A 46,949-nucleotide genomic window follows, 5' to 3' on the forward strand; every position below is an offset into this window, starting at 1 on the left:
AGCTACAGCGGCGATCGCGATCGTTGAAATACTGACAATTGTAGCAATTGCTAGGTTATAATTTTTACTTGGAAATGTCATCTTGCTTATTTACCTCGATTAGGACATTAATTTAGATCTAAATTAATATCCCAATCATACCTGACAATCTCAAAAGTTATGCAATTTAACAAAACAATACCTACAATGAAATCGTCTGCCCGATCCCTACAGTTTTTGGGGTCTAAATTTTGATAATTGCTGCACTAAATCGATCGCACCAGTCTACATCCTAACCGTCACTTGTTGGCGATGAAGGTAGTCCTTAATCTCAGCTACAGTGAGTTCGCCATAGTGGAGCAAGGAAGCCAGTAATGCGGCTTGAGCGTGTCCGGTGGTGAGGGCTTGGTAGATGTGTTCGCAGTTGCCCGCGCCACCGGAAGCAATGACTGGCACCTGGACGGATTGGGCGATCGATCGCGTCAGATCGAGGTCGTATCCTGCCTTGGTGCCGTCTGCATCCATGCTCGTGACGAGAAGTTCTCCCGCACCGCGTTTGGTGACTTCCTGCGCCCATTTGACGGCATCTAGTCCGGTGTTTTCGCGTCCGCCTTTGACGTAGACATCCCAGCCAGGATTAGTGGGATCGGGGCGGCGTTTGGCATCGATCGCGACTACAATACATTGGTCGCCAAATAAGTCGCTAGCATCGTTGATTAAGTCGGGATTTCTTACTGCTGCTGAGTTAAGGCTGACTTTATCGGCTCCCGCACGGAGTAAGTCTTTGATATTGGCTGGGGATTGGATACCCCCGCCGACGGTGAGGGGGATGAAGATCCGATCGGCGGTACGATAAACCACATCGATCATCGTATCGCGATCTTCGTGGCTGGCGGTGATATCGAGAAATACTAGCTCGTCGGCTCCCGCGTCGTTATAGACTTGGGCGAGTTCGACTGGATCTCCAGCATCTCGGAGTTCGACAAAGTTGACTCCTTTGACTACGCGTCCAGCTTTGACATCTAGACACGGTAATATTCTTTTGGCTAACATCTGGACATCTCGTTGCTATAATTAACCACCGCAGGAAGATTACCTGTGAGCGATCTAGGTATCTCATTTTAGATCGCGATCGACATGTTGCGGATATTTGAGTCGATCGCTTGGCATATTTTTTAGTAAGACACTGGTGCGTTACGGCTTGCGCCTAACACACCCTACATCAAATATGTTCCGCAATTACATATTACTTATTAGCAAAACAAAACAGAGCAGTATTTTAATGATACTGCTCTGATTAATGGTGTTCGATTGGTTATTTTTTCATACTGCCGAGCGTTTTTTGTTCTTGTTCGTAAGCTTTTTCTTCTGCTTGCTCTTCTTTATTTTCGGCAGCGATTAGTGCTTTAGGATCTTTGTTGAGTTTGGCAATTTCGTCGTAGGCTTCGGATCGAGTTGCTGCGGGATTTGTCAATTCAAATGGTTGAATTACTTTTTCAGCAACCTGCTTGGCTGGAGTTGCTGCATAACTGAACTGGGGTAGGATGAAACTTGCGGCGAAGATTACAGTCGCTAATCCAAATGCCCACAAGCTCTTAATAAATAGATGCTCGATCGAATTTAATATTTTTTTCATGTTAGATCTCCTATGCAGATTAGCTGCACGAACTATGATTACAAAGTTCAAGTTACTACCACCGTTCGTCAAACCTTTAACGTCAGATTATCATTTAGTTCGCGGTAAACGTTCTATCAAAAGGTGGATGGACTTCTGACTGAAGTTAGGCGATAGAGAGGACTATTTAGTTTTTAAAAATAACGATATTGTGATTTGTAAGAATATGGTAGGGTGTGTTACCCCGCATGGTAACGCACCGAATGGAATAGAAGGGGATGGATCGCTCCCATCGCCAAATCGCCCCCAATTGTCAAAAGTAGGAGCGATTTATATAGAGTTATTGGCGATCGTTACAGTCTCAGAGGCTTACAGAAAACCCAGTCCATTGACCGCGATCGTCCCAGCAGCAGCGGACGCAACCAAGGAGGTCAGAGCGGTACTAAATAGCCACCAAGCGGCACCTGCGGCGATCTGTTGAGTTTCGATCGCTTGTTGCTTGGCTTGCTTTTTGACGGCTTTGTAGCGTTTTTTGACTTCTTGCTGAACGCGCTGTGCTTGACTGAGGACACCATCGCGGGTTTCTTCGATCTTGTCGATAATCCGGTTGGCATCAGCTTCAGAGATATCCTCGCGAGAGCTGAGGACGGCGACGAGGGTTTCACGATCGAATTGTCCCAGCCGTTCGCCAAGTGCTTCAAATCCGGCTTGGGGGTCGTCAAACACTTTACTAAAGTCGGCTTGCAGACCTTCGTAGTTGAGTTCGGGTCGATCGAGGGCGTTGAGGTAGTCGCGGACTTGACCAAAGAGGCTATCTACCGCCGATTGGAAGGTTTCCTGGACTTTTTTGATTTGCTCGCCGATCGATTTATAGGTCGATTCTACTTGGTCGGCGATCCGGTTTGCTTCTTCTTCGCTGATGTCTTCACGTTGCGAGAGGAGCGAGACGAGGGTGTCGCGATCGAATTGTCCGAGCCGCTCTCCGAGATTTTCAAGTCCAGCTCCAGGCTGCTTGAGCAATAGTTGCAAGTCACGCTTGATACCATCGGGATTTAGCTCTTCTTTCTGGGTATTTTTCAGATAGCTTTCGAGACTAGATCCAAATTCGGCTGCTTGTTTCTGGGCGCGAGTGGCGAGGCGGCGAGGTGCTCTGACGATCGATTCGATGGCTGATTGAACGCGATCTACTGTTTGGTTGACCTGTTCTTCAGTGAGATTACCTTGCTGGGTAAGCAGTTTGACGAGCGTTTCTCGATCGACTAGGGACAACCTTTCGCGCAAGGCACCTGCACCTGCTTTGGGGTCATCTAGGAGCTTTTTAAGGTCGCGCTGGATGCCTTCTGGATCGAGTTCTTCGAGGTTGGTTTTCCGCAGGTATTCTGTCAGCGCAGCAGTAGTTTTCTCGTACTGAGCTTTAGCTTGCTCGGTCACTTGTTGAGGTGCTTCGAGGATTTTGGTGCGAACTGATTCAACTTGGTCGAGTACTTGATTGACTTGAGCCTCATCCAAGTCTTGACGCTGGCTCAAGAGCTGAACGATCGTATCGCGATCGAATTGTCCGAGTCGGTCTTTGAGGGCACTTACCCCAGCTTGGGGATCTTCAAATAAGGCTTTGAGATCGCGCTGAATGCCTTCTGGGTTCAGCTCATCTTTATTCGTGTCGCGAAGGTAGGTTTCGACCTTAGTCCGCAAATCTTGAGCTTGTTTTTGGACTGGCGAGGGAGATTGTGACTCAGCCGTGTTGGTATCCAATAGCTCAGTCCGAGCTTCTTCGAGATAGTTGCAGAGGTTGTCAATACTGTTTTGTTGGAGGTCGTCCCGCAGTGAGAGTTTTTCGACGAAGTAATTACGATCGATCTGCTCCAATTCTTTCCGCACGGTGGCTGGATCTGCCTGTGGGTCATAAACAACATCCTTGAATTGTTGTTTGACTGCTGTTTGACTGAGTTCCCACGGTGGTGCAAACAGGATGTAGTTTTCTAGATCTGCCCGAATGACACTAAATGGTTTGATTTTGGTGTCGGCTGATGGTTGGTCGTGCTGCTCGGATTGACCGCCTAATACTGACGCTTTGATCTTATTAATCTGACCGGAAACTTTCTCGACATCCAGATCGGAGACATTAGCATTTTGTAGTACCCGACCGAGGAGCGAACTCAGACCGAGTTGCAAGGCTTGGTTGACAAAGCTACCACCGTTACCATCGTTGAGGTTAGATCCTTTGACGATCTGCTGAAGTTTGCCAGCTAATTCGTCAGTGTTGAGATCTTCTGGTGTTGCCGATTTGAGGAGACTGGTGAGCTGACTGGCGACATCGCTGTTACCGTCTTTGCTGGAAAGCTGCTTCCAGGTGCTTTCGAGTCTGTCAGCTATTTGGTTGATATCTTGTTTAGAGAAGTCAGTGCGATTGCTAATTAAGTCTACAAAGCTCTGGCGATCGATATTTTTGAGCAAATCATTATTGGCAAGATCTTTAAGATCGGACTCTTTGAGCAGTTTCTCGAACTGAGAGCCGATTTTGTCTACATCCACACCAGGTAATTGTAAGTTACCTAAAGAGCTTTGCAATGTCTTTTTAATGCTGCTGGGGTCGAATCCTGATGTCAGTTCGCGGCGGACAGCAGCAGTAACTTCTTCGGCTGTCGATACGACTTGGTTTTTGGCGGCATTTGCCCCTAGAGCCGTCGTAGCGGTGCCCATAATCCCCTGAAGACCGGATGTAGCAGTGCTGACGATCGACCCAATCAATGAGCCGACAGCACTAGATCCGAGCCAGACGACGAGCGTAAAATAGACAGACCAAACTACCACTCCGAGGATCGCCCCATCAAACGCATTATTTACCAGACTGAATTTGACCGCCAAATAACAAGCAGCAAATAAAGCGAACGTCACTGTGATTAGTGCGGCGAAGCCAACTTTCGTTTCGATACCCCGCATCGTGGACATCAAACCTTCATCATCGCCATCACCATCATCTAAGTCACTATCTAGATCGGGCGTACCTGGAGATGAGAGGATAGCCACCCCCAGATTGGTTAATAGTAGCCCAAAAGCAAATGCCATCGCGACCCCTGATAGCAGTGCCACAAAAATTTCGGGGCTAGAAGGATTATCTACGATAAATGCCCCTGGCTCGATTCTAATTTGCGCTAATCTCAACAACTGACTACTTAAAGATGATGAAAATTCTAAACTTGACAACATTGTCTTTCCTCATTAAATAACGAGCTTTTTTTGAGCAACTATTGCTATTTGCCAATCCCTGTCAGATCTCGATCGGCTAATTCCCACAGCTTAAAATTCCTTCCTTTGTGCCAGCAGCTTGCTGTCTCACAATCAAACGCGGTTGTAGCCCTGGATAACATCGCATTCGGACTTTATCTGTACTCCGAGTCACGTATAAAATATTAATGTTTCGCCCATTTAGCTTGGAAACTACCAATTGTGGCGGCTGCGGAGCCGTAGCGATCGCTGGCAACATTACCATCCCGATCGCCATCACACTCACTCCTAGCAATAATTGCGAACTACTACCTATTGCTAACACCGTATTCATACCTCAATCTTTTAGACAACTGTTGAGATCGCGATCGAGGGGCAGATTTAACTTATTTCAGTGTTGCTAGTTCCCGCTGGGGATTGCTCGATCTTTCTCTCAACAATTATGTCACTTGGGCTAGTTGCCAACGGAGATTGAGCGATTTTTTTCTCGGCAGTCGCTTCAGTATTTAATACCGATTGACCTATTTTCTTTTCATCAAAATAATTGTTCAGGAAGGTACTCGCAAATGACAAAATTACTGGCCCTAAAATGAAAGCAATTATGCCATGTATTGCAAAGCCTGGGACAATTAGAGCAGCTAACCATAAGCATACGCCATTGACCACTAGTGAAAATAGACCTAGGCTCAAGAAGTTAATCGGTAGCGACAGAATTGACAGCACGGGTCGAATTGTCGAATTGATCCCACCAATGACAACGGCGGCAATTAATGCTGCGGGAAAATTGGCAATGTCTACCCCAGGCACAACCGTGTCGATGACTAGTAGACCCAATGCTGTTGCTAACGTAGTAACGAGATATGCGATAGTATTATTATTCATGTTCTTTATGACTCAAAAAGAGTGAACTTCGATTGAAAAATCTCAGTTTTATTTAAACTGAATTATTGATTTCGTTCTGTTTAGCGATCGCCCAAACTGCATGAATGCTGCCAGGAATCCAACCGAGTAAAGTTAGTCCAATATTGATAAATAGTGTTGGCCCAACTCCATAGGTTAAGAAGACTCCGAGGGGTGGAACTAAGATGCCGAGTATTAAGTTCATGATTTTTCAATCCGTTGTTTTAATAAATATCGATGAGAAGGCAAAGCTAGTGTTACCCCTCCAACCCCCCCTTATCAAGGGGGGGCTTTTAATTACTCCCTCCCCTTTATAAGGGGAGGGCTGGGGTGGGGTAAAGATCTCTGCAGTTATCTAAAAGTTAAAATTTAGGAGCTTTGGCGAGTTTTGATGCTCTGCCACAATTCTTTAATTTGCTGCTTGATAACTGCTTCCTTGCGGGCTGCTGCCGAACCAGCGTCACCCACTTGGCGATCGGTTTGTGCCTGCTTTTGCTCCAGGGGAATAGTCCCGCTGGCTTGGGCTTCAGCTCTGGTTTTTTCGTACCAGACTTTAGTTTCATCAAGTTGTTGCTTGACCTTATCGTATCGATCGCCATAACGTAATGCTAATCTGCGATCCAATGCAGTCAACTGTGTTTTCAACCGTGCTGACTGCGCCTGGATGACGGGAAATCTACTTAGAATACTCATTTGTTGTTTTCCGTAGTGATGCAATAGTTGAAAATTCCAGACGGCTTTTGGTATAGCTTAATCGCGATCGATTGCGATATTTCTGACTGGTTGACGGGCACCCAGCGCAGATCCAATCAAAGCTGCAACCAATCCCAAGAGCGAACCAAATACAAACGACCAACTTGCTTTGGCAGTATTACCAGCGATGTCGCGGGCTTGTTGAGCGGTGATCGTGGGTACATTAGGGGTAGTTTGTCCAGTAGTCGGATTGGTAGTAGTGCCTGGAATATTTCCAGGATTTTGCTGAACCTGATTGACGACACTGCCAGCATTGGAAGCAGCTACACCAAAGGCACCGGAGACACCACTAGAAATCAACCAGGCACTTAGTGCCAGAGTCGATGCCCACAAGACTGCACCATTCAATAGCGCAGTGTTGCGGTTCATTCTGCCGGAGGTACGTGCTGCTGTCCAGCCACCTGCAAATAGTGAAATCAACAAACTAATAATCGACCAGATCCCAACACCCACACCGACATCACCCGCGATCGTCCGAGGTGCGCCAGAGCCGCCAACGTTGCTAGCTCCAATTGCCAAACCTAGCGCACTCAACACAAGCTGCGTACTCAGGGCAACAGTCAGCCCAGCGATAATGGGACCCCACCGCACCTGATCGTGATAGTTGGTTGCAGCAACAGGAATTGCTCGTTGTTCGCTGATATAGTCATTTGGTCTATCTGTGTATGCCATGATAATTCTCCTAAACTTATGGTGGGAATGTTACAGGTAAATGCAGGTATCTGATTTTATGCTGTGGCTGTAAATCGATTATTTTTGGTTAAAATAGCTCGAAATACTTCGAGATTGTATTGTCAGCAGAAAAGTGTCAGCTTTAGTATTTTGTCAATTTGTTAAGGGCTTTTTCAGCTTGCTTGATTACTGGCGGCGTGACATCTTTAGAGCGGTACATTTTGTCTCGATCGGCAGCACCACCTTGGATTTCATTGAGAGCACCTTTCGATCTATCGGCGATCTCTTCAGGGGTAGTGGCAGGATTCTCCAATGCCTCTTTGGATTTCTCATCGATTTGGTTCAACTGTTCGACGCCTTTGGTGACAGGACTTTTAGCCGCCAGTGCCGACAAACCGCTGGTAAATACCAATACAGCAGCAAGTAATACGGCGAGTAAAGTCCTAACGGGGCGTAGATTAGATAGCAGTGTTGAAAGATATTTCATGTTGGACTCCTCTGGATTAATTGTTAACTTGGAAAATTGAAATTTAATGTCTGACAATCGGCGAATGCGACAGTTTAGACATTGCTGCGGGAGATCAATCCGTAGAGATAGATCGCAATAATTGCACCGAGGACTGCAACGAATACCCCAGGAATACTCAATCCAGGTGCTGTCAATGCTAGCGTTCCTGTCTGGAAGAAGGTGAATAAACTACCCCCAATAAACGCACCAATCACACCTAAAACTAAGGTTGATAACCAACCGCCACCTTGTGTACCAGGAACGATTGCCTTGGCGATCGCACCAGCTAATAAACCTAAAACTACCCAAGCAATTAAATTCATAACTAAGATTCCTTGAAATATGACTGTTATAGTAATTTACCAGTCAGGAATCTAAATTCCTTTCTCTCAAGTGGATGAAGTGGGCGATCGCGATCGGCGTCAATGGAGAGATATATAATTTTCTTTCCCAAAAACTATAGGAGCAGATCGATAAAGTTGACTAGGATCGTTCCAAAGTCTCATTTTCAATCTGCCCCTAAATCTATACGGTGATTATTGTTTAGTCACACAGCCTCACCTTATGGCGAGACTACAGCTTTAACAATTACGGTTTTGACGCCCTTGATTTGCATTGCTAAAGGTTTGATTTTGTCCAATTGCGCCTTGTTTGCGACTGTCCCCGATACAGTCACATTCTCTTTCTCAGCATCAACGGTAAGCTTCCCATTGGGAATATTTGCCTCTAATTTACTCCGCACTTCACTAGAGAGATCTCCCGTGTCACGTTTTTCGGAATTGCCACCGATGTTGTTGCGTTGTTCGCGGGCGCGAATGTCTGATTCGAGCTGTTTTTTGCGGATATCGCTTTGAGCATCACCTTTATTGGTGTTGGCATTTTCGGATGTCAAGGTCTTGCCATTTGTGTCCGTCGAGCTGGGGGCATTTTCTGCCGTCTTGGATGCAGTACTGCAAGCCGATATACTTCCAGCTAGCAAAATACTCAGGATTAGCGGCTGGGCAAAGCCAATGCGCTCGTTATGCTTATTCATGTTCACTCCTCACATTTATTTTACTTACGATCGATTTCCGGTCTAATGCTCTAGATAATAATCTACGACTGGTGTGGATTCGCTGGGTAAATCGTAAGTATCCCAACCGTGAATCTGATGTTTGGCAAATACTGCTTCAGCCGTGGCGATATCTGTGGTCGATCCTTCCACCATCACTAGGTATCCACCCCGTTCTACTCTCTCTCCATAGGCATTAGCACGATCTTCGGGCACATTTAAGCCTACTAATCCACCTGCTAAACTACCAGCAGCAGCACCGATCGCACTACCGGATATCGCTGTAGCAATTGCAGTTGCGGCGGCACCTGCGAGCATAACTGGGCCGACGCCAGGAATTGCCAGCGCACCCAAGCCGACGAGCAACCCAGTCACTCCCCCAACGGTACCACCAGCTAAAGCTCCTTTTTTGGCATCTTCGGCTGCTTCGTTTTCGTTATGAGGGTTACGATCGGTAGGATCGGCAGTGCCGATGTCTGTCAGCCGATCGGTTGTCCTCGCTCCAGCCAGATCGGCATGGCGATCGAGACCTGCTCCCGCTACTGAAACTCGATTCATTACAAAACCACTATTTTTTAAATCTCGTAATGCGGCTTCTGTTGTTTCGTAATTAGAAAATGTACCGATAGCGCGTTGTCTTGACACGATTCCTCACTCCTGAAAATTGATAAACTATTAACCTAGTCGAGATGCTCGATCGACCTGCGATCCGATACAGACAGGCAATCTGCGATCGAGTGTCTATTTGTTGTCTTCTGCTGGAATGTCACCAGGTTGCTCGTAATACATTTCCGGTTCGATGCCAAAGTTATCTACTAGTCCTTCTTTATCAACCGTGAAACCACCAGTTGTATCCAGGCTTTCAGATCCTGGGGGATGTTCGGGTAAGTGCTTATAGTTTTCGCCCTCACGTTCCATTCTGGCTGCTGTTTCTGCCGGAATGATATTGGGATCGTAGCTGTCAGGGGTGGGTGAGTCAGATTCGGTACCCGCTGATGGAACTGCTATTTTTACCAATTCGTCTTCATCTTGAGGCGGATTTGTTTGAGATATTTTGATGGTCATGATGTTTATTCCGCTTAAAGTTGGAGACTTAGGAAATTCAGTGGTTAGGAACTTTTGAAGTTGCCCAAGCAGATCGGGATCTGTCGATAACTTCATCTACTGAATGATTCATATAATACTCAGTCGATCGAGATAATTAGCTTCGATATCGTTAACTAAATTGTCTGCCGATCGATCGAGAGACGATCGCGTCGGTGGGCAAATTGTCTGCCGACTCATTAGCGATAATAAGTGTTAGTACTCAAGATTTCTTCTTGACCGAAATACAAGGCGATCTTACTTGCTCCAAGAATCAGCCACGCATGATTGCACAAGTCCTCCAACTCATCGAGTAGATCGTCAACGATTTCGGAATGGGGACAATGGACTGATAAAGTGTGCTCTGAATCGATGTGAATCAGGCAACTTGGCAAGCTCGAAGCAAACAGGTGGATCAAACGCTCGATCCGCAGGTGCATCAGCTTGTTTAAATCGTCAACATTAATTTCAGTGAGTACCATCAGCTATTTCCTGTTCTTAATTGAATGCTTGGGTGCTAAGCGATCGATCCCAAATAAAAAACAGCCTCTAGTGCATTGCACTAACTGACTGTTCTTAATGACAAAATGTTAGCAGTTGGATGGAGATCCTACTTTCTCTCAATTGGATGAGTTATCCGATTGCGGTTAGAGTCAATGGATAGAGAGGATTTGAGCATTACCGAACAGCAAGGGTTTAGAGCCTATAGCCTCCTGCCTCAAGGTGCGATTGTGATTAGAACACTGGGCGGGTCTCCCGATCGGTGCCCAGTAGAGTTTCAATCACTTAGCTGTCTACTGTCTACAGCTCAGGCAGCCAGTTGACTCAAGAATTGGAGCGATTTGACGATATAACTAGCACAGACAGAGGGAGAGCTTTGATAAAATGCACTCCAGGCAAATGATTTGTATCGATCGTAATCGCTCGGTTTGAAAGCCGTTCGATCGAATTGAGTAGTTTTCGATCGTTCGGCATCCAGCCAAGCCAAGCGGACAGCATGACCGATCAACACATCCAGCACGATATATTCTTCGATATTTAGCTCTGGATTCCGTTCTGATAGAGCCGCCAGTGCCATCAAAGCTTCTATGTTCAGTTGGCGATATTCTGGTGCGACAATTTTATTAAGTAAATGTTCGATGCGTAAGGCAAAATTTTTCTCGCCTGGGGTCATTTCTGACAAGATTACTTCACTATCTAACCGATTGCGTTTTTCTAACTTATCACCGATCGTTAAACCCTTACAATGCTGGAGCAATCCCCATACATTGGGATAAAAATCTCGATCGACACGATCGATCGTCCCATTTTTACGCCGTTGGTACCGCCAATCGACTACTTGTGATGGTTGCAAGTTTGAGACAGGATCGACTTTATCTACTGTAGCATTGACAATCCATTCAATTTGATGCTGAGATTGATTTAGGTGTAAAGATTCTTGTTGAAATACCGTATTACCTAAACCTTGATAATCTGTCAAAACTTGGTGCAGTCTGGTTTGAATTTCAAAGGGACTCAGCTCCATCAATTTTTCATATGCTTCATCTTGAGTAATCCCCAGTTCCATCACTATTTCACTGGTGAGTAGGACGATGAGATATCCGACTCTTAATGTTAGTAAGCCTTTAACCAAAACTGGCTGTGATTTAATTAACAATCCCAGATAGATAATTATTTCTTGGGTCAATACTCGATCGCGAATATCTTCACGACAAAATTTATCAATTTTCTCGGCTATTTCTGTATGTGACATCGGTCGATCGATCAGAGCAGCTTCGCTATAAGCCATGCCGACAGTCAGTTGTTTACCACTAATTAATATATCCGTTACAGCATCAGACAAACTAATCTCTACTTTATCTAATAAGCCTGCTGCATAGCGGACGATCGCCCAGTAAGGACGATTACTAAAGTTACTTGCTTTGAAGTAAACTTCATCTAATAAGTCAGATACAGTTACTTTCGCCTCACTACTCAATTCAGTATCAAAGTCTAATCCTTTTAGTCGGGTTAAAGTATGCAGTAGTTCGATTTGTTGATAAATATTATTAGATACTTTTAACTGTTTTAACAGTAGTGGGACACTGGTTTCTGCTTCTAATAAAAATTCCTGAGTATTAGTTAATGGTTGATTGCGATCGGCAGCATAAGCTAAGTAGTAATGCTGCTGTACCATTGGATTGACAGTAGTTAGATCCAACTTAAACTCATGTAAGTTATCGATATTCTCAGTTCCAGCCGTGAGTTTTAATTGATTGAGATTTCCCAAGCGGATGGGTACTCCATTACATTTACCTTGCCTGAATTCAGCAATCAACTCTAATAATGGTGAGGCATATTGCTGCCCCTGAAACTCATCTTGTCCTTCTTGCAATAAGGATTTGGTTAATAACAGCGTCAGTGTCGGTCGCCCCAACTGTGTCCACTGTTCGCTAATATAAGCAATCTCAGCTTTAATTTGCGAGATCAGAAAATGGTAGTCAGAAGTTAAATAGAACTGTTGTCGATCTAAAAATGCTGGTAGAAATACAATCGTCTCGCCACAAATAGTAAATATTCTCGAAGTCGTTAAACTTCGCAATCGGCGAATCGGACGTCCTGTTAAACCTAGTTTATCATTTCGGCCAATTTGAGCGTATGCTGCGGCGAGTTCTGTAGATTGACGAACTTGAATTGGCTCGATCTGGATCGAGGTTTGGGTAGCAATTCCATACTCAGCTAATTGTGCCTGCACATCTTCATCTTCAGCAATCAAAGCAATCTGCACAGTCCTTCTTCTTTTATTACCGATTTGCAGATGTCTGCCTAAAGGATCTAAATCTCCAGGTGCGAGAAACTTATCAAATAATAACTCTCCCAAGAAATATAAACTCTGCGCCCATACTAGCGGTAAATTTTCATTTGGTAGCCGCGTCTGCGAGTGAGGATTGGCTCTCTCAGCCGCAATCTTGTGCTGGGGCACATAATACAGCTCTGGTAATAATTGCGTGCCATTGAGATCGATCGATACCGCCAATAGCAAGCTACGATACTTCTCTATCCCCGCTGCATCCCCACTAAATAGAGCATCCAAATATAAATAAGTGAAGAATAACGGCCATTCACACTCAATCCCCTCAAACTTGAGTAATTCTTCTGGCTCATAGTGGAGGCGAGTACTATCTTCTAATACTGTCTGATGTCCGTCGCGCAAAAATCGCTTACATCCATATTTACCCTCCAATTTATCGACAATCTTGGTACGGGTACGATCGACTAATTGCGGATCTGTAACTGCAAAAGCTGGAAACCCAATAATACTCAATAGAGCTGCATCCGTTTCTTTGGAACTCGACTCCCTCGGTAATAAAGAAGCCAGTGTCAACCGCGCTCTAGCGATCTCGTCAGGCAATACATGAATCACCGATGCTTGAGAACCCCTGGCTCCAAATAAGTCTAACCCATTAATCGCCTCTAACGCGGCTTTCGCCATCCCGATCGAACTGGCATTTAGTTCCACACTCCCATGATTGATCTTGTCCCCACGTTCCCATAGTCCAAAATCAGGCGTCCGATAGGTGCGCCCTATATAGTAGACTAAATTCTGGACAAAATTTACCTCATCTAAAGTGTAAATCGCTGGTAGCCCCGAAGCGGTCATCTGTGCCAAAATCAGCACAAATAGCGAAGTCGCATCCAATTGTAGATGTCCCCACTCATCATCCCCGACGACAACATCACCTGAGTGGGTATTGTACTTAGCATGAAGCGCGTCCAAGGGCGATTGAGTCTGTTTGAACCGTTCTACCTTGTCAGCTTGACGCAGCATACAAAATAGTAGTCCCCGCATCAGCTTGACTACACTCTGCTCCAGCTCAAACAATCGCCCTGGCGGTGCATCTACTTTCCGATACGCCAGAGCCAATCCCCACACGGCGAGGATACTGTAGACGTTATCCCTCACCCACGCATCGGTATAGTCACCATGAGCCGTAATTGCCGTACTCGCAGGAAATAACCCTGTAATCGGATTTTGGCGACTGAGGACGATCGATTGAATTTGCTGGTAGTATCGATCGAGTTGCTGAGAACGTGTCATGGTGTGGGTCGTAAATAATAGATTGTCAATGATGCGCTGGTTGTTTTCTCGCCTCGCCAAAATTCGACAAAGCCAGCCCAGTGCCGATCTACAGCGGCGATGAGGTCGAAAATAGGATCTCGCCACCTAGAGAGTTTACGAATATTCCAAAAGACTTGCCATTTTTAGATTTATTCGTTACATTAGTTTATATAAGAGTTCACTAATCTTTACAAGTATCATGGTTAAAACTACGACAGTCAAAAAGGACGAGCCACAATTCGGTTTTACTCCTTCCGCAGAACTTTTAAATGGTCGCCTAGCGATGATTGGCTTCGTTGCCGCTTTGATTACTGAATTTGTTACCGGACAAGGTACGCTCCATTTCCTCGGCTTGATGTAATTAAAGTCTGAGAACATCCAAAAAGGCTTGCTGTTTGTACATCTATTTGCTCCATTTGTCGATCTAAGCAATCATAAATCTTCATATACACCGGACTTAAAACCATGCAAGCTAAAAAAGACGAGCCACAATTCGGTTTTACCCCCGCCGCAGAACTATTGAACGGACGCGCAGCGATGATCGGCTTTGTTGCTGCTCTCATCACCGAATTTGTTACTGGACAAGGTACCTTACATTTTCTTGGATTAATGTAATTTTCGCTACAACCTCAATCAATCTAAGTTTAGCTGGGTAATGCCCAGCTTTTTTGTGCGATCGGATACTCGTTCCCGCGTTGGCGATAGCCTGCCGTAGGCACGCCTCTCTGACAAGAGAATCGTTTGCACCTAGCCAAAATACGTTCGTCCTAGTGAAAAAATACCCCCAACTCGATCGGGTTAGTTAAAATCGTTAATAGTAAATTATGACAGTTTGAGGTGAGTAAAGATATGCAGCCCAAAGCAGTGCCAACTGTCACAGAATATCACGACAACTTAATCGATCGGTTATTTATCTGGCTATTTTCTTGGAAGATGTCTCAAGCACTTGGTGCGGGTACCCAAGTCAGTGGCTACGGTGGATTTGTCGATCTGTCAAAACAAATTGTGCAGGGACGTGATGCCCAACAGCAGCAAGCGATTGTTGCTCAGGTACTCCAATCGCTGGTACCCGCTCCAGTCCTCTGGACGATTCGCACATTTTTCGCGCCGACGCGATTGGTATGTGTACTCAATGCCTGGTTTGCTGCCAAAATGTTTGAATGGTTGGTAGGGCCGTGTGAAGTAGTCGTAGCCAAGATCGAGTTGGCAGATGGGACAGTACGCTCTCAACCCTCTGGCGTTCAGATCGAAAAATGTCGTTACCTCGCCGATAGCGGCTGTGTTGGGATGTGCGTCAATATGTGTAAAGTACCGACTCAAGCTTTTTTTACCGAAAAGTTTGGGATTCCTCTCACGATGATACCCAACTTTGAAGATCTCAGTTGTGAGATGATTTTTGGAAAAATACCCCCTTTGCCAGAGGCAGATGTCGCCTATCAGCAGCCATGCCTAAAGGGGCAATGTCCCACAGCCAATCTCACAGCAGCAGCTTGTCCAAAATTAGGTTGAATACTGACCCCAAGTTGCTATATTAGCAACCGCCAAGCTTGTTAGGGCATACCCAAGGGCTTCTTGGAGAAGCCCTTGGGTATTGCAGTAATGGTCGAGATGTTCTAATCGCCCTAGCGGTTGCTATATTAGCTAATTTGCCTGCTCTCATCGCTCAAAAGTTGGGAACGATCGACTGTCGATATCAGTCTAGTTAGTTATGATTAAGGTTTAGCTTTAGTCAACACAGAATTTTTACCCAACCACCATTTTCTCGAATAGCTTGCCATTTAATGGCGGCTAATATTGCGGCATGGATAATGTACATCCGAGCCTGGGTATCATAAACCTATAGCAAAAGGTAGAGACTTTCATGGCATACTGGCTGACAATCGAACTCGAATATGGCAGAATCGCTCCACTGCCCACCACGATGGATGCTCAAGCAGAAGGATTAGTTTATGGTTCGACCGTACCTCATTTGTTAAAGCAACTCGATCGCATTACTCAAAAATTAGGCGTAGAGAGGATCGATAACTTTATCTACAAAGATCCTAAAGGCTATCACCGAATACTCAAAGAAGCCGAATCTGAAGGCAATGCTGTCCTAGCATCAGCTATGCGTGCCGAAATCGCCACCCTAACGGCACAACCCCGCTGGCATCAGCCGACGATCGCTCGACGGACTATCCACAGCCTGAAGGAGTTTCTAGCTATCAATCCTCACGTTTTAGCAGGTAAAGATCCCCAGGATACAGCCAAGTGGACACTTTGGGATCTAGAGGCATACGATCGCATTCTCACCGATCTCGAAATCAAAGGTACGAAGTTTGCTTTTGTCGAACGTCACGATCGAAATTAAGGGTTCCCACAACAGATCTAGAGTCCCAAATTCGAGTTCAAGCAGTCGGGAGCCGAGCAAATCATTTATGATGATAGGAGAGAATATTAAGATTTATTAACTATCGTGACAATTGCGACCGACTACGGAGATCGAAATTTGATTACGACTAACTGGAATGCACTCAGCCCAATTTGGCAAGGGGGATCTGAAGTAGTCCAAACTGGCTTACCGCATCAGCAATTACCACCTGCATGGCAAATGTTGTTGCTCGGTGATGGTTCGCCGACGCGACACCTGCAACTGTTGACAGGGGAACCAACTGAGGTAGACGTAATTGATATGTCCGCGATCGGCATGGATAATGATGGTGCGCCGAATTCTTTACAGGTAGTCCCAGGGCCGAGAATTCGTCGTCAAGTCTGGCTGAGAACTGCTTCAGGGCAGAGGTTAGCATATGCTACTTCGTGGTGGGAAGCGCGAAATGTAGATGAGTATCTGGAAAATAAGTCTTTGCCAATTTGGGCGAGTTTAGCAAAATTACGCACCGAACTGTATCGAGATGTGCAGGGGATTTATTCTGGTGAGTCGCCAGCACTAGCTCAAGCCTTTGGAGAAACAGGCCCATTTTGGGGTCGTCACTATTTATTCTGGCATCGTGGTGAGCCGTTGACACTGATTTATGAGGTATTTTCGCCTTATCTTCAGCGGTATTTGGGTAAAATTAATTAGTTGATAGTTGATAACGATTCGCTACCCTCTCAATACTAATAACTTTGTTTTGATGCAAGACGTGAGTTAAACAGTTGACTTTTGACTATCGCTTTTTTTCTGAACTTGATAGTGTAAAAATAGTTCCTGCTCAACTCGATCGACACTCAATAATGTTAATTTAGGAGCCAGGTCGGGAGTAAACCCAGATCCAGACACCGGAGTAGGTGCATCACTACCACCATAAATAAATGGGCAGATAGTCAACCATAACTCGTCGATAAAATCAGCAGCAAATAAACTCGCTGCTAATTCAGCTCCACCTAGAAAGCAAATATTTTTAATACCTAATTCTGTCAGTTTCAGCGTCACAGATTGCCAATCAATATCGCTACCATCGGCAGTTTCACATACTAGAATACGGCTGAAACTATCCCCTACCTGCCAATCTGTTGCACCGCTGTTAGTTGTCAATAACCAGCGAGCGATCGGTTGACTAAAAAATGGTAGCTTAGAATCAATTTTACCACTGCGAGAACAAATAATCTGTGGCGGTTGGGATGGTTGTCCGCGATCTATTCTAGCTTGAATTAACTCTGGCTTTTCAACCAACACCACACTACCGCCATCTTTGAGGGTACCGCTCCCGACTAAAATAGCATCGGCTGAGGCTATTTGCTCGACCAGATGAGCATAGTCCCGCTCGGAACTAAATGTTGGCGGTGATTTCGTGACATCTGAAATCTTCCCATCTGCGGTCATTGCTAAAACAAGAGTTGTTTTCATCAAGATTAACAGAGTAAAATTAGTTAATAATTAATTAGGGTTTAATTTAGCTACCAACCACTAATTTAACGAAGAACAGTAGTTGAAATCCCCACCCAAATAACAATCTACCGTTAGGTGGGGGATTTCAACCTCACCCCAATCAGCCAATTATCAATTATCAATTACTTGTACTGAGCGTAGCCGAAGTATCAATTAACTTAATACAGCCTTTTCAATACATAATCCGATAAATCGAATAACGCTTGGAGTGAAGTTGAGGGAGTTAAGCCCGTCAGTTGGTCAAGAGCTAACTGTGCGTGGTGGTTGGCTAATTCGCGAGATTTGGCAATCCCTTGACTACTCCGAACGAGACTCAAAGCCTGCTCCAAATCCGCCGGGTCTTCAAACTCAGTCGCAATTAATTCTACCAGTTGCGGATATTCTTGCATCGCATACAGCGTCGGAGCAGTGAGGTTTCCACTTGCCAAATCCGAGCCAGCAGGTTTGCCTAGTACTTCATCTGAAGCGGTAAAGTCGAGGATATCATCCACAATCTGGAAGGCTAGTCCTAAATTACGCCCATATAAATATAGTTGCTCGCAAATCGCTGTAGACTCATCGCTGAGTAAGCCAGCAGCTTTGGCACTATTGGCAAGGAGGGAGGCAGTTTTATAATAACTCTTCTCTAGGTAAGCCTCGATCGAGAAATCAGTTTCAAATTGATTTAGTCCCTGCTGAATCTCGCCTTCAGCTAAGTCCATAATCACCTGTGAGAGCAGTTTGACTACTTCTAGGTTGTCTAAGTTCGCCAGATACCAAGATGACTGAGCAAAGAGGAAATCACCTGCGAGTACGGCAATCCGATTATCAAATAGGCTGTGAACTGTGGGTACGCCCCTGCGGGTGTCAGCGGTGTCTACTACGTCATCGTGGACTAGACTCGCCGTGTGGATCATTTCGGTGATTTCTGCGAGTCGGCGATGACGCGGGGTAATTTCTTCACCAGGCATCGTTGCACGGGCAATGAGCAAGACGATAGCTGGGCGCACGCGCTTGCCGCCAGCCCCAAATAGATGCTCGGCTGCTGCGTACAAAATTGGGTGACGGGCACCGACGAGATTTTTGAGGTTCTCTGTCAAAACTTGGAGGTCAGTTTCAACAGGAGCAAATACGGATTTCACTGAGGTCATCGATCGAGCGGCTCAGAGGAGAGTTTACGAAAGTTTACATACATTCTAAGCTATTTTTCCTCTACATAGGGAATAGGTAGCTAGGAATCGGGGAGGGGAGACAGCCGGACGAGTTGTCCACAGCCAGGAATCGGGGATAGATTTGAGTTTTCACGCTCATTGCGATCGCTCTTATTTAGTTAAGAAACCGTCACGGTTGGTAAAATTATCTGTTGAACTAGGGGCGCGGGCAACCATTGGCTGGCAATTTGAGTAAATTGGGCTGGGTCGCCACTGACAATAAATTTAGTAGGCATAGCTTTACAGTGGCTTTGAATTCCGAGCAGATTTAGTTCGTTAGCGGCGGCGGTGACAACCGCAACGGCAGGGTTGATAAATTGGATCGTGCGAGGGACAAATTGCCGCAATACGGGTTCGAGGTGAGGGTAATGAGTACAACCATAGACTAAAGTATCGATCGATCGATCGAGTAGGGGTTGAATATACGCTGTAGCGATCTGGAGCGTATCCGGTGCGGCGATCCGATTGTGTTCGATGATGGGGACAAATTTAGGACAGGCGACTTGCCATATCTGCGTGCGCGGATTTGCTTCTAGAATCGCGTGGAGGTAGGCATTACTATTGACTGTAGCAGGAGTAGCAATCACCCCAATCCTGCGTCCCTGGAGAGCAGCAGCTCTAGCTCCAGGCAAAATCACACCGAGGATCGGCAGATCGTATTCACTTTGAACGGTTTCTAGAGCTAGGGCAGAACTGGTATTACAAGCCATAATTGCCATCTTGACCCGTTGTTGAACCATCCAGTCCAACGTTTGGCGCGTAAATTTTAAAATCTCTGCTGCACTGCGAGTACCATACGGGACTCTAGCAGTATCTCCAAAGTACAAAACTGATTCATGGGGAAGTTGGCGATAGATTTCTTTCAAGACAGTCAATCCTCCCACTCCACTATCAAATACCCCAATTCTGGCAATTTCGTCTGACTGATGCGGGGTAGAAGTAAGTCGGTCTTGCATATTACGCTAGAAAGATCGAGTAAATAGATGAAGTGGTCGATCGATTAGTTCCGATCCTTGATGTACTGGATTATCCCCTTGGCGATGCCTTCGGCCATCACTTTTTGATAATCATCGCGGCGGAGGCGTGATGACTCTGCTTCGCTAGTCAAATAACCAGTTTCGACTAGAATAGCGGGGATGGCGGATTTTCGCAAGACCAAAAATCGCGCAGATCGGACGCGACGATCGTTTAAATAGAAACCATTCTTATTTACATAGTCCAAGATACTGCTGTGTACGGTTTCAGCAAAAGATTGCCCAATATTATAGTGATATAGTTCCAAGCCATTGACATCGGGACGATTATCGATCGCGTTGGCATGAATACTCACAAATAAAGTCGCGCCTGCTTCTCTAGACATGACCACCCGCTCGTCCAATCCGACAAAATAATCGCTATTGCGCGTCATTTTGACCGCAATCCCCTGTTTGGCGAGAATTTCGGCAACTCTTTTGGCGACTGGTAAAATCACATCTACCTCCCGCAATCCACCCAAACCAATTGCGCCAGGATCTTTGCCCCCATGCCCAGGATCGATCATCACCAACACTCGTCCATTGCTCGGTCTAACTGAGGGGGAATTATCCTGCTTGGGTGCAGGACGGTCGGATGTCGGTTTAGGCACATTCAGCGGTACTTCGGCGACTGGCGGGCGGTTAACCGCAATCCGTGGAGTAGCTCCTGACAGGGGCTGTAAGTACACCCAACGATTGTCTAGATACTGGCGAACGATATCGACTTTTACCCCATCTGCACGGCGAACGAGGATCGAAATATCGTCTCCCTGAGCACTGACAGTCAGATAACGTTGTGAATCGCCAGGAACTTGGTAGCCAGGAGCCAATCTAGCATTGGGAATCACGACCTGATAACTACCCGACCGGATATCTAACCCAGTTGTATATTTGAGCTGTGTTTTACTCTGGCGATCGGCTTGAACCAAAATGCCAGTTCGAGTCGGATCGAGGGCGATATAATTGACTGACGCTGTACTTCCCGTCGTGCTTGAAGTCGTACTCGCAATCACCACAGGTTTTGGACGATAGGGTTGTGCTACGACAATTTGACCGTTTTCGTTAAAAACAGCGACAGGGCCACTTGGAGCACCACGCGGAAAAGATTCAATCGGTTGGGGAGTGGGCAGTTGGATCGACCATTTTCTGGTTGTACTGGCTTGGATCAGTACTTGCTGGGGGTCGATTGAGTATTTTGGATCCAGTTCTAAGACCATTCTCGATCGATCGGGATCGAATTGACCTACTCTAAGGGACTTGATCCCATTACTGAGTAGTTGGGAAGATGTGGGCTGATTGAGTCTAGTCTCTGGCAGATCGATAATCAATCTACTGGGGTTAGCCAGCATTTGTGCTTCTGGTTTCACTGCCGTACTGGTGGTAAAATCAATCCGGTTTTCGGCTGCATTAAACTGCCACGACAGGATTTCGGCGGCTGTCGCTGGTAGTGATACCATCATGAAACTAAAAACGCTGGGTAATAACCAGTTGTATTTCAAAGCATTTACTCCTATGACGCGGATTATCTGGGCGAGTTCGATGGGGACAGAGTTGGGATGCCCGTCGCGCCCCGTTCGGGCACTGGGATCGTCACATACCAGTCGATCGGATTTTCGCCAGTAAATTGAACTCGTTTGGGGTTGAGGGTATATCCAGGTTGCAACTCTAGTACCAATCTGGTCGTGCTGCCATCAAATTGACCCACACGCAACGATCTAAAGTTACCTGTTAATTTTTGGGTAATTGTTGGCTTTCCAAACTCGATGCCTGGAAGGTCGATGACTAGGCGAGTAGGATTGAATAGCATGACTGCTTTGGGTTGAACCCCAGCATCCGTCTTGAAATCTAATCGATTTCTACCCGCATCAAACTTCCATGATGCCAACTGACCAGCATCAGCGGGGATAGCTAGTAGACAGAAACTAAATACACTAAAAAGTAAAAACTGAAATCTCACTATATTACATCCCTGACCGTGAACTCATTTGCCTTTCTCTATGGGAGATGTGCCAATCTAAAGCGACTGTCTCCGACTACGTTGTGGAACGATAACGTCACAGTGGAGCGCGAGCGGCGATCGATTGCCAACACTCATTAAAGATGAACAGATCTGGCAGATTGTTGCTGTTTGCTGCCAAAGATTAACACTTTAGGACTCTGTGGTAAGATACCATAAATTTGACATCTGGGTCCAAACTTAGGCGGCAAAACCGCTCAGTGGCTCCAACTGTTTAGCTTATTTTCACCAACATCGCTAACTAGGTTTCCATTACACCAGCACTAGATTTAGAGCATTGGGCTGAGGAAATCTAATTTTCAGCCATCTCTTGGCACTTTATCGTCAATCTGACGATCGAATACGGCTAGTAGTTCCAACCTAGCTGAGATCGAAGCTAATCATAGGATTCCCACTGTTTTGACTTGAATAACTAATTTAAGATTTTTGTATTAGTTACTTCGATCTCTAAAGTCAAATTTGCCATCGAGCCTAAATTTGATTCGGCTAGCGACTTCTCCGACTGCCAGCTAATATACTTTAAACAGGTGGATCGCGGTTTGTGGTATTGCTGGCATCTACGCAATCGATCGCTGTCTCAATTTGTTACGGCTCTGCCCTGTCTCTGTCAGAAATTTTAGCTCCCCGCGCCTGCAACATCTGGACAATTTGTTCGCGCCCCTGCTCTCCACTCTCGCGGGAATGAATTGCTGTGAACAATGCTCGATCGCCAACTGCTGCTACCAATGCTTTACCATCATCGGGAGTTGCCTCAAACAACAGCTTAAAGGTGTCTGAATTTCCCCAAAAAGCAGCCTCTACCAGTGCTTCAGCATCAGGCTTTACTCCGGCTTGTAACACCAGTTTGACCAGATCTGGTGCTCTAGTAGCCCGAAAGAGTACAGAATAACCCTTGGGGTCGCGAACATTGATATTGGTTCCCACTCTAATCAATGCTTGCAATTCATTGGGTAATCTATATTCAGCCATCTGGATCGCAAGCTGCTCGCGGGTGTTGGGCAGATCGCCTCGTCGAGCTGGAGCGTTGACATATTCTTCTGTCACCTGCGTCTCGACGCGACCATACGCAAGACCCGCGACTAAAAAAAGTACTGGAATTAGCACAGCCAGACTAGCCGACAACTTGACTGGAAGCCAACGCCACAGTAGTAGACTGCTTGCTCCCACCAGCATACAACCCACAACAATTATCCGCGTATGCCAAGCGGGCACGATCGCAACCCTAGCAACCAAATCCGGCAAGACAGCTACCCACGCGAGGGCACGTAGATGGATAGCCAACCAGAAGCAAAATGCGGCAAAGCTCCAAGCCAGAACAACTAAAAATCGTAAACTGTAAATCCGTCTGCTTGTTCTTTGAGACATTATTAATTTTAGCTCCAATAAAGTACTCCAAATTATGGTAAATAATAGTGAAGCTATTGACGCGAAAACTCGATTCAGTAACTATTGGGTCTAATTTTTCTGTACGATGGAAATCGGTAAACCCAAGATCCTACTGTCTGGACTTCGATCGATGGAGTTGACAGTGGAAATCGCCGCCCTACCCTGCCGCAGCCCTAGGGAACAAGAATAATAGTGAGCAATCCACAATCAGTTTTAAGCGAGTTACTGCGGCAAATGCCCCAACTGAGGTCGCATTTATACTTTAAATCTTCCCTCACCGCTCTATCGCACGCAATGGAAGATCGAGTTCTCGCAGGTACAGATCGCCCGTTGTTAATTGCCAGTTTTCAGCAAGAAAAGTTTTATCGTCAGGAAGCTCACCGCTATCGGAGGCTGGGAGAAATTAGCGACCAGGTATATGTCCTAGCTGCACCAGAGACTGAATTTGACGATCGACTTCAAGAGTATGAATTGGTACCATTTAGTAGCACTGATGCCTTAGCGACTGAGTGGCATCTGATCGCAATTGGTGCTCAGTCAGCAGCTTGCCTGATCTGTCGGGAAAAAATCAGCCCGCCTTCGGACGACCCAGTTTTACCAGAAATCGACCCATCCAGACGGTTTGAAGGGATCTGGACATTCGATCGACAAGTTACTATTGCCGCCGCACATATTTTACTCGATCGGATTCAAGATTATCGTCCAGAATTAGCCCCTAAAATCCTTCAGGCGAAGCAAGACTACCTAGTCGCAGTCCCCACCATCCCTCAAGACAATTCAGCTAGTGCTGACGCTTTTGTGCAGCGATTGGTGACATATTTACAGGCGCGACAGTATAAATTACTCAAGGCTTACCGTTCGATCGAAGAAAAAGAAGAACGAGAACGGCTAGTCAATACAATCACTGGCGCAATTCGCCGTTCGCTCAATTCGGCTGATATCCTCAACGTTGCGGTGCAGGAAATCGGTAAAGCGACTAAAGTCAGTCGGTGCTTAATTTACCAGTATCGTGCAGACGAGCGCACTACCACGATCGCCCATGAGTATCTAGCCAATTCAGAACTGCCGTCTTTAGTCGGTCAAGCTTGGAACCTAGCAGACAATCCCATCTTCAAAGCAGTCGTAAAAACTCACGAATCTACAGCTCTAGCCGAAGTCAATATTACCAAAACGTGGCAGCGAACCCTGACCAAACTCGGCATCACCGACTGGTCGATCGTGCCAGTGCTCTACCAAGATAAGATCTTGGGGACGATCGAACTACATCAACACGATCCATCCCCATTACCGTGGTCGGATGACACCATCAATCTAGTTGAAGCGATCGCCACCCAAATCGGCAGCACCTTAATTCAAGCAGAATCTTATACCAATCTAGAATACCTCAACCAACAACTAGAAGCACTCGATCGCACCAGAGCCAATTTAGTCGCCATTACCGGACACGAACTGCGAACACCCCTATCAACAATTCAAGTCTGTCTCGAAAATGTGGCAACCGAACCAGATATGTCCCTCGAACTGCGGCAAGTAATGCTCAACACCGCGCTCGGAGATGCCGAACGGATGCGGAAACTCGTTCAAGACTTTCTCACCCTCTCCCAGCTCGAAAGCGGACGCATTCAATGGCATCCCGAACCGCTTTCGCTTGAAGAATGTATCGATCTTGCCCTGAGTGGTTTAAACACCCGTCGCTACAATCGAGATTTGCCTAAAATTATCGTAGATATCCCCACCGATTTACCCTTCGTACGTGCCGATGGGGAATGGTTGGTCGAAGTTCTGACTAAACTGCTCGATAATGCCTGTAAATTTACGACTGGCACCGATCGGATCGGCATTGAAGCCTCGATAATCGAATCAATGCTCGAAGTAACTGTAACCGATACCGGACGCGGCATCGCACCGGAATTATTACAAATGGTGTTTGAACGTTTCTATCAAGCCGAAGGTTCGCTGCGACGGACTGCGGGCGGAACTGGCTTGGGACTGGCGATCTGTCGGCAAATTGTCAATGGTTGGGGTGGCGAAATTTGGGCAGAATCTGCGGGGAAAGATCGCGGTAGTCGGTTCCATTTTACGGTGCCATCAATTTAAACAATTGACAGCTTGGACTGAGCGGAGCCGAAGCGAGCCGTTGGCGTTAACCTACCATAGGCATATTATTAACAGCTTACAAGTGTGGCGATCGGAGTAGTGATTTAGCGGATGGGGTAATTGATGAATTGTGTCTACTTCGATCGTTAGTAACGGATGTTACCAACAGGTTTCTAAATTCGCAATTTCTAGCGTAGACTACAAACTTAATGGCGATAATTTTGTGCTAGCCAGACATATTTATCGAGATTTTGCCCCTGATTTCCTAAACTATGACTATTGCCCAACCATTGATGTCTCGCTATCTCTGGGCTGCTGAACGGCAAGCAACGTGGATTCCTGCCGATCGATTAGTCGAAGATAGATACCATGTGATTTCGCCTCAATTGTGGCTGGATACCAAGCCTCAAGAACCACCAGAGATACTATCGCCATTACCTCGTCAGGCTCTAGCCTACGCTCATCTATATCAATACAAGCTGCATTTACCCCAAATCCACGGCTTTTGTTCGCTCAAAAGATCGGGTGAAACGGTAGAGATTCCGCTGTTGGATAATATCCCGATCGATGATGAAGGCAAATTACTACCCAGTTTAGTCGAAGCTTGGAGTACAGCGACGCCCCTCAATCAGGCGTATTGGTTGTGGCAGGCGATCGATCTCTGGGCACCACTGGCGGGAACTGGTGTATTGTCAAGCTCGATCGTGATGGACAACCTGCGGGTCGATGGTTGGTGCCTGAGGCTATGCGAATTGATACCTGACTACACTACCGGAAATAAAGTTACCCTGTCTACACTCGGTACGCTCTGGCTCCAAACTCTGCCTGGTACCGCCCCAGAGATCGCTGACAGACTCCGTGCCCTATTTATCAAAATGCAGGCGGAAAAGGCTTCGCTGAGGGATGTAGCTACCGAACTGAATCAAATCGTGCTCGAACAAGCAGCCCAATTACCTTTGAGATGGCAAATTGCAGGTGGTACGGATGCGGGAGCTACTCACCAACATAATGAAGATTCTTATTATCCAACGCCGTTAGAATTGGCTCACGATCCCACAGGTGGGAAAATTGCCATTATTTGTGATGGGGTGGCTGGGCACGAAGGCGGTGAAGTTGCCAGTCAAATGGCGGTTAAATTACTCAAAATTCAGACCCAGAACTTATTTGACGATCTGCTCAACAGTCGAGAAATAGTCTCGCCCGCACAGATTTGTAGCACGATCGCCGCGATCGTCCGCGTGGCAAATAATACAATTACCGTCCAAAACCAAAGCCAAGGTCGTGAAGATCGTCGCCGGATGGGAACGACGATGGTGATGGCGCTCCAAGTCGCCCAGCCAATTTCTAGCCCTAATGGAGTGGGCAATTCCCATGAAATCTACATCGCCCATGTCGGCGATAGTCGTGCTTATTGGATTACAAAGCAGCGATGTCAACTACTGACGATCGATGATGATATCTCCACTCGCGAAGTCAAGCAAGGTCGAGATGTGCCCTGGCATAGTATCAGCCATCCCCAGGCTACCGCCTTGACTCAAGCATTGGGGATGAAGCCTGGAGAGTTAATTTATCCGACAGTCCAGAGATTTATGGCGATCGAAGATGGGATTTTATTACTTTGCTCCGATGGTTTGAGCGATCGCGATCTAGTCGAAAGTTCTTGGCAAGATTACGCAACTCGGATTCTGGAGACTGACATTCCCCTGACTGAAGCCGTTCAATCTTGGCTAGCTCTGGCTCATCGCAAAAATGGTGACGATAATATCTCCCTAGTGCTGATGTCGTGCCAAGTATCTCCACCAGCAAAGATCGATAGTAGCCAAATAGTGAAAATTAGCTCAAGCGAACCAAGTGTAGATCGGAGATCGGATTCAAAACTTAGACTCAGCAGAGCGATTAACTTATTCTTGGTGTTAACTACTGGAATCGGCTTGCTAGCTGCGGTCTCGATCGTCATCACCTTTTTTCATCCAGATCTGGTCGAAAACTGGCGACGACAAATAAACCCCAATCGCGATCGACAAGTACAGCTAAATCGTTAAATAATAGATCTCCTGTAAGAGTCCAGGGTTGAGTGTGGATAGAGGGTAGAGGGTAGAGAGTAGCCTACCCTCTACCCTCTTAATACTAGTAACTTTGTTTTGATGCAAGATGTGAGTATAGCGTTCGAGCGATCCCCGCATAAGATGAAGTTATTCGATCCAGCCCAAAAGCTCTCGCGGTCGAGGAATTGAGCCATAATGGAGGAATAAAGTGACGATTTGAGTAACTGATTTTAAGTAAACGAGCTATTTACCTTCCGAGTGTGAATATTAGCAATACCAGACGGCTGACATATCAGTCTCTCATCGACTGACATTATCCAGCACAAACCACTCTATGTTTAATTTATTTCAAAAAAAGAATAGTATCAAACCTCGACAGATCGCCATTGGTGACGTTCATGGACACTACGATGGCTTGCGCCAACTCATTGATTTTTGTAAAACATCCGCCGAAGATCGAGTTTATTTTCTGGGAGATATAATCGATCGAGGCCCCAAGAGCGCGGAGGTAGTCAAATGGATTCGGGAGCAAAACTATCCCTGTTTGATGGGCAACCATGAAGTGATGTTATTAACATCATTTAATAATGGAGTTGTCGATGAGATGTCGCTGCGTCATTGGCTACCATCTGGCGGCGATACAACGTTAGAAAGTTATGGCGATGCAGGAATTCCGCAATCTGACCTGGAGTGGTTTGCTAGTTTACCATCTTATTTAGACTTGGGCGATGTATTTTTAGTCCATGCCGGAGTCGATCCATTTAAGTCACTCGATAAGCAAAATAACGATCAATTTTGCTGGATTCGAGAAAAATTCTTGAGCAATCATTTCCCTTATTTCCCCGATAAAATTATTATTACCGGACATACAATTACATTCACACTCCCAGGCGTTCGTCCTGGTGAGGTCGCTCAAGGGCCAGGTTGGCTAAATATCGAAACGGGTGCTTATCACCGGAAGAGTGGCTGGATGACTGCGCTAGATATTACCAACGAGATCGTTTATCAAGTCAATGTGTTTTCAGGAAAGCAACGGAAACAACCACTCGATCGAGTTGTCAAAGTAGTCGAGCCAAGTCGAATAAAATTCTAATAAATCTAACTCGATACGCAAAATTAACGTAAGAAGTATATTTGAGATATTTTTAATGCTAAAAATTTGACGAATGAACATCATAAATTACTAGTCTTTATCTATTTCCAAAAACTAATCGAGCTAAAATATTTAATTCAAGTGCAACAATTAAGATATTTAATAAATAATGATAAATTTCACATAGCTAAATAATATCCCTGACAATCTACAGGTAAAATTCCTAAAATTCCTAATAATTCATTTACTTTTTCTACTATCCCTATTTTGTCAATAATTTCAGCAACTATTCCCAATTAGCCTAGATTTTATTTTCAATTTCATCAATTTTAAAATTTATTTTCCGATCGAATCAATTTAAATTTTAACAATTATTTTATCATTATTCTTGGATTTTAACTGTAATTTTTGACTTCAATTACTTTCTGTTCTTGCCTGCGTATTTATTGCTCAAATGAGTAACAAATAGATCTTAGTATTTGTCGTAAAAAATGAAGTGCAGAATGTGGGATATATCACAGCATTGTCATTTTGGTCTTTGGTGAAAAACTTTAGCCCTAGATCCAACCCGACAACATTACCCGAATACTCCCCATGTTATTTACGATCGGCATCAAAACAGAATTGGGCATAATACCCATCTGTCCGCACAATCCGCACCCGATTAATTTTTAACCTATGCAAGTCTTCTTGAGTTTCATTGTTGCAAAATATCGATAATGTTCCAATCTCAAAACCATCGGTGAATGCGATCGATTTGCAATCATCCGATAGCTTCCATCCTGAAAACTTATAAGTAGTTAGACATAATTAATTACACAAGATTTTGCTTGAACATCTTCTAAGTAAAATATTTGAGAATTGCCAGTGTGTAATTAATTCTGTACAGGTAATTACTCACCGGAGCGACAATGTTTATTAAACTTAGGAAAACCTTTCTGGTCGGGTCGATCGACCCGACCACCTACACTGCAAGCTCGTCAGTTGCCGTTTTCGGCACGATCGATCGGTTCTAACAATTAATTAACCATCTCCGGCATAAATTCTTATGATATTTTGCCGAGAAATGGTATTCTGATTGCTGCCGCCTAGTACTAGCACTATATGTTAAAATCTGTTTGGTTGACTAATATCGATAGTCAAGTGATGAATTCTCGCAAAAATCTGGCGGAAGGATTGCACCGTTTAGCAGATCTGGGTTTTAATACGATTTATCCAGTAGTTTGGCAGCGGGGCTATACGTTATATCCGAGCGAAGTTGCTAAACAATGGACTGGATCTCCGCTATTACCGAATAGTCCATTTGTCGGACGGGATGTATTAAAGGAAATTATTGAATTAGCCAGACCGCTAAATATGCGGGTAATTCCCTGGTTTGAATATGGATTAATGGTACCGCCACGGTCAACGATCGCGCGTCAATACAAGGATTTATTGACGCTTGATATTAATGAGAATCCCCAACGGATTCAAGGTGCCAATGGTGAATTAGATCCAAATGTTTGGTTGAATCCCTGCCATTATCGCGTTCGTAAATTCATGGTGGATTTAATTACTGAAGTTGTCAGAAAATACCCTGTAGCTGGAATTCAGTTAGATGACCACTTTAGTTTTCCGCAAGAGATGGGTTACGATAAATTCAGTCAACAATTATTTCAGCAGCATAATTATGGTGAAATTGCTCCGATCGAGCATGATAGTGAAATTTGGCTCCAATGGGGTGCAGAACGTTTAACGGAGTTATTACAACAAATCGTCAGGGGAGTGAAATCTATCCGACGCGATTGTATTGTATCAATTTCACCCAACCCGCTGGCTTTTTCTCGCACTCGCTATTTAGCCGATTGGCAAAAATGGCAAGAATTGGGATTGATGGATGAATTAGTATTACAAGTTTATCGAGACAGGCTGGACTTCTTTGAAATCGAACTGAGTAAACCAGAAGTTCAAGCTGCTCGAGTTACAATTCCTACCTCGATCGGGATTTTGGCAGGATTGAGAACCCGACCGATTGCTAGCCAAATTATCAAAGAACAAGTAGCCACAATCTACGCTCAACAATTTGGTGGATTAGCTTGCTTTTTCTATGAAACTTTATTTCACGAACAGTTAAGCCCTAGTCGAGTGAGCCGGAGTCAATCGCAACTAGTTGATATTTTTACAAACGATCGACAAACAACCTTCAATCGCTTCATGTAGATTAGATATCAATTCACCCCAGCTATCCCCTTCTGTCGCACAGCCTGGGATGGCGGGTACTTCTGCCCAATAGCCGCCTTCGTTGGCGTTGGCGTAGCCTACCATAGGTACAGCCTCTCCTACTGGAGAATCGCTTCATGGACGATTACGGTTAGTTTCATTGGTCGATGGGTAAAATATACACCCTATTTTAACGTTTCTGAGACTACCTGCGAAGCTGAATCCTAGACAGAGATTTGTTCGTTATGGACGGAACGAGCGAAGTCAAAAACTTTCGATCGATTCTCTTCTGGTAAAGTTGATACAATCGCTTGAATTTTTTCAGCGATCGGCACCCAAGTTTTAGAAGCAGATCGCCAAACTACGACAAAGGAATCTACCGATAACACAACCAACGCGATCGATTCTCCATCTGAATTGGTAAATTCTACTTCATACTGTAAATTGTCATATTGTTCGCAAATGGCACCTCGATCGCCCGCACAGAGGCTGTGAGAGGGTAAATCGATGAGGAGTTCGATGACATCGAAGAGTTCGGGATTTTTCATGGCTGTTTTTTCACATACAGGGTGACTAATCTAGCAAAATCAGTTTCAGGCTGAACTATCCAGCCGATCTGGATGATGGCTCTCTGATTTTCGGTACCTACTACTTCTAAATCTACCTGATATCGCTGTCCATGTTGGTCTTCACTTTTCGGGATGGCTTCGGCTCCCATCGCCTGAGATTGGATTTGTTCGAGTAAGGATTGATAGTTATCTCTGTTGTAACCTAAGACACGTTGAAAGATTATTGCTTTGTCGGCTCCGACGGGGTTATCGGGGTTCAATGCGTATTCTGTTAGCTTGCGTGGATCGATCTCAATGCGGGAAACAACATCACTTAATTTCATTTTACTGTTCCCTCAGATCTATCCATCTACATCATATTCTCACGATCGACGATCGATGCGATAGCGAAGTGCTGCCTTAGCAGGTCAAACATCACTATCCCTAAAACGCGCTCGAATCTCCACCCACATATTCGCCTGTACGGGTTCGATTACTTGTAAAATAAACTTAGACCTACGTCCTCAACGAAGCTATGACTTTCAGTGATTTAGTCGAAACTGTCAAAGACCTCTCGATCGAAGAAAAAGAGCAGCTTCAAATGTTGTTAAAGCAATATCTTCGGGAAGAACGCCGTGAAGAGATATATGACAACTTTGAGTTAGCACGGGCGGAAGAACAACGAGGTGAATTGAAATATTCTGCCGATATCACTGAACTCAAGAGATCGATCGAGGAATAGTTGTGGAGGTTAGTTTTAGTTCTTCATTCAAGCGTGTTTTCAAAAAACGTATCAAAGGTAATCCCGATCTAGAAGCTAGGTTTTGGCAAAAGTTGGAACAGTTCACGTTCGATCCTTTCGATCCCAGCTTGAAAACGCATAAACTGTCGGGTAGGCTGAAGGAATATTGGAGTTTTAGCGTGGATTACGACGAAAGGGTGTTGTTCTATTTTACGGATGATGAAAAGGCTGTGTTTGTAGATTTTGGCAGTCATGATGAGGTTTATTGATGCGATCGACCATAAATACGATCGATTGAATCCCCACCCACATATTCACCTATACAGTTTCATAGGGGCGGGTTTATGAATTCGATTAAGAGTAATTCTAAAAATTAAAATCAAACAAATTACTTATTATTAGTCTCTTTAAAGCTTTGATCCATGAGCGCAATACTGTTAATCCATCCTGTGCCAATTAATTCTTTATCTTGATTGAATGCGGAAACTTCATACCAAGGATTACCATTTTTGTCAAATATACTAAGAACTAAAAAACTCCCCCCACTTGGAATATATTTTATCTGTTCTATTGCTTTTTCAACATCAATGGGACTAATCTCGGGCATAAGAGGTTTCTTCTCTAAAAGTGTGTAATTTTTGCCAATTACAAGTTCTTGTGGATCGATAAATTCTTTTTCATTTCCTGAAATCTGGTTACCAGTTATTTCTTTTTTAGGCATCGATTTTAATTGAGCTTTAATATTTGGTGATGCTACTTTAGGTTGGTTGTTCTTCGCTATCGGCAAAGCTGTTACCATGGAAGATGGACTAGTCTTAACTATTGAAATAGGGACTTGTTCCTTTATAGGAACACGAGTAATTGTATCTTTATGGGATAATGATAAAAATAGAACAGGTGAAAGAATAAATATTATTAGCCTTCCAAAAACATTCCATTTCCAGCCAAATTTCCGTGTTTTTCCAAGCAATGGAGGAAAGAATATTATCGACCAAAATACAAAACAAATAGCGATGGGTGAAGGGTTGAATAATCCACCTACAACTCCAATAAATAACAATAGTGAGAATAGCAACCAGCTAATAAATTTAGTAGCACGTTTTAACATGATTTCCTTCACAAAATTAACTCAGATTATTCTATCAAATAATTGATCGTTATACCATCAAAATACTAATAACAATGACTCAAAAGTTAATTCGGTAAAGAGAATATAATCACAATACGTATTGTGCAATACTTCAAGACCAGACATGACGGAGAATTAACTTGATTACACATAAAAAACAACGCACGAGCCAGAATCAACTTCCAACTCGTGCGTCTCAAAACCTAATTTCCTAACCCATCAACTTCTTAACCGCAGCCATAATCCCAGCCGGATCGATACCTTGATGGGGGAACTGCTCCCATAGACCGCCACAACCTTCGATGTGCGTACCGAGGTGATTGTAATTAGGCTTATAACCGCGCTCCAATAACTGCGAACCGAAGCGACTGCCTAAACCAGTTTTGCGGTTGAAAGATTCGACGACTAATACCATTGGTGAATTACCAATTTTCGCCATCATTTCTTCATCGACCGAATTCAATGTTGGCTTATTAATCAGACCGATATCGATGCCTTCTTGTTTGAGGCGTTCGACTGCATCTAGAGAGCGGTATAAAGCTTCACCAAAACTGACGATATAGCCTTGAGTACCTTCCCGAATTACTTCATCTTTACCGGAGACAAACTTGTAATCGCCGCCGAAGAAATCCTGACCATTTGTATCTAGAATTGCGGGTACTTTAGATCGAGTCGAGAACACAAAGCGTAAACCTGGATTGTGGAAAATTGTTTCCAAACAGGCTTTCATTTGATGGGGGTCGGCGGGGAAGTAGAGATTGGTGGCAAAACCATCGCTCAAACCATTGTCGGCGAACATATTGTTCAACCCGAAGTGGCAAGTGTTGTCCGCCATATCGTCAATCCCAGAGTGGGAGAAGTGGCTGAGGACGTTGGAATTGTTCAACCGCGCCATCGTGATTTCGGAAATACACATTTCCAGGAACGCGCTGAAGGTGCCGAAAATCCCTTGTTTGCCTGCTTCCATCCCGAATCCAGCAGCGGCGGAGAAGTTACCGCGCTCCATGATGCCGGAGGAGATGAAGACTTCAGGATAGGCATCGTGAATCTTTTTCAGACCGCAGGAGCCTTCTAAATCGCTATCGATCACCTTTACTTTTTCGATACGCTCGGCTGCGCTCATCCGACCGAGAATCGCGACAGCAGCATCGCCGAAGACGTTGCGGTTGGCATCCCATTTGTCGCTCGAACCCATGAAGGTATATTCATTCTTAGGTGCTTTGATGCCTTTGAGGTGGTCGGCGGCGGCTTGTTGACTGTGGGATTCGAGATATTCGATCGCGAGTTTGACCGAGATTACGTCGTGTCCGTGAGTTTGGCCTTCTAAACCGACGATACCAGGGCACATCGGGCGATGGTTGATGACTGCGATCGGCCCAGCAATATTGACAGCTTTACAAATACGTGCATACAAATCATCGATATCTTCGCCATTCCCTTCGAGGATCTGCAAACCGTGACCGACTAAGGTTTTGGCAACGGTAGTACCGACGAGATACTTGGAAGGATGACCCGCGATCGTCACGTCATTATCATCGATAATCAGTTTGACATTGAGCTGTTGAGCGACAGCCAACCGTGCGGCTTCAGCGTCGTTACCTTCTTGCTGCGAACCATCGGAACCCAAGCAGAAAGCGATTTTATTTGGATTTGCCATCGCTACACCGTTGACATACGGCCACATGTGACCCAACCGACCGGAACTGAATTTCACCCCTGGGGTGAAGCCGAGTTCGGGGTGTCCAGGTAAGTGGGAATGGGCGGCGCGGTATTCCATCAACCGTTCGGCGGGTAAGTCACCATTGAGAGTAGACATAAGGTACTGAGTCGCCACCCGATGCCCTGCTTCATCAAAGAAAATCGGCACGTATTTATCCGCCGCACCGCGAAATAGGGCATCCAAAATCATTACTTCGGGTACGGTGTCATAAGGGCCGCCTGTATGTCCACCCACGCCACGAGCCGCCCCAGTCGCCGTGAAAAACACGATCGCATCGCGACACAGTTGGATATTATCTTTGAGGCTAGTTTTCTGTTCGTTTGTCAGCGTAGGATTGCTGGCATCAAGGCTGATGCGTTGGTATTTGGTGAGATCGATCGGAAATGCAGTCATAAATTTTAGGTGATATGTGAATACTGTCTAGACAAAAACGGATGGCGTGGAAAATCCCCTCCCAGGAGGGGTGCCCGTAGGGCGGGGTGGGTAGATCTCCACCCCACACCATCAAACCAAATATTCGATCGTAACTTTTGCGTGAAAATGCGTTATTTTATGATTCCAACCGAATAAACACTTAGAAACCAGCACTAAAAAGAGTATATACTAGCAAACAGGCATTTTCAAGACTAAACCCGCAGTTTCAAGCAACCTATCAATGCTAACAGCAGAGCGCAGACAATTTATTCTCGAAATTCTCCACCGCAATAAAAAGGTGCTCTCCTCAGAACTCAGTAACGAATTGAAGGTTTCCGAAGACACCGTGCGCCGCGATTTGCGGGAGCTAGCTGAAGCGGGATTGTTGCAACGAGTACATGGCGGCGCGTTGCTCACATCACCCGTAACAGCCAGCTATGCAGATCGGCAAAAACAAGCACCGAAGGAGAAAGAAGCGATCGCCAAATCCGCAGCAAAACTAGTTCGCCCTGGACAAGTGGTAATCTTAGACGGTGGGACGACGACGCTACAAGTCGCCCAACATTTACCATTAGATTTAGTCGCAACTGTCGTGACAAATAGTCCCCCGATCGCATTGGCACTCGCCGAACACGATCGAATTGAGGTGATAATGTTAGGGGGAAGGCTCTATAAGAAAGCTTTAGTTAATGTCGGTACAACTGCGATCGAATCATTGCGATCGATTAGAGCAGATATTTGTATGTTAGGCGTGTGCAGTCTCCATCCTGAAGTGGGAATTAGTGTCGCAAATCTGGATGAAGCTCATGTCAAACGCGCGATGATTGCTGGAGCAGCGGAGGTAATTGGATTAGCTACAGAAGCAAAATTGGATACGGCGGCGAATTATGTTGTCGCTCCAATTCAGGCTTTGACTTATTTAGTGACGGCTCCTATTGTCGATCTAAAACGATTAGCCGCATATGCAGCTTTGGGTTTAACAATTATTCAAGAGATCTAGTTTTTGCGTTGAAAATCATCGGTCGATCGATGAGAACCATACTTACGCGTATATACTTGGGTAAACTCTGCCCCAAACAACATGATTTGGACAGAATAGTAAATCCAAGCTAATACAGTAACTAAAGATCCGGCTGCACCATAAGTCGAACCAAAAGCACCATTACCTAAATAAAGTCCGAGTAATTCCTTACCAATACTAAATAATACCGAAGTAAAAACTGCGCCGACGAGAACATCGCGCCAAGCAATTTTAATATCGGGAATATACTTGTAGATCAGGGCAAAGAGAAAAGTAAAGGTTCCCAAAGAAATTCCCAGGTTTAACAGTCTCCACAAACTTGCTAATACTGGAAATAGTTGATTGGTAAATGCGCTAAATGCCGCTAAACCCGCACTAACCACTAACGAAACCATCAAGATAAAGCCGATCGTAATTACCATCGCAAAAGAGAAAATTCGCTTGCGAACTACTGCCTTAACTCCGGCTTTTGATGATACTTCGACGTTCCAAACTGCATTGAGCGAATCTTGAAGTTGGACAAATACTCCAGAAGCCCCAAACATTAACACCAGCGCGCTAATCACAGTCGGCACAATCCCATTTCCAGCCTGGGGATTTTGAGTATTCGCTAAAGCCGTTTGTACCACCTCTGCGCCCGCTTTACCCAACAATCCTTGGATTTGGGTGACGACTTCACCCCTAGCGGCTTCTTGACCAAATACAGCCCCAGCCACAGCAACCGCAATCACGAGCAACGGCGCGATCGAAAATAATGTATAGTACGCCAGAGCAGCCGCCATTCGATCGACTTTATCCTGTTGCCATTCATTGACAGTTTCTTTGAGTAGTCTCCAGATGCTTCTCCAACTCATATAACTTCGATAATAATAATTTATCACCTATTGTTACTCGATCGAGCTAGACTTACCATCTATCTAAAGGGTGAAATATTAACACGCAGTTTATGCCTCGACCCGTCAGACCACATGTTGGTGAAGATGGACGGATTTGTTCGATATCTATTGAATTTTGTCATTTCTGAAAATTAATCTTTTCCTGACAATATTATCTCGATCGAACATCATTATCCCAAATTATCACAATCGATCCTAGTGAAGATGAGCGGGTTCCTTTGAGATCGAGTTATTTCGATCGATTAAAATAGCAACCAAATTAAATTCACTAGCAAAGCATCTCATGGAAGAGAATCGCGATATAGTTAAATAAATAATATCGATCTTATTTGTGAGCGTAATTCCAGATGATGCACTGGTAGTCAGAGGTGGTAAAAATCGCCCAGAAGACATTTTGAGAGGTACGGGATTGCACCCGTCTGGAGTAGTAGGCATCTCAGTTGAATGTGCGGTAGGATTGTCGTTAGAGGAGTTGTTTGCTAGTATACCCCACGGACAAATTGGGGTAACTACGGTTGGTAAAGTTCGACAAGCTGGTGGCGATGTCATTCGTACTTCTGGACGCAGGATTAGCCATGCTACGTTAAGTGGCTTAGACCAAGAACAAACAAGTGAGTTGTTTAATCCAACTATTTCAAATCCTTCTCGCTTTTTACCATAATATAGGAGTAAGTTATGAGTAATCCTAGAATCTTTGCTGATTTTCAGAATGCCGATCCTCAAGGTCGTCTGCGGCTCAATTGTATTGGTACGATCGAAGATTTAAGCCGATCTGGAACTAAGCTAATTGATGGCAGCAAATTGTCAATTTATAGTGAGGAATTGGAAGCGGATGCAGTAGTCGAGTATTCCGATGAAGAGAAAATTTGGGTGGCTACGATTGACTGGGATAGAATTCGAGAAGTAGCTGAAGTCTCAACTTCTTCGATCGATTAGCGATTGAGTTATATAATACTAGCAATCGATCGACATGACTCGATCGATTAGAATGATAGGCAAATTAGATTGAATCTAATCTCAACCCACATAAATCTGTACATGGCTTTGTTGAGGCGATCACCTGTGCATAATTCCAAAATATCTAAATCAAACCTGCCCTCACCACTAGCAATCGAGCGATGTTATCATCCCAAATTATTACAATCGATCGATCCTGATGATGTTGGGCGGGTTCGTTTGAGATCGATCGAATTTGGCGATAACTATTTGAAGAAATCCGCCCCTATCGGCGATCTGTCAATCATAATAAAATTACATCTATGAATAATCGTAAGCAACGAGCCAAAATTGCACAGGAAACAATCGAGATTTTGGAACGCGGTAATTATCAGAATCGACTGGGTGAAACAGTTGATATAACTGAAGCTATTACAGCGGCTATATCTGGCTCGATTTACTATGATAGTTTTTATCGAGTTTTCAGTGATCTCGATCTATTAGTACGTGATTTACCACCTCTCCAAACAGAATTTTCTGTTACTAATGAAACTACACTTCATGCAGCCAGTCAGCTAGTAAAGCTAGACGCAAATCGAAAAATATTATGCCTGAACTTTGCCTCAGCGATGAGTCCTGGTGGGGGCTTCTTATCAGGTAGTCAAGCACAAGAAGAAAGTCTAGCCAGAGCGACAGCAATCTATCCTTGTCTGTCACAAATGAACCAGATGTATGAAACTAATCGTCAGCTAAATTCACCGTTATTTACCAACAACATGATTTATTCACCAAAAGTACCAGTGTTTCGAGATGATGATGATATTTTATTAGATAAACCATTCTCAATTTCTATTTTGACTACTCCAGCAGTTCGAGTGAATGCTGTTGTCGATCCTGAAGAGATAAAATCTATCCCGCAGGTAATGTTCGAGCGAACTGAAATGCTACTTTCTATTGCGGCAATTCACGGTTACAAAGTATTGGTATTAGGAGCTTGGGGCTGTGGTGTGTTTGGGAATAATCCTACTCAAGTTGCCACAGATTTTTATCATCACTTAGTTAAAAATTCTCTATTGAATAGATGTTTTACTAAAGTAGTGTTTGCTGTATTAGATAGCTCGACATCAGTTATTACTCCTTTTTAAGAAGTATTCAACGATTTATCGCCAAATAAAATCAAATCAATTACTTAAAAACCGAGCCTATTTATTTGCTCGGTTTGAATTCTGAACGGTTAATTAATTTAGACTATCGCTTCATCTCTGACTAACTTCTCCCAGCCAAGATCCTTGAGATTTTCATTCCGACGCAATGGACGAGTTACCAACTCTAAAATATCGCGAGAATTAGTAAAGCCGTGCATTTGGGCGAATGTAAATTCTACCGACCATTTAGTCGTAATTCCCCGTGCTTCTAGCGGATTCGCATGAGCCATTCCCGTAATTACTAAATCGGGCTTCTGGGCGTAAATCCGTTGCAACTGATTATAGTTGTCGGGTTTTTCCATAATTGTCGGTAGGGGCGAATTCATTTCCCGACAGGTTTTTTCGAGCAGGGCGAGTTCGGCTGCTTGGTAGCGTTTATCCATGTAGGGAATGCCGATTTCTTGGACTGTCATCCCACAGCGAATTAGGAACCGCGCCATCGAAACTTCCAAGAGATTGTCGCCCATGAAGAAGACGGATTTACCGCGAATCAGTTTGACGTATTCTTCCACGCCTTCCCAGATTTGGGCTTCGCGCTCGTCCAATCCTTGGGGTTCGATATTAAATACCGAACAGATTTTCTCAATCCAGGCGCGAGTTCCGTCTGGGCCAATTGGGAATGGTGCGCCAATTAGTTTACACTTACGACGGCGCATCAGTGTGGTGGCGGTGCGACTGAGGAACGGATTCACGCCACAAACATAGTAACCTTCTTCGAGAACGGGTAACTCGGTAAAGCGTTTTGCGGGAAGCCAGCCGGAGACTTTGATCCCTTGTTTTTTTAGTTCTAATGTCAGGTTAGTGACGACAGGATCGGGCAAGGAACCGAATAATACTAATGGTGGATGATCTTTGTATTCAGAGTCAGAAACTTTGACATCTTCTTGCTTACGTCCGAAGTTCATCAGTTTGGAAATCGCATTGCGCTCGTCTTTGTCTTCCTGAGCCACAGGTGCCTTTTCAGGACAACGTGCCGCCATAGCTGCGAGAACGGTATCTTCACCTTGGGTAAAGGCATAGTCTAGCCCATTGGCGCGGGCTGTGACGATTGGAATGCCCAATTCAGCTTCCAATCGGGGAGCCAATCCTTCCAAGTCCATCTTGATGATTTCGGTGGTACAGGTACCAATCCAAACAATCACGCTGGGATTGCGATCTCTTTTGATTTGTTCGCACAACCGTTTGAGTTCGGCATAGTCATTGAGCTGGGCGGAGATATCGCCCTCTTCCAATTCCGCCATCGCATAGCGCGGCTCGGCGAAGATCATTACGCCCATCGCATTTTGGAGGAAGTAACCACAAGTTTTGGTACCGATGACGAGGAAGAAGCTATCTTCGATTTTTTGGTATAGCCATGCAACGCAACTAATTGGACAGAAGGTGTGATAGTTACCCGTTTCGCATTCAAAATTTAACGCCTGTGGCTCTGCTGCAACAGTCATATTTATATCTCCATTAAATATAATTTTTAATTGGTTGGCTGTGGTTGAGGGGCACCCACCCCGTCGCTACGCGCCACCCCTCCTCGGAGGGGATTTTTCAGATCTGTAGGTTGGGTTGAACAAATGTGAAACTCAACATTCCAGCAATCGACCCACATAATTCACAATTGATTCATTGGGCGAAAAATCCCCTCCGAGGAGCGAAAAGTGCGGTCTTGGGGTTTCCCCAAGTGAAGCACCTTTTCAAGACAGGGGTGCCCAAAGGGCGGGGTGGGTAGATCCCCGCCACCCACTCCTAAACCATCATCAGATCGTGCTTCTCACCAGCATCCTGAGCTTTCGGCTCAACTGGATTGAGGTAGAAGTCAGACAACAGCGCAAACAGATCTCGGTCTGGCGTGTCATTCGGTACCACACCTTCAGGTAACGCCAGAATTTGATCTGCAATATTTAGATAATAATCACAGACATATTCTAACGAAGGATCGGATTCCGCCATTTCAAACAGTGTTTTGCCCTTGACACGAGAGATCCGAATATCTTCAATCAGCGGCAAAACTTCCAGCACAGGCATCGGCACTGTTTCGATATATTTATCAATTAAGTCACGCTTGGATGTGCGATTACCGATTAAACCAGCCAATCGTAATGGATGCGTCCGAGCTTTTTCCCGTACCGATGCGGCAATCCGATTTGCAGCGAACAAAGCATCAAAACCATTGTCAGTAACAATCAAACAATAATCAGCATAGTTGAGCGGCGCAGCGAAACCACCACACACTACGTCACCAAGTACATCAAATAAAATAATGTCGTATTCATCAAAAGCATTGAGTTCTTTGAGGAGCTTAACTGTCTCTCCTACTACATAACCACCACAACCAGCACCAGCAGGCGGCCCACCAGCTTCGACGCAATCCACGCCACCATAACCTTTGTAGATGACATCTTCCGGCCAGACATCTTCGTAGTGATAATCTTTTTCTTGAAGTGTATCAATGATCGTCGGAATCAAAAACCCTGTCAGGGTAAAGGTACTATCGTGCTTGGGATCGCACCCGATTTGTAATACTTTTTTGCCGCGTTTTGCTAGGGCGACTGAGATGTTGCAACTAGTGGTGGATTTTCCAATTCCACCTTTGCCATATACTGCCAGTTTCACGCTCTGCTAGTCTCCAATACTTTGTGAGTGATGTTAAATAAGAACGATTGAAATATCTATAAGTAAATTCTGCTACGTCTAGCATTATTCACTAAGTTTTGGGGAAATGGTCGAAAATTTACAATTCGATCTGGAGTTTAGATTGCTTAATATTTCGTACAAAAGACTTAACATATTCAGTTTAATTCTTAACGCTATTTTTAGTTTGTGAACATAAATTTAGTTTTAGGCGATCGAACGTGAGAAAATAGGATGTAGAGTTTCAATCGAGCCGAGAGTAACAGTGTGATTTCAGTCGAGTACGTACTAGCAGAGCCAGAATTCAAACCACTTAGAGCAGTGGATAGAGCCGCAGCTCTGGACATAAAAGCTTATTTGCCCACTCCTCCAAAAAACTTCATAGAGTCTCTACAAGCAATTAAGCTTAGTTTTTTAGGTAAATATCCAGAAGGTTTTTTATATATTAATGGCAAAAAAATAACTGAAGATTTAACAACAGAACTACTACAGCAATCTGAACCACAACTTCGCTTTTTCTCACTCGCTCCAGGTGAACAAAAAATCATCAATGCTGGTTTCAAAGTGGGTTTGAGTACCGATCGACCTGACAAGATTGCGACGATGTTAGTCTGTCCCCGCAGTGGTTTGGCGTGCAAAAATTCGATTACAGCGATCAATAGTCCAGGTATCGTGGATGAACACTATCCCGACTGGGTGGGTGTGGGATTGATCAATCACGGTCGGGATCTGCATCTATTTAGTCATGGTGCTAGAATCGCTCAAGTGATGTTTCTAGAGGTCTGTGTGGCGCAGGAGCGAGTGGTCGCTGAGTTGACCACTGTGGGTGAACGGAAGGGTGGATTCGGTCATACTGGGGTGTAGCGATAACCCGTGGGTACCCATGAAGGGCACCCCTACACAAATCATCTGTAGGGGTGCCCTTCATGGGTGCCCTGAGATCTATGTCTATTAATAAAAATAGACGAATATTTGTAATTTCCCTATTCACTAATTCATGAATATTGTTGATAAAACATACCTAGAAATTCTCGATCGAATCCTCACCGAAGGAACAAGGGAAACTAACAGAACAGGAACTGATACGGTTTCTCTATTTGGGCTGAGTTATCGTCTACCTGTAACCGCCGCAGCCTTCCCCATCCTGACTCACAAAAAGATTCAGTGGCGGAGCCTAGTCACTGAAATGATCTGGTACCTATCGGGAGAAACACACATTCGTAATCTCCAAAAACATACTAAAATCTGGGATGCTTGGAGCGATGTAGATGGTAATCTTGAAACTGCTTATGGTCGGTTTTGGCGATATTATCCAGTTCCTGATTATGCCGCCCCAATTCGACGCGAAAATACCAACTATTTGTGTGATGGTGAATCGTTAGTTAATTTAGTAGATAGCAAATATCGGCACGATCTAGTAATTGATGCTGACAAGAATATAATTTTGCCATGCTTCGATCAATTAAGGTGGGCAATTGATGAATTAAAACGCAATCCTCGATCGCGTAGACTACATATTACTGCTTGGTATCCACCGAATGCAACTGTAAGTAAGTTACCACCTTGCCATCATAGTTTTACATTAAATTATCAAGGTGGGAAGTTGAATTTACATCTCCAACAACGATCGTCAGATCATTGTGTTGGTAATCCATTTAATCTAACTTGCTATTCACTACTATTATTGCTAATCTGTCGAGAAGTTAATCTCGAACCTGGGGACTTTTATCACTCAATTACCGATGCACACATATATGTCGATCATATCGAACCTTATCAAGCAGCAAGTCGTGAAGCTTACGATCTACCTCAACTAGATTTGAGTCAATTGGGCGATCGATCGATGTTCGATCTGACTTATGATGATATCGATCGAATCCAATTGGTCAATTATCAACACGGTGCAGTTATTAAATTACCAGTAGCAGTTTAGAAAATAATTAAACAATCATGCAAAAAATTCTAATTGCAGCGATCGATAAAGATGGTGGTATTGGTAAAGATGGTTATATGCCCTGGCATTATCCAGCGGATCTAAAACTATTTATGAACCTGACGATGGGGAATACGATCGTGATGGGACGTAAGACTTTTGATGGGATGTTCGATCGACATAAAGCTCCTCTAAAAGGTAGGCAAAATATTGTCGTGACATCCGCAGCAGATGAGTATCGATCGCGATTTGCCGATAAATATCCAGCATCAGCACTGAGTTTTACTAACGATCTTAACTGTAGAGATGTAGAATTAGCTAAGGATACTAAAACATTTTATTGTGGTGGAGCGAATCTCTACCAGCAAGTACTCAACATAGTCGATCTCGATATTATCTATCTTTCTCGTCTTGAAGAGAGCTACGATTGCGACACATTTTTTCCTCAAAATCCAGAATCGATCGACAAGGAATTTGAGCCATATCTACCACCAAATTTTATTAATAGCTTTTCTGATAAAATGGCAGGAAAAAATCCGTTTACCTTTCAAATTTACACGCCGAAGCCATTAATAATTTACTAGTATTTATATTATAATCATCTGATATTTAACTGGTGGGCAGTGCCCATCCTACTGGGACAACACGACTAAAACTGTGGGCATTCAGAACTCTGAAAAATACAATTAGTAATCTGTTTGGCGATCGCTTTACCCACAGATTTAGTCGTGTCGAGCCACTACAATTCTGTTACTACAATTCTGGTACGTTACGCTGCGTCTACGGCAGGCTATCGGCAACGCTAACACACCCTCCACTTAAAGCCTAATACCTAAACCCTAATGTACGATATTTCTTCGCGTCCGACTTGGGACGAATATTTCATGATGTTGGCGAAATTAACCGCTACTAGATCTACCTGTTTAGCCTTCCCGGTTGGTTCTGTAATAGTCAAAGACCGTCAGGTAATTGCTACGGGTTATAATGGATCTCCTTCGGGTTCTGTACATTGTACGACGCAGGGATATTGTTATCCTGAATTGAGTGCTTGTAATGCTAGTAAAACACTACCATCTAGATCTGTCCATGCCGAAGCAAATGCGATCGCTCAAGCTGCTAAACATGGTATTTCTACAAATGGGGGGATTATTTATGTGACTTTAGAACCTTGCTTATCTTGTCTGAAGCTAATCATCTCAGCAGGGATTCGTGAGGTATTTTATGAGACGACATTTAATAGTGGTGATAATGTCACTGTCCGCGATTTCTTGTTGACAGATAGTTCGATTTCACTCGTTCAGATTCAGGTTTCTGAAGCTACAGCGCAACGTTCAGCGGCATTTTTATTAAATCCGACATCGGTAGAATCAATATCTGTGTAAAGATAGATTTTATCTAATTCGCGCTCGTTATTAATTATCGTAAGTTGCTAGTTGGAGAATGCCTACGATTGAAATCGTGGCTAATGTTGCAATGTCCGCCTTCGCGGACTTTGCGACACGAGGAGTGGTTTTAACCACTTTGAGTGTAAGTAACAACTTGGGTTAATTATGACAACAAAAGAGGCTTTCGATCGAGTCGCTCAACCATTAGGCAAAGCAACAGATCGAAAGCCTCTTGAGTAATCTAGTCACCTACACTAATTTAGCGACGGGGTACTAGCTTTAGATAGTCAAGGTTGTAAGCAGAGATTGATTGAGGCTGATTGCCAACCGATCCTAAACTTTTTGCCATTGATAGGTATAGTGAAGGATCGCCTGCTTTGGGTTGTTTCTCTTGAGCTTTGTACCCACGTACAGCAGCTTGCCAGGAAGCTTTGGGGAATCCTAGTTGGCGGCGGTGGTAGGCATCGTAGCGTGGAGATTTGATATTGAAGGGTAGTTCGCTTGCGCCTGAAGGTAACACCCGACGACGTTGGAAGGGGACGATGCTGTCACCAAAGTTTTCTAGATACTCATCGCTGTTGAGTAGGTCGTTAATGAAGCCAGCGCGACCTTTGGTAGCAATAACGATCGACCAAGCGATTTTTTCAGCTTCGTTGTATACGTCGCGTCCTAGCACCTTCTGCACGCAATGTTCGGCGAACCGATAGTTGCTATTGAGGTTGTAGAAACTGTTAGTAAAGGTATTAGATAAGCACAATCCTCGGATAAAGTCACGAACGGTGATTTGTCCGCTCCGTAGTTGAGATTCCAAGAACTTTTCACGATCGGATGCGAAAGCATGAAAGAAAATCTGACGATAAGCAGCTTCGATCAGAATGCTAATCTCACCAGAGGATAGCAAGTTATCGGTAGAAAATACTTTTGGCTGCTCGTCCCCAGGCACTTCATAGCCCTTGACGCGGGTATTTTGCGACGAGGGAATGTATTCTAATAATGGAATAGGCATATATTTAAAGTTCTCTTCTTACGAAACTTTACAAATTTCTCTCATCATAATCCCGATCTGCCATCCACCTTTGACCCTGAGTGGAAAACATTACATTCCTTAATTTTCCCTCAACCACACGGCTACCAGCCTTCTGACTATTTTTGAGTGTGTCACTCTGGCTCCACTTTTGTCTCGATCGTCTAGATGAGAGGATGGGGGACTGGGAGACGGGGAGACTGGGGGGACTAGGAGACTAATTATATTTCCTTTATCCTTCTCCTTCTTACCCAGCCTAAAGCCTAAAGCCTACCCCTGTTAAGGTGAGCTGTTGTACTAGTGCAGCCTCAAAGGGCATAAAAGCGGAGTATAATCCGACTTGAAAGCCTACCCCTGTTAAGGTGACAGTTAAACTACTAAGTAGTGAGAAGCCGAAAAGTAGCAACATGCGGACGTTTGGGGTCATACTTCTTCTTGTTAGTCGGCTTTTTCGCTCCTCGTGGAGAAGACAAGAAGCGTTTGAGATTGACATGACTAGCACAGTCTCGTAAAAATTCCGCCAACAACGCCACGCTCATCAGTGCAAAAGGTTTCCAATCCTCAGCTTCAATGGCAATCTC

Annotated in this window: 49 protein-coding genes and 2 pseudogenes; 19 read left to right on the plus strand and 32 right to left on the minus strand. The window is 44.6% G+C overall.

All coding sequences use genetic code 11. The annotated features are described in order from the left end of the window. Positions 1-264: 264 nt before the first annotated feature. From hisF to ACEW9J_RS19360, 15 genes are all read right to left on the minus strand, one after another. Positions 265-1,032, minus strand: coding sequence for an imidazole glycerol phosphate synthase subunit HisF (hisF, locus tag ACEW9J_RS19290; RefSeq protein WP_373546718.1), 768 nt, complete (start codon positions 1,030-1,032; stop codon positions 265-267). A gap of 262 nt (positions 1,033-1,294) precedes the next feature. Continuing rightward, positions 1,295-1,615 carry a hypothetical protein gene (locus tag ACEW9J_RS19295; protein WP_373546719.1) on the minus strand — a complete coding sequence of 107 codons (321 nt, stop codon included), beginning with the start codon at positions 1,613-1,615 and terminating at the stop codon, positions 1,295-1,297. Between the two features lie 348 nt (positions 1,616-1,963). Then, entirely contained in the window at positions 1,964-4,801 is a 2,838-nt protein-coding gene (locus tag ACEW9J_RS19300; protein WP_373546720.1) for an MFS transporter, read from the minus strand. Between the two features lie 76 nt (positions 4,802-4,877). Next, positions 4,878-5,153, minus strand: coding sequence for a hypothetical protein (locus ACEW9J_RS19305; protein ID WP_373546721.1), 276 nt, complete (start codon positions 5,151-5,153; stop codon positions 4,878-4,880). A 47-nt stretch (positions 5,154-5,200) separates the two neighbouring features. Beyond that, positions 5,201-5,701: a phage holin family protein gene (locus ACEW9J_RS19310; protein WP_373546722.1), complete on the minus strand. Its 501-nt coding sequence runs from the start codon at positions 5,699-5,701 to the stop codon at positions 5,201-5,203. 52 nt (positions 5,702-5,753) lie between these two features. Beyond that, the gene (locus ACEW9J_RS19315; protein WP_373546723.1) at positions 5,754-5,924 is read right to left on the minus strand and encodes a YqaE/Pmp3 family membrane protein; all 171 of its coding nucleotides are present in this window, start codon (positions 5,922-5,924) and stop codon (positions 5,754-5,756) included. A gap of 164 nt (positions 5,925-6,088) precedes the next feature. Then, a complete protein-coding gene (locus ACEW9J_RS19320) occupies positions 6,089-6,412 on the minus strand; it encodes a hypothetical protein (RefSeq protein ID WP_373546724.1) in 324 nt (107 codons plus the stop codon). A gap of 57 nt (positions 6,413-6,469) precedes the next feature. Then, positions 6,470-7,144, minus strand: a complete 675-nt coding sequence (locus ACEW9J_RS19325) for a hypothetical protein (RefSeq protein ID WP_373546725.1) — start codon at positions 7,142-7,144, stop codon at positions 6,470-6,472. A gap of 142 nt (positions 7,145-7,286) precedes the next feature. Beyond that, positions 7,287-7,631, minus strand: coding sequence for a hypothetical protein (locus ACEW9J_RS19330; protein ID WP_373546726.1), 345 nt, complete (start codon positions 7,629-7,631; stop codon positions 7,287-7,289). Positions 7,632-7,705: 74 nt separating this feature from the next. Next, complete coding sequence (locus tag ACEW9J_RS19335; RefSeq protein ID WP_373546727.1) at positions 7,706-7,975, minus strand: GlsB/YeaQ/YmgE family stress response membrane protein; 270 nt, start codon at positions 7,973-7,975, stop codon at positions 7,706-7,708. Positions 7,976-8,214: 239 nt separating this feature from the next. Next, entirely contained in the window at positions 8,215-8,685 is a 471-nt protein-coding gene (locus ACEW9J_RS19340; protein ID WP_373546728.1) for a BON domain-containing protein, read from the minus strand. 42 nt (positions 8,686-8,727) lie between these two features. Continuing rightward, complete coding sequence (locus tag ACEW9J_RS19345) at positions 8,728-9,348, minus strand: signal transduction histidine kinase (STHK), LytS (RefSeq protein ID WP_373546729.1); 621 nt, start codon at positions 9,346-9,348, stop codon at positions 8,728-8,730. 96 nt (positions 9,349-9,444) lie between these two features. After that, positions 9,445-9,864 carry a hypothetical protein gene (locus ACEW9J_RS19350; RefSeq protein ID WP_373546730.1) on the minus strand — a complete coding sequence of 140 codons (420 nt, stop codon included), beginning with the start codon at positions 9,862-9,864 and terminating at the stop codon, positions 9,445-9,447. A 122-nt stretch (positions 9,865-9,986) separates the two neighbouring features. Continuing rightward, positions 9,987-10,268: a hypothetical protein gene (locus ACEW9J_RS19355; RefSeq protein ID WP_373546731.1), complete on the minus strand. Its 282-nt coding sequence runs from the start codon at positions 10,266-10,268 to the stop codon at positions 9,987-9,989. 326 nt (positions 10,269-10,594) lie between these two features. Continuing rightward, positions 10,595-13,864 carry a glycoside hydrolase family 15 protein gene (locus ACEW9J_RS19360; RefSeq protein WP_373546732.1) on the minus strand — a complete coding sequence of 1,090 codons (3,270 nt, stop codon included), beginning with the start codon at positions 13,862-13,864 and terminating at the stop codon, positions 10,595-10,597. A gap of 220 nt (positions 13,865-14,084) precedes the next feature. Between ACEW9J_RS19360 and ACEW9J_RS19365 the strand changes: the two genes are divergently transcribed. The 5 genes from ACEW9J_RS19365 (at position 14,085) to ACEW9J_RS19385 (ending at position 16,946) form a co-directional block, all read left to right on the plus strand. After that, positions 14,085-14,246 carry a chlorophyll a/b-binding protein gene (locus tag ACEW9J_RS19365; RefSeq protein WP_373546733.1) on the plus strand — a complete coding sequence of 54 codons (162 nt, stop codon included), beginning with the start codon at positions 14,085-14,087 and terminating at the stop codon, positions 14,244-14,246. A gap of 104 nt (positions 14,247-14,350) precedes the next feature. Next, positions 14,351-14,500, plus strand: coding sequence for a chlorophyll a/b-binding protein (locus tag ACEW9J_RS19370; RefSeq protein WP_373546734.1), 150 nt, complete (start codon positions 14,351-14,353; stop codon positions 14,498-14,500). A 234-nt stretch (positions 14,501-14,734) separates the two neighbouring features. Then, a complete protein-coding gene (locus tag ACEW9J_RS19375) occupies positions 14,735-15,394 on the plus strand; it encodes a DUF4033 domain-containing protein (RefSeq protein WP_373546735.1) in 660 nt (219 codons plus the stop codon). Between the two features lie 352 nt (positions 15,395-15,746). Continuing rightward, complete coding sequence (locus ACEW9J_RS19380; RefSeq protein WP_373546736.1) at positions 15,747-16,235, plus strand: hypothetical protein; 489 nt, start codon at positions 15,747-15,749, stop codon at positions 16,233-16,235. Between the two features lie 105 nt (positions 16,236-16,340). Further along, positions 16,341-16,946, plus strand: coding sequence for a chorismate lyase (locus tag ACEW9J_RS19385; protein ID WP_373546737.1), 606 nt, complete (start codon positions 16,341-16,343; stop codon positions 16,944-16,946). 66 nt (positions 16,947-17,012) lie between these two features. On the opposite strand, the gene ACEW9J_RS19390 is transcribed toward ACEW9J_RS19385, so the two are convergent. From ACEW9J_RS19390 to ACEW9J_RS19415, 6 genes are all read right to left on the minus strand, one after another. Next, the gene (locus tag ACEW9J_RS19390; RefSeq protein ID WP_373546738.1) at positions 17,013-17,711 is read right to left on the minus strand and encodes a RibD family protein; all 699 of its coding nucleotides are present in this window, start codon (positions 17,709-17,711) and stop codon (positions 17,013-17,015) included. A gap of 200 nt (positions 17,712-17,911) precedes the next feature. Next, the gene (gene sds, locus ACEW9J_RS19395) at positions 17,912-18,883 is read right to left on the minus strand and encodes a solanesyl diphosphate synthase (RefSeq protein WP_373546739.1); all 972 of its coding nucleotides are present in this window, start codon (positions 18,881-18,883) and stop codon (positions 17,912-17,914) included. 179 nt (positions 18,884-19,062) lie between these two features. Continuing rightward, a complete protein-coding gene (gene murI / locus ACEW9J_RS19400) occupies positions 19,063-19,899 on the minus strand; it encodes a glutamate racemase (protein WP_373546740.1) in 837 nt (278 codons plus the stop codon). Between the two features lie 44 nt (positions 19,900-19,943). Beyond that, positions 19,944-21,455, minus strand: coding sequence for an N-acetylmuramoyl-L-alanine amidase (locus ACEW9J_RS19405; protein ID WP_373546741.1), 1,512 nt, complete (start codon positions 21,453-21,455; stop codon positions 19,944-19,946). A 23-nt stretch (positions 21,456-21,478) separates the two neighbouring features. Further along, positions 21,479-21,913: an AMIN domain-containing protein gene (locus ACEW9J_RS19410; RefSeq protein WP_373546742.1), complete on the minus strand. Its 435-nt coding sequence runs from the start codon at positions 21,911-21,913 to the stop codon at positions 21,479-21,481. A 645-nt stretch (positions 21,914-22,558) separates the two neighbouring features. Then, a complete protein-coding gene (locus tag ACEW9J_RS19415) occupies positions 22,559-23,338 on the minus strand; it encodes an ankyrin repeat domain-containing protein (protein ID WP_373546743.1) in 780 nt (259 codons plus the stop codon). A 213-nt stretch (positions 23,339-23,551) separates the two neighbouring features. Here ACEW9J_RS19415 and ACEW9J_RS19420 point away from each other — a divergent pair, with 213 nt between their 5' ends. The 3 genes from ACEW9J_RS19420 to ACEW9J_RS19430 all read left to right on the plus strand — a co-directional run bounded on the left by ACEW9J_RS19420 (position 23,552) and on the right by ACEW9J_RS19430 (position 28,594). After that, the gene (locus ACEW9J_RS19420; RefSeq protein ID WP_373546744.1) at positions 23,552-25,456 is read left to right on the plus strand and encodes a DICT sensory domain-containing protein; all 1,905 of its coding nucleotides are present in this window, start codon (positions 23,552-23,554) and stop codon (positions 25,454-25,456) included. A gap of 272 nt (positions 25,457-25,728) precedes the next feature. Further along, positions 25,729-27,498, plus strand: coding sequence for a PP2C family serine/threonine-protein phosphatase (locus ACEW9J_RS19425; RefSeq protein WP_373546745.1), 1,770 nt, complete (start codon positions 25,729-25,731; stop codon positions 27,496-27,498). A 337-nt stretch (positions 27,499-27,835) separates the two neighbouring features. Then, entirely contained in the window at positions 27,836-28,594 is a 759-nt protein-coding gene (locus tag ACEW9J_RS19430; RefSeq protein WP_373546746.1) for a metallophosphoesterase family protein, read from the plus strand. A gap of 501 nt (positions 28,595-29,095) precedes the next feature. On the opposite strand, the pseudogene ACEW9J_RS19435 reads toward ACEW9J_RS19430, so the two are convergent. Then, positions 29,096-29,389 (minus strand): annotated as a pseudogene (locus tag ACEW9J_RS19435) (RNA-guided endonuclease TnpB family protein); the annotation flags it as partial. A gap of 309 nt (positions 29,390-29,698) precedes the next feature. Between ACEW9J_RS19435 and ACEW9J_RS19440 the strand changes: the two are divergent. Beyond that, the gene (locus ACEW9J_RS19440; protein ID WP_373546747.1) at positions 29,699-30,793 is read left to right on the plus strand and encodes a glycoside hydrolase family 10 protein; all 1,095 of its coding nucleotides are present in this window, start codon (positions 29,699-29,701) and stop codon (positions 30,791-30,793) included. Here the strand turns inward: ACEW9J_RS19440 and ACEW9J_RS19445 are convergent. From ACEW9J_RS19445 to ACEW9J_RS19455, 3 genes are all read right to left on the minus strand, one after another. Next, entirely contained in the window at positions 30,740-30,898 is a 159-nt protein-coding gene (locus ACEW9J_RS19445) for a type II toxin-antitoxin system HicB family antitoxin (RefSeq protein WP_373546748.1), read from the minus strand. The two genes, ACEW9J_RS19440 and ACEW9J_RS19445, sit on opposite strands and share 54 nt — an antisense overlap. Positions 30,899-31,017: 119 nt before the next feature. After that, the gene (locus ACEW9J_RS19450) at positions 31,018-31,341 is read right to left on the minus strand and encodes a DUF4926 domain-containing protein (RefSeq protein WP_373546749.1); all 324 of its coding nucleotides are present in this window, start codon (positions 31,339-31,341) and stop codon (positions 31,018-31,020) included. Continuing rightward, positions 31,338-31,685 (minus strand): DUF6883 domain-containing protein, encoded by a 348-nt coding sequence (locus ACEW9J_RS19455; RefSeq protein WP_373546750.1) that lies wholly within the window; start codon positions 31,683-31,685, stop codon positions 31,338-31,340. Before ACEW9J_RS19455 ends, ACEW9J_RS19450 begins: the two co-directional genes overlap by 4 nt. 191 nt (positions 31,686-31,876) lie before the next feature. Between ACEW9J_RS19455 and ACEW9J_RS19460 the strand changes: the two genes are divergently transcribed. Together ACEW9J_RS19460 and ACEW9J_RS19465 are read left to right on the plus strand one after the other, a co-directional pair. Then, on the plus strand, positions 31,877-32,083 hold the full coding sequence (locus ACEW9J_RS19460; RefSeq protein ID WP_373546751.1) for a hypothetical protein: 207 nt from the start codon (positions 31,877-31,879) through the stop codon (positions 32,081-32,083). Positions 32,084-32,085: 2 nt separating this feature from the next. Next, the gene (locus ACEW9J_RS19465; RefSeq protein WP_373546752.1) at positions 32,086-32,352 is read left to right on the plus strand and encodes a type II toxin-antitoxin system YafQ family toxin; all 267 of its coding nucleotides are present in this window, start codon (positions 32,086-32,088) and stop codon (positions 32,350-32,352) included. 119 nt (positions 32,353-32,471) lie between these two features. On the opposite strand, the gene ACEW9J_RS19470 is transcribed toward ACEW9J_RS19465, so the two are convergent. Beyond that, a complete protein-coding gene (locus tag ACEW9J_RS19470; protein ID WP_373546753.1) occupies positions 32,472-33,191 on the minus strand; it encodes a hypothetical protein in 720 nt (239 codons plus the stop codon). Positions 33,192-33,423: 232 nt separating this feature from the next. Then, on the minus strand, positions 33,424-35,325 hold the full coding sequence (locus ACEW9J_RS19475) for a transketolase C-terminal domain-containing protein (RefSeq protein WP_373546754.1): 1,902 nt from the start codon (positions 35,323-35,325) through the stop codon (positions 33,424-33,426). Between the two features lie 262 nt (positions 35,326-35,587). Between ACEW9J_RS19475 and ACEW9J_RS19480 the strand changes: the two genes are divergently transcribed. Next, positions 35,588-36,346: a DeoR/GlpR family DNA-binding transcription regulator gene (locus ACEW9J_RS19480; protein WP_373546755.1), complete on the plus strand. Its 759-nt coding sequence runs from the start codon at positions 35,588-35,590 to the stop codon at positions 36,344-36,346. Here the strand turns inward: ACEW9J_RS19480 and ACEW9J_RS19485 are convergent. Continuing rightward, positions 36,343-37,221, minus strand: a complete 879-nt coding sequence (locus ACEW9J_RS19485; protein WP_373546756.1) for a YihY/virulence factor BrkB family protein — start codon at positions 37,219-37,221, stop codon at positions 36,343-36,345. The genes ACEW9J_RS19480 and ACEW9J_RS19485 overlap by 4 nt on opposite strands. 373 nt (positions 37,222-37,594) lie before the next feature. Between ACEW9J_RS19485 and ACEW9J_RS19490 the strand changes: the two genes are divergently transcribed. The 3 genes from ACEW9J_RS19490 (at position 37,595) to ACEW9J_RS19500 (ending at position 39,344) form a co-directional block, all read left to right on the plus strand. Further along, positions 37,595-37,924 (plus strand): flavoredoxin, encoded by a 330-nt coding sequence (locus ACEW9J_RS19490; protein ID WP_373546757.1) that lies wholly within the window; start codon positions 37,595-37,597, stop codon positions 37,922-37,924. Between the two features lie 14 nt (positions 37,925-37,938). Further along, on the plus strand, positions 37,939-38,199 hold the full coding sequence (locus ACEW9J_RS19495) for a hypothetical protein (protein WP_373546758.1): 261 nt from the start codon (positions 37,939-37,941) through the stop codon (positions 38,197-38,199). 323 nt (positions 38,200-38,522) lie between these two features. Then, the gene (locus ACEW9J_RS19500) at positions 38,523-39,344 is read left to right on the plus strand and encodes a TIGR02452 family protein (protein WP_373546759.1); all 822 of its coding nucleotides are present in this window, start codon (positions 38,523-38,525) and stop codon (positions 39,342-39,344) included. A 98-nt stretch (positions 39,345-39,442) separates the two neighbouring features. On the opposite strand, the gene ACEW9J_RS19505 is transcribed toward ACEW9J_RS19500, so the two are convergent. Then, a complete protein-coding gene (locus tag ACEW9J_RS19505; RefSeq protein WP_373539858.1) occupies positions 39,443-40,846 on the minus strand; it encodes a ferredoxin:protochlorophyllide reductase (ATP-dependent) subunit N in 1,404 nt (467 codons plus the stop codon). 295 nt (positions 40,847-41,141) lie between these two features. Continuing rightward, positions 41,142-42,008, minus strand: coding sequence for a ferredoxin:protochlorophyllide reductase (ATP-dependent) iron-sulfur ATP-binding protein (gene bchL, locus ACEW9J_RS19510; protein ID WP_373546760.1), 867 nt, complete (start codon positions 42,006-42,008; stop codon positions 41,142-41,144). A 285-nt stretch (positions 42,009-42,293) separates the two neighbouring features. On the opposite strand from bchL, the gene ACEW9J_RS19515 reads away from it, so the two are divergent. From ACEW9J_RS19515 to ACEW9J_RS19530, 4 genes are all read left to right on the plus strand, one after another. Then, a complete protein-coding gene (locus tag ACEW9J_RS19515; protein WP_373546761.1) occupies positions 42,294-42,890 on the plus strand; it encodes a dUTP diphosphatase in 597 nt (198 codons plus the stop codon). A 133-nt stretch (positions 42,891-43,023) separates the two neighbouring features. Continuing rightward, positions 43,024-43,959, plus strand: coding sequence for a thymidylate synthase (gene thyA, locus ACEW9J_RS19520; RefSeq protein ID WP_373546762.1), 936 nt, complete (start codon positions 43,024-43,026; stop codon positions 43,957-43,959). A gap of 17 nt (positions 43,960-43,976) precedes the next feature. After that, positions 43,977-44,543, plus strand: a complete 567-nt coding sequence (locus tag ACEW9J_RS19525; protein WP_373546763.1) for a dihydrofolate reductase — start codon at positions 43,977-43,979, stop codon at positions 44,541-44,543. Between the two features lie 258 nt (positions 44,544-44,801). Further along, positions 44,802-45,341: a cytidine/deoxycytidylate deaminase family protein gene (locus ACEW9J_RS19530; RefSeq protein WP_373546764.1), complete on the plus strand. Its 540-nt coding sequence runs from the start codon at positions 44,802-44,804 to the stop codon at positions 45,339-45,341. A gap of 262 nt (positions 45,342-45,603) precedes the next feature. Here the strand turns inward: ACEW9J_RS19530 and ACEW9J_RS19535 are convergent, their stop codons facing one another. Then, a complete protein-coding gene (locus tag ACEW9J_RS19535; RefSeq protein WP_373546765.1) occupies positions 45,604-46,350 on the minus strand; it encodes a phycobilisome rod-core linker polypeptide in 747 nt (248 codons plus the stop codon). A gap of 395 nt (positions 46,351-46,745) precedes the next feature. Continuing rightward, positions 46,746-46,949 (minus strand): annotated as a pseudogene (locus tag ACEW9J_RS19540) (IS4/IS5 family transposase); the annotation flags it as partial.

It is taken from the genome of Chamaesiphon sp. (genome assembly GCF_041737865.1).
Taxonomy (GTDB): domain Bacteria; phylum Cyanobacteriota; class Cyanobacteriia; order Cyanobacteriales; family Chamaesiphonaceae; genus Chamaesiphon.

What these genes read in the sequence shown, in the direction of transcription:
- hisF (WP_373546718.1), bottom strand. Translation starts at nt 1,032, where the DNA reads ATGTTAGCCAAAAGAATATTACCGTGTCTAGATGTCAAAGCTGGACGC.
- ACEW9J_RS19295 (WP_373546719.1), bottom strand. Translation starts at nt 1,615, where the DNA reads ATGAAAAAAATATTAAATTCGATCGAGCATCTATTTATTAAGAGCTTG.
- ACEW9J_RS19300 (WP_373546720.1), bottom strand. Translation starts at nt 4,801, where the DNA reads ATGTTGTCAAGTTTAGAATTTTCATCATCTTTAAGTAGTCAGTTGTTG.
- ACEW9J_RS19305 (WP_373546721.1), bottom strand. Translation starts at nt 5,153, where the DNA reads ATGAATACGGTGTTAGCAATAGGTAGTAGTTCGCAATTATTGCTAGGA.
- ACEW9J_RS19310 (WP_373546722.1), bottom strand. Translation starts at nt 5,701, where the DNA reads ATGAATAATAATACTATCGCATATCTCGTTACTACGTTAGCAACAGCA.
- ACEW9J_RS19315 (WP_373546723.1), bottom strand. Translation starts at nt 5,924, where the DNA reads ATGAACTTAATACTCGGCATCTTAGTTCCACCCCTCGGAGTCTTCTTA.
- ACEW9J_RS19320 (WP_373546724.1), bottom strand. Translation starts at nt 6,412, where the DNA reads ATGAGTATTCTAAGTAGATTTCCCGTCATCCAGGCGCAGTCAGCACGG.
- ACEW9J_RS19325 (WP_373546725.1), bottom strand. Translation starts at nt 7,144, where the DNA reads ATGGCATACACAGATAGACCAAATGACTATATCAGCGAACAACGAGCA.
- ACEW9J_RS19330 (WP_373546726.1), bottom strand. Translation starts at nt 7,631, where the DNA reads ATGAAATATCTTTCAACACTGCTATCTAATCTACGCCCCGTTAGGACT.
- ACEW9J_RS19335 (WP_373546727.1), bottom strand. Translation starts at nt 7,975, where the DNA reads ATGAATTTAATTGCTTGGGTAGTTTTAGGTTTATTAGCTGGTGCGATC.
- ACEW9J_RS19340 (WP_373546728.1), bottom strand. Translation starts at nt 8,685, where the DNA reads ATGAATAAGCATAACGAGCGCATTGGCTTTGCCCAGCCGCTAATCCTG.
- ACEW9J_RS19350 (WP_373546730.1), bottom strand. Translation starts at nt 9,864, where the DNA reads ATGAAGTTATCGACAGATCCCGATCTGCTTGGGCAACTTCAAAAGTTC.
- ACEW9J_RS19355 (WP_373546731.1), bottom strand. Translation starts at nt 10,268, where the DNA reads ATGGTACTCACTGAAATTAATGTTGACGATTTAAACAAGCTGATGCAC.
- ACEW9J_RS19360 (WP_373546732.1), bottom strand. Translation starts at nt 13,864, where the DNA reads ATGACACGTTCTCAGCAACTCGATCGATACTACCAGCAAATTCAATCG.
- ACEW9J_RS19365 (WP_373546733.1), top strand. Translation starts at nt 14,085, where the DNA reads ATGGTTAAAACTACGACAGTCAAAAAGGACGAGCCACAATTCGGTTTT.
- ACEW9J_RS19370 (WP_373546734.1), top strand. Translation starts at nt 14,351, where the DNA reads ATGCAAGCTAAAAAAGACGAGCCACAATTCGGTTTTACCCCCGCCGCA.
- ACEW9J_RS19375 (WP_373546735.1), top strand. Translation starts at nt 14,735, where the DNA reads ATGCAGCCCAAAGCAGTGCCAACTGTCACAGAATATCACGACAACTTA.
- ACEW9J_RS19380 (WP_373546736.1), top strand. Translation starts at nt 15,747, where the DNA reads ATGGCATACTGGCTGACAATCGAACTCGAATATGGCAGAATCGCTCCA.
- ACEW9J_RS19390 (WP_373546738.1), bottom strand. Translation starts at nt 17,711, where the DNA reads ATGAAAACAACTCTTGTTTTAGCAATGACCGCAGATGGGAAGATTTCA.
- sds (WP_373546739.1), bottom strand. Translation starts at nt 18,883, where the DNA reads ATGACCTCAGTGAAATCCGTATTTGCTCCTGTTGAAACTGACCTCCAA.
- murI (WP_373546740.1), bottom strand. Translation starts at nt 19,899, where the DNA reads ATGCAAGACCGACTTACTTCTACCCCGCATCAGTCAGACGAAATTGCC.
- ACEW9J_RS19415 (WP_373546743.1), bottom strand. Translation starts at nt 23,338, where the DNA reads ATGTCTCAAAGAACAAGCAGACGGATTTACAGTTTACGATTTTTAGTT.
- ACEW9J_RS19425 (WP_373546745.1), top strand. Translation starts at nt 25,729, where the DNA reads ATGACTATTGCCCAACCATTGATGTCTCGCTATCTCTGGGCTGCTGAA.
- ACEW9J_RS19430 (WP_373546746.1), top strand. Translation starts at nt 27,836, where the DNA reads ATGTTTAATTTATTTCAAAAAAAGAATAGTATCAAACCTCGACAGATC.
- ACEW9J_RS19440 (WP_373546747.1), top strand. Translation starts at nt 29,699, where the DNA reads ATGTTAAAATCTGTTTGGTTGACTAATATCGATAGTCAAGTGATGAAT.
- ACEW9J_RS19445 (WP_373546748.1), bottom strand. Translation starts at nt 30,898, where the DNA reads ATGGTAGGCTACGCCAACGCCAACGAAGGCGGCTATTGGGCAGAAGTA.
- ACEW9J_RS19450 (WP_373546749.1), bottom strand. Translation starts at nt 31,341, where the DNA reads ATGAAAAATCCCGAACTCTTCGATGTCATCGAACTCCTCATCGATTTA.
- ACEW9J_RS19455 (WP_373546750.1), bottom strand. Translation starts at nt 31,685, where the DNA reads ATGAAATTAAGTGATGTTGTTTCCCGCATTGAGATCGATCCACGCAAG.
- ACEW9J_RS19460 (WP_373546751.1), top strand. Translation starts at nt 31,877, where the DNA reads ATGACTTTCAGTGATTTAGTCGAAACTGTCAAAGACCTCTCGATCGAA.
- ACEW9J_RS19470 (WP_373546753.1), bottom strand. Translation starts at nt 33,191, where the DNA reads ATGTTAAAACGTGCTACTAAATTTATTAGCTGGTTGCTATTCTCACTA.
- ACEW9J_RS19475 (WP_373546754.1), bottom strand. Translation starts at nt 35,325, where the DNA reads ATGACTGCATTTCCGATCGATCTCACCAAATACCAACGCATCAGCCTT.
- ACEW9J_RS19480 (WP_373546755.1), top strand. Translation starts at nt 35,588, where the DNA reads ATGCTAACAGCAGAGCGCAGACAATTTATTCTCGAAATTCTCCACCGC.
- ACEW9J_RS19485 (WP_373546756.1), bottom strand. Translation starts at nt 37,221, where the DNA reads ATGAGTTGGAGAAGCATCTGGAGACTACTCAAAGAAACTGTCAATGAA.
- ACEW9J_RS19495 (WP_373546758.1), top strand. Translation starts at nt 37,939, where the DNA reads ATGAGTAATCCTAGAATCTTTGCTGATTTTCAGAATGCCGATCCTCAA.
- ACEW9J_RS19500 (WP_373546759.1), top strand. Translation starts at nt 38,523, where the DNA reads ATGAATAATCGTAAGCAACGAGCCAAAATTGCACAGGAAACAATCGAG.
- ACEW9J_RS19505 (WP_373539858.1), bottom strand. Translation starts at nt 40,846, where the DNA reads ATGACTGTTGCAGCAGAGCCACAGGCGTTAAATTTTGAATGCGAAACG.
- thyA (WP_373546762.1), top strand. Translation starts at nt 43,024, where the DNA reads ATGAATATTGTTGATAAAACATACCTAGAAATTCTCGATCGAATCCTC.
- ACEW9J_RS19525 (WP_373546763.1), top strand. Translation starts at nt 43,977, where the DNA reads ATGCAAAAAATTCTAATTGCAGCGATCGATAAAGATGGTGGTATTGGT.
- ACEW9J_RS19530 (WP_373546764.1), top strand. Translation starts at nt 44,802, where the DNA reads ATGTACGATATTTCTTCGCGTCCGACTTGGGACGAATATTTCATGATG.
- ACEW9J_RS19535 (WP_373546765.1), bottom strand. Translation starts at nt 46,350, where the DNA reads ATGCCTATTCCATTATTAGAATACATTCCCTCGTCGCAAAATACCCGC.